29 protein-coding genes are annotated in these 43,226 nt (G+C 70.8%); 11 read left to right on the top strand and 18 right to left on the bottom strand.

The genetic code is table 11. The features are described 5' to 3' along the window. Nucleotides 1-466: 466 nt before the first annotated feature. Nucleotides 467-826: a hypothetical protein gene (locus tag JHY01_RS24110; RefSeq protein ID WP_205328265.1), complete on the bottom strand. Its 360-nt coding sequence runs from the start codon at nucleotides 824-826 to the stop codon at nucleotides 467-469. 241 nt (nucleotides 827-1,067) lie between these two features. Here JHY01_RS24110 and JHY01_RS24105 point away from each other — a divergent pair, with 241 nt between their 5' ends. Beyond that, nucleotides 1,068-1,751, top strand: coding sequence for an EF-hand domain-containing protein (locus tag JHY01_RS24105; RefSeq protein WP_205328264.1), 684 nt, complete (start codon nucleotides 1,068-1,070; stop codon nucleotides 1,749-1,751). Between the two features lie 43 nt (nucleotides 1,752-1,794). Here JHY01_RS24105 and JHY01_RS24100 read toward each other — a convergent pair whose 3' ends face one another. The 8 genes from JHY01_RS24100 to JHY01_RS24065 are packed head-to-tail and all read right to left on the bottom strand — an operon-like array spanning nucleotide 1,795 to nucleotide 10,509. Then, nucleotides 1,795-2,820, bottom strand: a complete 1,026-nt coding sequence (locus JHY01_RS24100) for a glycosyltransferase family 2 protein (protein WP_205328263.1) — start codon at nucleotides 2,818-2,820, stop codon at nucleotides 1,795-1,797. Next, nucleotides 2,811-4,223: a cytochrome P450 gene (locus JHY01_RS24095; protein ID WP_205328262.1), complete on the bottom strand. Its 1,413-nt coding sequence runs from the start codon at nucleotides 4,221-4,223 to the stop codon at nucleotides 2,811-2,813. The genes JHY01_RS24100 and JHY01_RS24095 overlap by 10 nt, the downstream gene beginning before the upstream one ends. Beyond that, nucleotides 4,220-5,317, bottom strand: a complete 1,098-nt coding sequence (locus tag JHY01_RS24090; RefSeq protein WP_205328261.1) for a hypothetical protein — start codon at nucleotides 5,315-5,317, stop codon at nucleotides 4,220-4,222. The genes JHY01_RS24095 and JHY01_RS24090 overlap by 4 nt, the downstream gene beginning before the upstream one ends. A gap of 4 nt (nucleotides 5,318-5,321) precedes the next feature. After that, nucleotides 5,322-6,530 carry a glycosyltransferase gene (locus JHY01_RS24085; protein WP_205328260.1) on the bottom strand — a complete coding sequence of 403 codons (1,209 nt, stop codon included), beginning with the start codon at nucleotides 6,528-6,530 and terminating at the stop codon, nucleotides 5,322-5,324. After that, complete coding sequence (locus tag JHY01_RS24080; protein ID WP_205328259.1) at nucleotides 6,527-7,747, bottom strand: MFS transporter; 1,221 nt, start codon at nucleotides 7,745-7,747, stop codon at nucleotides 6,527-6,529. Before JHY01_RS24080 ends, JHY01_RS24085 begins: the two co-directional genes overlap by 4 nt. A gap of 4 nt (nucleotides 7,748-7,751) precedes the next feature. Further along, complete coding sequence (locus JHY01_RS24075; RefSeq protein WP_205328258.1) at nucleotides 7,752-8,375, bottom strand: flavodoxin family protein; 624 nt, start codon at nucleotides 8,373-8,375, stop codon at nucleotides 7,752-7,754. Beyond that, on the bottom strand, nucleotides 8,372-8,965 hold the full coding sequence (locus JHY01_RS24070) for an aminodeoxychorismate/anthranilate synthase component II (protein WP_205328257.1): 594 nt from the start codon (nucleotides 8,963-8,965) through the stop codon (nucleotides 8,372-8,374). The genes JHY01_RS24075 and JHY01_RS24070 overlap by 4 nt, the downstream gene beginning before the upstream one ends. After that, complete coding sequence (locus JHY01_RS24065; RefSeq protein WP_205328256.1) at nucleotides 8,962-10,509, bottom strand: anthranilate synthase component I family protein; 1,548 nt, start codon at nucleotides 10,507-10,509, stop codon at nucleotides 8,962-8,964. Before JHY01_RS24065 ends, JHY01_RS24070 begins: the two co-directional genes overlap by 4 nt. Before the next feature lie 519 nt (nucleotides 10,510-11,028). Between JHY01_RS24065 and JHY01_RS24060 the strand changes: the two genes are divergently transcribed. The 6 genes from JHY01_RS24060 to JHY01_RS24035 are packed head-to-tail and all read left to right on the top strand — an operon-like array spanning nucleotide 11,029 to nucleotide 19,303. Further along, nucleotides 11,029-12,420 carry an acetyl-CoA carboxylase biotin carboxylase subunit family protein gene (locus JHY01_RS24060; protein ID WP_205328255.1) on the top strand — a complete coding sequence of 464 codons (1,392 nt, stop codon included), beginning with the start codon at nucleotides 11,029-11,031 and terminating at the stop codon, nucleotides 12,418-12,420. Next, entirely contained in the window at nucleotides 12,417-14,123 is a 1,707-nt protein-coding gene (locus JHY01_RS24055) for a carbamoyltransferase N-terminal domain-containing protein (protein WP_205328254.1), read from the top strand. Before JHY01_RS24060 ends, JHY01_RS24055 begins: the two co-directional genes overlap by 4 nt. 35 nt (nucleotides 14,124-14,158) lie before the next feature. Continuing rightward, nucleotides 14,159-15,895: a carbamoyltransferase C-terminal domain-containing protein gene (locus tag JHY01_RS24050; RefSeq protein ID WP_205328253.1), complete on the top strand. Its 1,737-nt coding sequence runs from the start codon at nucleotides 14,159-14,161 to the stop codon at nucleotides 15,893-15,895. 2 nt (nucleotides 15,896-15,897) lie between these two features. Further along, nucleotides 15,898-16,845 carry a diiron oxygenase gene (locus JHY01_RS24045; protein WP_205328252.1) on the top strand — a complete coding sequence of 316 codons (948 nt, stop codon included), beginning with the start codon at nucleotides 15,898-15,900 and terminating at the stop codon, nucleotides 16,843-16,845. A gap of 5 nt (nucleotides 16,846-16,850) precedes the next feature. After that, entirely contained in the window at nucleotides 16,851-18,089 is a 1,239-nt protein-coding gene (locus tag JHY01_RS24040; RefSeq protein WP_240193202.1) for an ATP-grasp domain-containing protein, read from the top strand. Further along, nucleotides 18,086-19,303: an MFS transporter gene (locus JHY01_RS24035; RefSeq protein WP_205328250.1), complete on the top strand. Its 1,218-nt coding sequence runs from the start codon at nucleotides 18,086-18,088 to the stop codon at nucleotides 19,301-19,303. The genes JHY01_RS24040 and JHY01_RS24035 overlap by 4 nt, the downstream gene beginning before the upstream one ends. A 253-nt stretch (nucleotides 19,304-19,556) precedes the next feature. Here JHY01_RS24035 and nhaA read toward each other — a convergent pair whose 3' ends face one another. After that, complete coding sequence (nhaA, locus tag JHY01_RS24030) at nucleotides 19,557-20,954, bottom strand: Na+/H+ antiporter NhaA (protein ID WP_205328249.1); 1,398 nt, start codon at nucleotides 20,952-20,954, stop codon at nucleotides 19,557-19,559. Between the two features lie 170 nt (nucleotides 20,955-21,124). Here nhaA and JHY01_RS24025 point away from each other — a divergent pair, with 170 nt between their 5' ends. Both JHY01_RS24025 and JHY01_RS24020 read left to right on the top strand, forming a co-directional pair. Further along, nucleotides 21,125-25,717, top strand: coding sequence for an ATP-dependent helicase (locus JHY01_RS24025; RefSeq protein WP_205328248.1), 4,593 nt, complete (start codon nucleotides 21,125-21,127; stop codon nucleotides 25,715-25,717). Nucleotides 25,718-25,796: 79 nt separating this feature from the next. Beyond that, nucleotides 25,797-26,084, top strand: a complete 288-nt coding sequence (locus tag JHY01_RS24020; protein ID WP_205328247.1) for a glutaredoxin domain-containing protein — start codon at nucleotides 25,797-25,799, stop codon at nucleotides 26,082-26,084. A 43-nt stretch (nucleotides 26,085-26,127) separates the two neighbouring features. Here JHY01_RS24020 and JHY01_RS24015 read toward each other — a convergent pair whose 3' ends face one another. From JHY01_RS24015 to JHY01_RS24005, 3 genes are all read right to left on the bottom strand, one after another. Then, nucleotides 26,128-27,405 carry a cellulase-like family protein gene (locus tag JHY01_RS24015; RefSeq protein WP_205328246.1) on the bottom strand — a complete coding sequence of 426 codons (1,278 nt, stop codon included), beginning with the start codon at nucleotides 27,403-27,405 and terminating at the stop codon, nucleotides 26,128-26,130. Between the two features lie 94 nt (nucleotides 27,406-27,499). After that, entirely contained in the window at nucleotides 27,500-29,812 is a 2,313-nt protein-coding gene (locus JHY01_RS24010; protein WP_205328245.1) for a beta-galactosidase, read from the bottom strand. Further along, nucleotides 29,809-33,348: a DUF5107 domain-containing protein gene (locus JHY01_RS24005; protein WP_205328244.1), complete on the bottom strand. Its 3,540-nt coding sequence runs from the start codon at nucleotides 33,346-33,348 to the stop codon at nucleotides 29,809-29,811. The genes JHY01_RS24010 and JHY01_RS24005 overlap by 4 nt, the downstream gene beginning before the upstream one ends. A gap of 29 nt (nucleotides 33,349-33,377) precedes the next feature. Here JHY01_RS24005 and JHY01_RS24000 point away from each other — a divergent pair, with 29 nt between their 5' ends. Both JHY01_RS24000 and JHY01_RS23995 read left to right on the top strand, forming a co-directional pair. Then, nucleotides 33,378-34,307, top strand: a complete 930-nt coding sequence (locus JHY01_RS24000) for an AraC family transcriptional regulator (RefSeq protein ID WP_205328243.1) — start codon at nucleotides 33,378-33,380, stop codon at nucleotides 34,305-34,307. A gap of 50 nt (nucleotides 34,308-34,357) precedes the next feature. Further along, complete coding sequence (locus JHY01_RS23995) at nucleotides 34,358-36,424, top strand: beta-galactosidase (protein ID WP_275889899.1); 2,067 nt, start codon at nucleotides 34,358-34,360, stop codon at nucleotides 36,422-36,424. Nucleotides 36,425-36,477: 53 nt separating this feature from the next. Here JHY01_RS23995 and JHY01_RS23990 read toward each other — a convergent pair whose 3' ends face one another. The 5 genes from JHY01_RS23990 to JHY01_RS23970 form a co-directional block, all read right to left on the bottom strand. Further along, a complete protein-coding gene (locus JHY01_RS23990; RefSeq protein ID WP_205328241.1) occupies nucleotides 36,478-37,428 on the bottom strand; it encodes a glycoside hydrolase family 43 protein in 951 nt (316 codons plus the stop codon). Continuing rightward, nucleotides 37,418-39,844, bottom strand: a complete 2,427-nt coding sequence (locus JHY01_RS23985; protein ID WP_205328240.1) for a glycoside hydrolase family 2 TIM barrel-domain containing protein — start codon at nucleotides 39,842-39,844, stop codon at nucleotides 37,418-37,420. The genes JHY01_RS23990 and JHY01_RS23985 overlap by 11 nt, the downstream gene beginning before the upstream one ends. A 95-nt stretch (nucleotides 39,845-39,939) precedes the next feature. Further along, entirely contained in the window at nucleotides 39,940-41,592 is a 1,653-nt protein-coding gene (locus tag JHY01_RS23980; protein ID WP_205328239.1) for a hypothetical protein, read from the bottom strand. An 86-nt stretch (nucleotides 41,593-41,678) separates the two neighbouring features. Then, nucleotides 41,679-42,638, bottom strand: a complete 960-nt coding sequence (locus JHY01_RS23975) for a carbohydrate ABC transporter permease (protein WP_205328238.1) — start codon at nucleotides 42,636-42,638, stop codon at nucleotides 41,679-41,681. A gap of 14 nt (nucleotides 42,639-42,652) precedes the next feature. Continuing rightward, nucleotides 42,653-43,226 (bottom strand): ABC transporter permease subunit (locus JHY01_RS23970; RefSeq protein ID WP_205325150.1); only part of this gene is annotated, 574 nt, incomplete at its 5' end.

Below are 43,226 nucleotides of genomic sequence, written 5' to 3'. Positions count from 1 at the left end.
ACCGCTTCGGCCTTGAACTCCTCGGGAAACCGGCGATGATACTTCGAGGTCGACACTCTTCACTCCTTGCAACCCGAACCCTACCGGCCCGGGAGATCAAGGTGTCAACGTCAAAGGGTTAAGCCCCAGCAGCAGCAGGGGCAGGCTCGATTCCGGCCGGGTCCTCAAGCGCGGTGAGGGCCCCAGCGCGCCGCGAACCGCCGCCGGGGCCCTAACGCGGCCAGGATCCCGAGTCCCGCCCGGGTCCCGCATCCGGCCCGAGCCGCTATCGCGGCGAGGGCCCCAGCTCCTGCCAGGGTCCCGAGTCCGGCCTCAGCGACGGCAACGCACCCGAATCCCGCCACTCCAGTCGCTGATCGCTTTGACCGCAGCCGACAACCAGCCCGCACGGCAGCACCGCACACTGGGTCCGCTTCCCCCGCACTGCCGGAGCGGTGCCGTCGTGCGAGGACGGCACCGCTCCGGCTCAGGCCATGAGGTCGGCGAACATGTTCCGGAACTGCTCGTCGGTGTACTCGGAGGCCATGGTCAGGCTGGTGTCGGAGACGGAGAGGGCCGAAGGCGACGCGGTGGACCGCGTCCAGGGTGTCGATCGCGGCGGTGGCCTTTTCGCAGTCACCCGCGTCGTGGGCAGTCTCGGCGTCGTGGGCGGTCCACCGAGCGTCGAGGCGGAGCCAGGACACGGTGAGCACGACGATCGCGGCGACGGCGAAGCCGGGCGCGTCGCACGCATGAGCAGGTAGCCGATGCCGAGCATGGTGGCGTTCCCGGCGGTCGCGACCACGGGGTCGGTGGCGCGGCGAGGCGGCGCGGGACGCGGGGGCACTGTCGGAGGGGCACTGTCGGGCGGCGGTACGGACGGGACGGCTTCGAGGTACAGGGCGCTCCTCGGGGCGTCGGGACCGCCGCAGTGCAGCACCGATCACTCGAGACCGGTCCCGGCTTCGGACCCGGATCAGCGGTTTCGGCGCACGGTTCCCCCACACCGTGGCACGATCCGACCTGGACAGGAAACCGGTCGTCCCCGCATGGGGGCCGGGCACGATGGACGAAGGAACGGGAGATCAATGAAAGCGAACACCAAGGCCAAAGCGCTGGCGGTCGGAGCGGCCGCGACCGCGGTCGCCGCCGGGGCGGCGATCGTCATCGGCAGCAGGTACAGGCACACGGCCACGGTCGGGCGGGTCCGCCTGAACAAGTTCGACCGCTGGTTCGACACGCTCGACACCGAGGGGAACGGCTATATCACCGAGGCCGACCTGAACAAGGCCGCCTCCCGCGTCCTCGGCGCGCGCGGCGTGCCCGTCGACAGCCCGATGGGGCTCGAGCTCCGCGAGGCCACCGAGCGGCTGTGGGCGGAGTTCATCGCTCCGAAGGCCGGCTCCCAGGGCCGGGTCGGCCGCCGGGAACTGCGCGCGGCGCTCGCCGAGCACATGCTCAGCGACCAGTTCGCCGCGGCCGCGAAGCTCGCCTCGATCGCGGACGCCTACTTCGCGATCGCCGACGAGGACGGCGACGGCCTCATCAGCTCCGGCGAGTTCGTGCAGCTCCTGCGCAACTGGCACGGCGTGGACTACCAGGAGAGCCACCGCGTGTTCGAGTACCTAGACGCCGACCACGACAACCGGATCTCGCCCGAGGAGTGGCGCAGCGCCGTCTTCAGCTTCTTCCTCGGCAGCGAGCGCAACCATCCGGCGAACAACCTGTTGGGCAAGGTCGGCAGCCCGATTCTGGCTCCGGCCCGGGTCTGACCGGTCCTTCCGAAGGCCCCGTGCGACGCGATCGCACGGGGCCTCACCTGTCCGCGTAGAGCGCTTCGAGTTCGCGGCGCAGGACCGGGTCCGGCTCGGCCTCGACGCGTTTCAGCAGCCGGTCGGCCTCGACCAGGGTCATCGCGTGCTCCCAGCGCCGCCGGAACAGGTACGCGTCGAGCGCGCGGTGCCGTCGGCAGAAGTGGTCGAGGTTGCGCATCAGCTGCGCGCGCATGACGCGCTGCGCCACCATGGGGTTCGGGTCGGCCAGCGGATGGACCTGGTGGTGGTTCACCGCTTCGGTGCTCACCGAGAACCGCACGCCGAGCCGGTGGAGCCGGTAGCTCAGGTCGGTGTCCTCCAGGCCCCAGCCGGTGAAGGTCTCGTCGAAGCCACCGGCCTGTTCGATCGCCGCGCGGGGGACGGCCAGGTTCGCGGTCGTCGCGAGCGCCCACGCGAACCGGAAGCCGTCGAGTCCGGTCCCGTACTCCTCGACGATCGCGTGGTAGTTGTCGGGCTCGTCGCCGAGTTCGACGCCGCCCTTCTCGACCGCCGCCAGCGCGGCTTCCGGGTCGGCGGCGAGCGCGCCGGGTTCGAGGAGCCGGATCGGTTCGCGCAGCCGCTCGGCGGAGCCGACGCGGGCGGCGAGTCGGAGGAGGTCGTCCTCGCCGACGGGGAGGACGCCGGGCCGCCACCAGGTCATGGCGCGGCGCTTCCAGCCGATGACGCCGCGCGAGTCGCCGTTGGCGGCGGCGACGTGTTCGGCGACGAAGCCGGGGGCGGCCATGCGGTCGTCGTCGATGAAGACGACGAGGTCGCCTTGGGCGCGTTCGAGCGCGGCGTTGCGGGCGGCCGCGCGGCCGCGGTTCTCCTGCACGACCAAGGTGATCGCGATGCGGTCGCGCAGCGGGTCGACGAGGTCGGCGACGCCGCCTGCGGTGCCGTCGTCGCACACGACCACTTCGAACCGGGGGTAGGTCTGCGTCAGGAGGGATTCGAGGGTGAGGGCGAGGTATTCGCGCTTGTCGCAGGTCGCCATCACCAGACTGACCGAGGGTGCTACTGCCATCCGAGTCTCCATCGGGTCTCGCCGTCGAGGTCCACCATGTCGTGCAGGTCGCCCGTCACCGCGGTGAACGGTGGGGCCGGGTCGGTGCGGGGGCGCGCGATCACCGGTACGGGTCCCTTGGGCGCCATCATGAGTCCGACCTGGCGCGAGACGACCGCGCCGGGTACTGGGTCGATGCGGAAGCGGCCGAGGACCGTGGCGAGCACGGTCTTCATCTCGAGGTCGGCGAAGGCCGCGCCGATGCAGGCGTGCGGTCCGGCGCCGTACGGCAGGTACTCGTAGAGGCTCGGCCGGGCCGTCTCCCACCGTGCGGGGAGGAACCGCAGCGGGTCGGGGAAGACCTCCGGGTCGCGGTGGGTGGCGAACTTGCTGGTGACGACCTGGCACCAGGCCGGTATCTCGTATCCGCCGATGGCGGTGGGCGCCACGGCGATCCGGGAGGTGTTCGGTCCGGGCGGCAGGAGTCGCAGGGTCTCCTTCAAGACGTGGTCGAGGCCGGTGGGGAATGCGAGCGCGGTGCTCGTGCGCGCGGCCCGTTCGGGCACGGACGCGAGGAGCTTGTCGAGTTCGGCCGGGTGCTGGGAGAGCAGGAGGAGTGTCCACGCCAGGGTGTTCGAGGAGGTCTCGTGCCCGGCGACGAGGAGGGTGGTGAGCTGGCCGACGAGCTGGTCGTCGTCGAAGCCGTGGCCGTCCTCGTCGCGGGCGTCCATGAGGGACTGGAGCAGGTCGGTGGCGGCGCCGCTGCCGTCCCGGCGGGCGTCGATGATGTCGGCGAGCGCGCCGTCGAGCCTGCGGATCACGGTGAGGAGCCGCCGGTAGGGGGTGCCGGGGAGGTCGAACGGGAAGTACTTGATGGAGGACGCGAAGTAGCGCAGCGCCAGCATGTCCTGGACCATGCGTCCGATGTGGTCGGCTCGGTCGGCGATGTCGACGCCGAAGAAGCACAGGCACGCGATCCTGAGCGTCAGGCGGCGCATCCGGTCGGTCAGGTCGAACGGTTCGCCGGGCGTCCACGAGTCGACCTCTTCGGCGGCGAGCCGGGCGATCTGCTCCCCGTGGGCCAGCGCCGCTCGGGGTTTGAAGGACGGGGTGGCGACGCGGCGCGCCTTCCGGTGCTCGGGGCCGTTCATGTTGAGCAGTCCGATGCCGCGCCTGGCGTCTCGGATGCCCTGGGGGATGGCGTATTCGAGGACGGTGTGGAAGGTGTCGCCGCGGGTGAGCACGGTCCGGTTGTGCTCGGGCCCGAACGCGAAGACCTGTTTGCGGTCGCCGTGCACGAGCCCGGCGACGGGGCCGTATTCGTGGTGGAGGCGGGCGGTGTAGCCGACGGGGTCGACGGCGTACTCGTGGGCGTTGCGCCGCCTGCCGAGCCAGCGGTGCGGTGGCGGCCCGGGGACGGTCATCGCGGCTCCTCACGGTTTTCAGAAGCCCAGTAGTCGGGGTGCGGGCGTTCGATATCGGCTGCTGCGCCGTGCTCGAACGCGGCGGCGGCGAGGCGGCCGGCACTGCCGCGGAGCGCGTCGACCGCGGCCATCGGGAGGTATCGGCGGAAGAGGCCGGGGAACGCGGTGGCGAACGCGGCTTCCGCGTGCGGTCCGGGCGGTGCCTCCAGCCGCTCGGGCTGGACCAGGCCGAGGGCGAAGTGGACGGTCCAGTATTCGAAGAGCGTCAGTTCGCTGACGGTCTGCGTGAGCGGTGCTCCGGTCGCGGCGAGGTCGGCTCGGAACCGGTCGGCCAGGTCGGCCTTGCGGAAGCCTTCGGGCAGCCGCGTGTCGCCGAAGTCCCCGAGCCAGGTGTACCCGTCATGCGAGGCGCCGCAGTAGAACCACTCGGCGTGGACCCGCATCCAGGAGGCGTACGGCAATCGGGTGAGGCCGGTTCCGGCTGCGGGCGTGGCGAAATCGGGTTCGGCACCGGCGGGTGAAGCGCAGACGGAGAGGCGCGGGCCCTGGAAGCCGTTGGCGGTCAGACTCAGCCGGTCGTCGTGCTCGAGCAGGTTGGGCACCGTGACGAGATTGTCGATGTTGTTGCGCCGCAGGTACTCCACGAGTGCGAGGTCGTCGGCTCCGTTCTTGCCTTCGATGGCGGCGAACGCGAGGGCGTGCGCTCGCGGCAGGACCAGGCCCTGGGACGGGGTGTACATGTCGACGGCGCGCGCCCAGGCCCAGCCGCGGCGGGCCGCGACGCGGACGAGAGCGGCACTGCGGGAACCCCATTCGCAGAACAGGCTGATCGCGTCATCGGGGCGGGCGGCCACCGCGCGGTGCACGAGGGCGGTGAAGTCGTCGCAGGGGACGACGTCGTCTTGGAGCACCAGGTGGTGGGTCGCGTCCTCCTCCACTGCGGCCCAGGCGCGCAGCGCGTTGGCGAGGTTGCCGTGTCCGGGTTCGGTGTCGTCGACGATGACGGCCGGGGCGAGTTCCGGCAGGGCTTCGGCGAGTTTCCGGGCCCGATCCTCTCGGGCCGGGTGGGTCATGATCGCCGTGGAAAGGCGCACCGCGTTACGCATCGGCACCCCCGGTGGCCCGGCGGAGCGCGACGGCGCGTTCGACGGCGTCCAGCATCGCGCCCGCGCCGTCGGACGAGCGGAGCGCGGACGCGAACGCGGTATGCCGTGGCCGGTCGGCGGTCAGCGCCCGCTGTATCGCCTCGGTGACGGCTTCAGTCGGATCGTCATCGGCCACAACGGCACCGAGGCCGAGCCCCGCCACCCGGGCGGCGTTGCCGCGCTGCTCGGCGGAATGGGGCGTGAACACCAGCGGGGTCGCGCACAGCAGTCCCTCGATCATCGATGAATGTCCACCATGGACGACAGCGGCGGCACTGCGGGACATCAGGTCGACCGCGTCGTGGCGGAACGCCGCGATCTCGATCTCGGCGTCGCCCGCGGCGGCGCGGACCTGCGCCGCGAGCGCGTCGCTGTCGGGACCGTCGACGCCGAGGGTCACCGCCAGGCGCACCCCGAGGCCGCTCGCGGCGGCCACGACCCGCAGCAGGTCCTTGTCCCCCGCGCCCGAACCGCCGAGCGTGATGTTCAGGACCGGCTCGCGTTCGGCTCGCACCGGCCGCTCCAGCAGCTCGCGTGGGACGAGCGGTCCGATGTGGCGGATCTCGGAGGTCAGTCCCGCCATGAGTCCCGCGGTCGCCACCGGGACGTCGGCGAGCGGGTCGAGCAGCGCCAAATCGGGAACGAGCACCGCGTCGCCGAGGGGCGCACGGTGTTCGGGTGCGATGCCGAGCTCGTCGAGGGTTGCGAGGATCTCCGGGAGCACGGCGTGCATCGGGTGTTTGAAAAGCCGCAGGTTGTGGCAGGTGAAGCTCGGCAGGCCGCGCATGGAGGCCGCCACGGAGGCGGTGTTGCGCATGTCGCTCACCACCGCGTCGGGCGCGAACTCGTCGATGGCGCGCAGCTCGTCCCGCAGCGAGGCCTCCACGTACTCGGGGCTGGCCAGTCGCGTGCGGGCGAAGGCGCGCAGGCTCGCCACGTCGTTCATGCCGCGCCAGGCCGGTGCGGGCCCGATCTCGTCGATCCCGATCCATCGCAGCCCGGCGTGCTCGACGAGGTGCCGGACCTCTTCGTGGGACGCGACGGCGACGGTGTGCCCGGCGTCGGCGAAGCGCCGCGCGGCGGTGCGCATCCGCGTCACGTGGCCGAGGCTGGAGCGGCTGAAGGCGACGAACAGCACCCTCAGTGGACGGGAATCGGTCATGTCTCTGCTTTCTCCATGGCGAGCGCGCTGGGGGCGCGCAGGGCGGTGACGAGGCTCGCGAGTGCGAACCCGCTCAGGACGGCCAGTGCCCACCGTGGACCGATGAGTTCGGTGAGGCCGCCGCACAGCAGCGTACCGAGCGGCACCGAACCCCAGACGATCATCCGGCCGACGGCGTTCACCCGGCCCTGCAGCCGTTGGGGTGTCACGGTCTGGCGGACCGAGATGCCCACCACCAGGAAGCAGGTGTGGACGGTGTTCCAGCACAGGAGCAGGACCGCGGCGAGCTGCCAGGAGGGCGCGGCGGCGTAGGCCAGCAGCAGGACGAGATCGAGGCCGGTCATCCAGCGGGCCGCCGGGATCGGGGGCACGCCTTTGAAGCGGCGGGCCGCGATCGCGCCCAGTAGCGCGCCGAGGCCGGAGGCGGCGACGATCCACGCGACCCGGTAGTCGTCGCTGGGCAGGCCGAGCGCGCGGGAGGCGAAGACGACGAGCATCCCGTAGACGGCCCCGGCGCTCACGCCGACGCCGACGTTCACTGTGGTGTAGGCGCGCAGCAGCGGATGGGCCGCAAGGTATCTGACGCCGGCCCAGACCGCCCCGGGTTCGGGCCGGGCCGGGCCGCCGGGGTCCGGCCGGGGACGGATCGCGGCGATGAGCAGCGCCGAGACGAGGTAGCAGGCGGCGAGGACGCCGAACGTGGGTCCGAGCTGGAGCGCGTCGAGCAGGAAGTAGCCGACCGGTGCGGCGACGGCCGTGAGCACCGTGGTGGTCATCCACAGGTAGCTGTTGGCGCGGAAGACCCCGTCGGCCCCGGCGAGGGCCGGGACGAGCGCGGCGCTGGCGACGTCGAACCAGACGTACGCGGTCGCCGACGCGAACCCGATGGCGCACAGCACGAGCGGGGCCGCGCCGACCGTGGCGGCCAGGAGCGGGACGCAGAGCAGCACCCCGGCGTTGGCGACCTCCGTCCAGGCCATCACGCGCACGGGCGAGGAGCGGTCGACCGCCGCCCCGGCGAGCAGTCCGAAGAGGAGGAACGGGAGCACGTTCGCGGCGGACGCGAGCGCGGTCAGGAAGGCCGAGCCGCTCGCCTGGTAGACGTAGAGCGGCAGCAGCACCCACGAGGTCGCGTACGCCACGGTGGAGGCGAACTTGCTGCCGATGAGGAGGCCCAGGCCGCCGACCCGGGCCCGGGGTGCCTGCGTCGCCGTCACTCGGTCAGCTCGTCCTTCCGACGCGCCGTTCGACCTGGTCCGGTCGCGGCAGGCGCGTCCCGGACTCGGCGAGGGCGGTGCCGATGTCGATGATCCGGTCGACGGTGCGGTGCAGCGCCTCCATGCCCTCGGTGTCGGACAGGACGCCCTGCTCGCCTCCGGAGTGGATGGTCACCGGGAAGCCGCTGCCGACGATGATGAAGCGGTTGAGCAGCAGGTTGTGGAGGAGCTGCGCGTGCACGTCGAGGTGGCCGTAGCGGCGTCCGATGACGACGGCCGCGCCGATCGTGTTCGTCAGCGGCCGTTCGAACCGGAGGTGCCCGACCCCGGCGCGTTCGACGAAGGTCTGCATGAGCGAGGAGAGGCCGAAGCCGTGCACGGGAGCGGCGAGGAACACGGCGTCCGCCTCGATCATGGCGGCCACGATCGCGCCCACGTCGTCGTCGACCGGGCACGGGTCGGGACGGGAGTTGCAGCGGCCGCAGTCGCAGCGGATCACGCGGCGCTCGGCGAGGTCGATCTGGTCGGTCTCGCATCCGCGGGCGCGGGCGCGGGCCAGGATCTCCTGGACGGCGAGCCAGGTGGAGCCGCGCGCGCGTTCCGAGCCGTTGATCGTCAGGATCCTCATGCCGGAGCTCCGGCGCGGTCGCGGACGGCGGCGGCGAATCCGGCGAAGAGGCCGAGGCCGGATTCGGTCAGGATCGACTCGGGGTGGAACTGGACGCCTTCGACGAGGTGGCGGCGGTGCCGCAGGCCCATGATGTACCCGTCGTCGGCGGAGCGGGCGGTGACCTCGAGCTCCTCGGGGAGGCTGTTCTCGACCACGATCAGCGAGTGGTACCTGGTGGCGCTGAATCGTTCCGGGGCGTCGGTGAAGACGCCTCGGCCGTCGTGCACGATGGTGCTGGTCTTGCCGTGCATGAGGTGGCGGGCGGGGCGCACGCGGGCGCCGAACGCGACGCCGATGGCCTGGTGGCCGAGGCAGACGCCGAGGACCGGCTTGACGCCGGCGAGGGCCCGGACCATCTCGACGTGGCCGGAGTCCTCCGGCGTGCCGGGTCCGGGGCCGAGGAGCACGAAGTCGCCGTCGTGCGCGAGGGCGCCGGCCGGGGCGATGTCGCCCGAGCGGATCACGTCCGTCTCGATGTCGAGGACGCGCAGGTATTGGTAGATGATGTGCGCGAAGCTGTCGTACGCGTCGATGAGCAGGGCCTTCATCGGGTTTCGCCTTCCTGTGCATGGCCGTGGAGCGCCGGCGCGGACTGGCCTGAGACGGCGTGGATCGAAGAGCCGAGTTTCGCGAGGGTCTCGCGCCATTCGCCCGCGGGCGAGGAGTCGGCGACGACCCCGGCGGAGGCCCGGGCCGTGTAGGCGTCGCCGGAGGCGACCACGGTGCGGATGCTCAAGGCGAGGTTGGTGAACCCGCCGAAGCCGATGACGCCGAACGCGCCCGCGTACATGCCGCGGCGGCTCGTCTCGGTGGCCTCGATGATCTCCATGGCCCGCAGCTTCGGCGCTCCCGTCATGGTCCCGGCGGGGAAGGTCGCCCGGATGACGTCGTAGGCGTCGAAGCCGTCCGCGAGGTCGGCGGTGACCGTCGAGACCAAGTGCAGGACATGGGAGTACGTCTCGACGTTCATGAGGTCGTCGACCTCGACGGAGCCGGGGTCGGCGACGCGGCCGAGGTCGTTGCGGCACAGGTCGACGAGCATGATGTGCTCGGCGATCTCCTTCTCGTCGCCGCGCAGCCGCGAAGCGCGGGCCTCGTCCTCGGCGGCGGTCGCGCCGCGGCGGGCCGTCCCCGCGATGGGGCGCATGGTCAGCCGGTCCGCCTCGATGCGGACGTGGAGCTCGGGGCTGGCGCTCAGCAGCGTGAGGTCGTCGAAGGGCACGAACCCCATGTACGGCGACGGGTTGTTGGCGCGCATCCGCAAGTACACGTCGAGGTCGGAGCGCTTGCCGCGCATGCGGACCTCGTGGCCGATCTGGACCTGGTAGATGTCCCCGGCGCGGATCCGGTCGAGGGAGCGCTCGACGCGCTCGCCGTAGGACTCGGGGGTGATCGTCAGTTCCGGCTCGACGTCGCCCAGGGGCGCGTCGGGCACGGACTCCGGACCGGTTTCGCCGGTGGCCAGCGCGGCCTCGATTCGGCGGTGCACGTCGGCCGGGTCGGGTTCGCCGCCCGAATCGGTCCACTCAGGGCAGTGGGCGACGGTGAGCTGGGCGTCGCCGCCGACGAGGTCGATCTCGATGACGGACCGGTAGATCCGGAAGACCGCGTCGGGGACTCGATCGGTGGCCTCGATCAGGCGCGGCAGGGTCTCGATGTACGTCACGGCGTCGTAGCTGAGCATGGCCACGAATCCGAAGCCGAAGCGATGCGCGTGGAGCCCTTCCACGTTCAGCCCGGTTTCGAGGTGGCGCAGCGCCTCCCACAGCTCGGTGCGATCGCTGAGGCGGAAGAACCGCCCGTCGACGGAGTAGGCGCCGCCGAAGCCGGCCATGCGCCGCAGCGCCCACGCGAGCCACGGCTCCCGGCCGTCGAACTCGAGGACCCCGTCGCGCACGACGACGTCGAGCAGCGGGGCCGCGCCGATCATGGCGCGGGTCTTGTCGGCCGCGGGGCCGGCGAGGGATTCGAGGAGGAAGACGTGCTGCTCGCCTTCGGCCGCGCGCAGTCGAATGAACGAGGAGAAGGGGTCTTCGGCCTTGCAGGCGAAGTGCCGCAATTCGATCAGTGGTCGGTCGGCGCCTGCGCTCATCAAAGTGGCCCTTTCACCGGGGTCGGGATCGCGGTCAGATTATCACCGGAGGGCGATTTCCATTGGTCAGCGCTCCCACGCCATTGGGTCGATTGGGATCCACCGCATCCATTGAGGTTGGTGTGGCTGAAGTCGTCGGCCGCTCGGCGGTGCCGCAGCGTGACGATTGCGGCGCTGAGCGGCGGCGAGATCCACTGCGGACCATGGAATGTGACGGTGGCCATAGTACCGGGCATTGGACACTCCACCCGGATCGCACCATGCCGACGACGCCAAGTGAGTCCACTCCGGTCACAATGGAGCTCTCAGGCCACAGGAACCGCACTTCGTGCACTGCAATCACTATGGAAGCGCATTCCATGGTGTGCTTGACAGTGGCCCTCGCGTCTCATACGATCGTCACCGTCCTGACACGTCGTGTCACCGACAGGAAGCCGATACCCCATAGCCGACCCGCTCGAAAGCGGGCCGGATCGCTGTTCACCGCGTTTTTCTCGATATGACAGTAGGGAGACGACTGTGCCTGAAAAGAAGGTGCTCTTCGTCTATTCACGCGGCGGCGCACCACTCGAGTACGCCTTTCCGAAAATCGCGGCCAAGGCAGAATTGCATGTACTCGCGCTCAAGCCGCCACCGCAGCACACTGAACCACTGTGGAGTCCGCACTGCACCTCGTTGACCCCCCATTGGGAACTCGAGCGCACCGGCGACGAACTGGTCCGGCTCATCGTCGACGAGGCCGAACGGATCGGCGCCGACGCGATCCTGACCCTTTCGGAGTACGCGGTCATCGCGGTCGCCGAAGCGGCCGAGCGACTCGGCCTGCGCGGGGCGGGCCCGGGTGCCGTCAACTCCCGCGACAAGCGCCGGATGCGGCGGGTCTGGGAGGACGCGGGCGTCCCCGTCCCCCGGTTCCGCTCCGTCGACTCCGCCGAAGACCTGCTCGGCGCCTTCCGCGAGCTGACCGCCCCGATGCTCCTCAAATCCGCTTGGGGCGCAGGGGCCATCGGCCAGCTCGTGCTCGAGACCGAGGCGGACGTCGAGCCGGCGTGGGCCAAGGCGAACGAGGCGATGATCCAGGCCCGCGAGCGCGGCTACACCGAGTTGCAGGTCGCGGGCGCCGACGCGGACTTCCTCGTCGAGGAGATCATCCGGTCGAGCACCGAGTCCTGGTGGGACGCCGAGAGCGGCTACGGCGACTACCTGAGCGTCGAGGGCGTGGTCGCGGGCGGGGTCTACCACCCGATCTGCATCACCTCGCGCATCCCGACCATTCCTCCGTTCACCGAGCTGAGCAACCTCGCACCGTGCGCGCTTCCCGAAGCGGCCCAACGCGAGATCGAGCGCGTCGCCACCGCCGCCGTGGACGCGCTCGGGCTCGACTACTGCGGCACCCACACCGAGCTCAAGCTCTGCCCCGACGGCGGGCTCTCCGTCCTCGAGTCGGCCGCCCGGCTCGGCGGCGTCATGGTCGCCGCCGAGATCGAGCACTGCTTCGGCATCGACATCGTCGGGATGCTCACCGATGCGCTGCTGGGCGAGCCGATCGACCCGCCCGAGCGGATGCTCACCGACCGCGACGCCGAGGGCGCCGCCGGATCGCTGTCGCTCATCGCCACCGACTCGGCCGGCCGGCCGTGGACCGACCACCCCGTCTGGGACGAGTCCCTCGTGGACTGGACCGGTGTGGTCGACCGCGGCACCACGGTCACCGCCGTCCCGGGACTGTGCATCCCGGCCGGCACCCCGATGCCCGCGTACGACCTCACCGCCGGCGCGCTCGGCTACGGCGGCATCTTCTTCCTCCGGGCCGCCTCGGCCGAGAACCTCGTCGCGGACTCCTACCACGTCCTCGACAACCTGGAATCCCTGCTCGCCAAGGGCCACGAATCGCGAAGGGCTGACGCATGATCGTCTGCGGCCTCAAACTCACGCACGACGGCGCGGTGGCGCTCATCGACGGGGACCGACTGGTCTTCAGCGTCGAGATGGAGAAGCTCGGCAACGGCGCCCGCCACAGCCAGGTGGCCGACCTCGCGGTCGTCGCCGAGCTGCTCGCCGATTTCGGCTACCGGCCCGACCAGGTCGACCGGTGGGTCGTGGACGGTTGGGACGGCGCCAAGTACGGCCAGGTGAGCCTGGAGTCGGACGGCGAGCCCGTCCTGCTCCACCTCGCGCCCTACCGCGAGACCGACGCCGTGCCGAACCTGTTCGAGCCCGGCTACGACGGGACCCTGCCGATCGCGGGACGTGCCCGGCCCTACACCAGCCATGTGCACGTCGCCGGGCATGTGGCGAGCGCGTACGGCCTCAGTCCTTTCGGGCAGCGGCGCGAACCGGCCCTGGTGCTGGTGTGGGACGGCGGCAGCTTCCCGCGCCTCTACCACGTCGACCCCGACGGGACCGTGGAGAACGGCGGCGCGCTGTTCCCGCTCACCGGGCACACGTACGCGGTCGCCGCGCACCACTTCGGACCGTTCCACTGGGAGGAGCGGCCCGCGTCGGTGAACGAGGACCTGTCCGTCGCGGGGAAGCTCATGGCCTACATCGCCCTCGGATCGCCCAAAGAGGACATCATCGGCCTCCTGCGTGAGAAGTACGAGGAGAACTTCACCGGCGATGACGCCGTCGCGGTCGGCTACCGCCGCGCCGTCGGCGGGTTCGGCTCCACCTCGGAGCCGGTGCTCGACTACCTGCACCACTACTTCCGCGAGGTCAAGCAGATCCTGCGCGGGCGCGGCCTCAGGGCCGCCGCCGACGCGGACGTCCTCGCGAGCGTCCACGTCTTCCTCGAACGGCTCCTCACCGAGCACCTGCAGGCTCAAGTGCGCCAATGGAAGGGCGAGGGGCCCTGGAAACTCTGCTTCGTCGGCGGCTGCGCGCTGAACATCAAGTGGAACTCCCGCCTGCGCGCGCTCGACGAGTTCGAGGACGTGTGGGTGCCGCCGTTCCCCAACGACTCCGGGTCGGCGATCGGCGCCGCCGCGCTGGGCCGGGCCAACCCCGCCGCCCCCGTGGAGTGGCACGCCAGGCTCGGTCCGGCGCTCAAGCCGATCCCCGAGGCCCCGGCGGGCTGGAGCGCCGCCGAGGTCGACGCGGCGGAGCTGGGGAAGATCCTGCACCGCACCGGCGAGGCGTGCGTGGTCCTCGACGGCCGGGCCGAACTCGGTCCCCGGGCGCTCGGCGGCCGGTCGATCATCGCCCCGGCCACGTCGCCGAAGATGAAGGACCGCCTCAACGACGTGAAGGACCGCGAACCGTACCGGCCGGTCGCGCCGATCTGCCTGGAGGAGGCCGCCCCCGAGGTCTTCGCTCCCGGCAACCCCGACCCGTACATGCTGTTCGACCACGAGGTCCGTCCCGAGTGGCGGGCCCGCATCCCCGCGATCGTCCACCTCGACGGCACCGCGAGGCTGCAGACCGTCGGACGCGGCGACGGCGCCGTGCGCCGGATCCTCGAGTCCTACTTCGAGGTCAGCGGCATCCCGGTGCTGTGCAACACCAGCGCGAATCTCAAGGGCAGCGGGTTCTTCCCCGACGTCGCCTCCGCCCTGGACTGGGGCCGAGTCGATCTCGTCTGGAGCGAAGGCACCCTCTACCGCCGCAATAGCTGACCCCACTCCCCCCGCACCGAATGGAGCGAGCTCCGATGACCTACATCCTCGGCGTCAACCTCAGCCACGACCGCTCGGCCGCCATCGTCAAGGACGGCGAGGTCCTCGCCGCGATCGAGGAGGAACGGCTCGACCGCATCAAGCACTCCGAAGGCTTCCTCGTCCAAGGCCACTTCGAGCGCCTCACGAAACTCATCCCGATCAAGTCCATCGCGTACTGCCTCGACGCCGCCGGGATCGGCGTCGACGAGGTCGACCTCATCGTCGGCAACCGGCCCCTCGGCGACCGGACCGTGCCGCGGATCCTGCGCGACCTGCCGCTCAAGGACAAGAGCAAGGTGCGGGCCTTCCCGTTCCCCTCGCACCACCTGGCGCACGCGGCGACCGCGTTCTACACCTCGCCGTTCGAGAGCGCGGCCGTGCTCATCGTCGACCAGGCGGGCAGCCGCACGGACGGGATGGTCGAGAAGCACACCCTGTTCACCGGCGACGGCGTCGAACTCACCCGCGTCGCGTCCACCGAGTACCCGGTCGACTACAGCGACATGAGCATCGGGCTGTTCTACGACTTCTTCACCGCCAAGCTCGGATTCACCACCAGGTACGGGACGCCCGACTTCGGCGTCTTCGAATGCGGCGGCTACCCCGAGGCGGGCAAGACGATGGGCCTCGCCCCGTACGGCGAACCCCGGCCCGACTGGGGCCGGTGGCTCACCTTCGACGGCTTCGACATCACCGTTTCCCAGGAAGGGCTCGAGCAGATCTGGAAGGACATCGTCGCCTCCGACGGCGCCGAGTTCGAGTCGCTCACCGAGCGGCGCTGGGACTGCAAGTTCGCCAAGGACGTGGCCCGCAAGGTCCAGGACGAGCTCGAAGCGGCGATGCTGCACCTCGCCGCCGAGGCGCACCGCCGCACCGGTGCGACCCGGCTCTGCCTCGGCGGCGGCGTCATGCTCAACTCCGTCGCCAACCACCGCGTCCTCGCCGAGGGACCGTTCGACGAGGTCTTCATTCCGGCCCCGGCCGGTGACTCCGGTGTCGCGATCGGCGCGGCGCTCTACGGCTGGCACCAGATCCTCGAGGGCGGGACGGAACGACGCGGTCAGATGAACACCGCCGCCTATGGACAGCGCTATTCGGAGGCACGGGTCCTCGAAGCGCTGCAGGCGTATGAAGGCCGACTCGAGTGGCGGAAAGCCCCCGTCGAGGACGTCGCCGCGCTCCTGGCCGAGCACCGGATCGTGGCCTGGGTGATGGGCGGCTCCGAGATGGGCCCCCGCGCGCTCGGGCACCGGTCGATCCTCGCCGACCCGCGCCATCCCCGCGTCCGCGACTACCTCAACGACACGGTCAAGCACCGGGAGCCGTTCCGGCCCTATGCGCCTTCGGTACTGGCCGAGGCCGTCGAGGACTGGTTCGACTTCCGCGGCGAGAGCCCGTTCATGCTGCTGGTCCCCTCGGTCCGCGAGGACCGCCGCGAGGGGCTGCCCGCGATCACCCACGTGGACGGCACGGCCCGCGTCCAGACCGTCGACGCCGACCGCGACCCCGAGTACCACGAGTTGATCTCCCGGTTCGCGGACCTCACCGGCGTGCCGATCGTCCTCAACACCTCCTTCAACGACAACGGCGAGCCGATCGTGGAGACCCCCGAGGACGCGCTGCGGACCTTCGCCCGCACCGAGATCGACCACCTCTACATCGAGGGGTACCTGGTGGGCAAGCCAGGCCGGGAGCTGCCCGCGGGCCACCCCGCGAGGGCCCGGGAGTAGCCGTGTTCGCTGGCGACGCGCCGATGCCGCGGATCGACGCTTTCCGCAACTGGTACGAACGCGCCGGGGTCCGGTCCGAGCACCGCAAGATGATCGACGCCGAGGACGACATCCACAAGGCGTTCTTCCCCGAGCACCTGGTGCCGCACCTCGACCACCCGCTGGTCGACCAGGGCGACCCGGTCCTGCGCCGGTACCTGGTCGCGCAGCACGCCTACCAGTGGCTGCGCTTCACCATGCACTTCGAGGTCGCCGTGGTCGTGCGCGCGTCGCAGAAGATCGCGGACGGCTCCAGCGGCCTGCACCTCCACGAGGCGACCCGCATGGACGCGTACAAGATCGTCGTCGACGAGGGCTACCACTCGCTGTACAGCCTCGACGTGCAGCACCAGTTGGTGAACCGCTCGGGGATTCCCGCGCTGGACTACGACTTCGGGCCGTTCATCGCCGGGCTCGACGCCGTCGGCGAGGAGTTCCCGCAGCACCGCAAGCTCGTCGAACTGCTGCAGGTGGTGGTGTTCGAGACCCTCGTGACCTCGATCCTCTCGGACATCCCGCCCGACGAGAGCGTCGTCCAGATCATGCGCGAGACCGTGCGCGAGCACGCGATCGACGAAGGCCGCCACCACGCGTTCTTCAGCGCGTTCTTCAAGCACCTGTGGAGCCAGCTCGAACCGCCGCTGCGGGAGCGGGTGGCGCACTACCTGCCCCCGCTCGTCCTGCGGTCGCTGCGCCCGGCCACCGACCCGGCCCGGGACGCGCTGCTGTCGACCGGGCTGAGCGAGACGCGGGTGAAGGACGTCATCGCCGACTCGTTCTCGAGCGAGAACGTGCTGGCCGGCATCCGGCACTCGGCGGCGAAGACCCTCCGGCTGTTCGAGGAAGTGGGCGTCCTCGACCAGCCCGGCGCTCGGGACGCCTTCACCGAGCAAGGACTGATCCTGCCTTGACCAGAATGGAGCCGACGCCGATGGACCTGCTGCTGATCATGGGGACCGGGCACCCGCTGTTCCGCGAGTACCTGCTCGCCTCCGCCGCCGCGGACGGCCCGCCGCTGTGGGCCCTCGACCCCGCCGAACCGACCTGGCAGGCGAAATACCTCGCCGGGCATACGGTCTGCGACGTCTTCGACCCGGACGCGGCGTTGGCGGCGGTGCGGCGGGTCGCCGCCGAGCACCGCGTCCTCGGCGTGTTCTGCTGGCACGAGGCCGCTGTCCAGGCCGCCTCGGAGGCGGCCGCCGAACTCGGACTGCCCGGCCCCGATCCTGCAGCGGTGCGCGCGGTCCGGGACAAGTCCGCGACCCGGCGCCTGCTCACCATCGCCGGTGTACCCCAGCCCGCCTTCCACATCGTCGCCCCCGGCGGCGACGGCGCCGAGGCGGCCGCCGCGATCGGATTCCCGCTGGTCGTCAAGCCCATCGCGCTCGGCGCGAGCCAAGGCGTGATCAAAGTGGATCGAATGGAGGACCTGGCCGCGGCGATGACGGCGGCGCGCGGCACCCGGCAGGCCGGGATGACCAACGACGGCACCCTGCTGCTCGAGCAGTACCTCAGCGGACCCGAGATCAGCGTGGACGCCGCCGTGATCGACGGCGAATATCTGCCGTATGCGCTGGCGCGCAAGCACATCGGTCCCGAACCGTACTTCGAGGAGATGGGGCACCACGTCGATCCGCACGACCCGCTGCTCGACGACCCCGAACTCACCGCCATGCTCGCCGCCGCTCACAAGGCGGTCGGCTGGCGCCACGGCAGCACCCACACCGAGGTCAAACTGACCCCCGACGGCCCGGTCCTCGTCGAGATCAACGGCCGGCTCGGCGGCGACCTCATCCCCTATCTGGGACAGTTGGCCAACGGGATCGACTCCGGCGTCGTGGGCACCCGGCTCGCCCTCGGCGAGCGGCCGGACCTGGCCCACCGGCAGGATCGCCACGCCGCCATCAGGTTCCTCGTGCCGCCGTTCAGCGCCGTCGCCGACAAGATCGCACTCCCGCCCGCGCGGCCGGGCGAACTGGAGACCGTCACGGTCGCCGCCCCGGGCGACGAGCTCCTGATGCCCCCCGACGGGTACATCGCCCGTTACGGCTGCCTGATCGCCATGGGCGACAGTGCGATCGAGTGCGAGCAGATCCTCGACCGCGCCGAAGCCGAGACGATCTTCGAGTGCACCCCGCTGCGGGGAGCCGCATGAGCCCGGCAGTGCGTCGCGATCCTGAGGCCGACGGCGTCTGGTCCACCCTGCGGCACCTGCCGCCGTCCGTCATCACGCTCCTCGTCGGCATCGCGCTGAGCCGCACCGGCACCTTCATCGCCGTCTTCCTCACCCTCTACCTCACCGACCTCGGCCACTCCCCCGCCGGTGCGGGGCTCGCGCTCACCGTGTTCGGCATCGGCTCGATCATCGGGAGCTTCGCGTCCGGTACCGTCACGGCCTGGTGGGGCGCAAGGCAGGTGATCGTCGGCTCGATGCTCCTCTCCGGCGGCGCGGTCCTCGGCGTGGCCTTCGCGGCGGACTACCGGGTGCTCGTGGCGCTCGCGTTCACGGCGGGCCTGTTCGGGCAGATGTACCGGCCCGCCGCCGCGGCGATGATGGCCGCGCTGACGCCGTCCAATCGGCTGGTGATGGTCTCGGCCGCCGCACGTCTGGGCCTCAATGTCGGTGCGGCCCTCGGGCCGATGCTCGGCGTGTGGCTGCTGACGCACTCGTTCGCGCTGATGTTCATCGTGAACGCGTTGACGCACCTCGCGTTCGGTCTGATCGCGCTGTTCCTGCTGCCGGACGTGCGCGACGGCGAACCGTCCGAGCGGCAGACGGCGGTGAGCTACCGGGACGTGTTCAAGGACTCGAAGTACACACTGGTCATCGTCGCGATGTTCCTTACGGGGTTCATCGAGTCGCAGTACCAGGCGGTGCTGCCGCTGCAGATCCTGAGCGAGGGCCATCCGGCGTGGCTGTACGGGACGATCGTGACCCTCAACGGCGCCATCGTGATCGCATTCGAGCTGCCGGTGACGCGGTACACGCAGCGACTGCCGATGCGGACCACGATCGCGTTCGGCAGCCTCTTCATCGGCGCGGGCCTGGCCATGTTCGGCCTGCCCGCGGGCATCTGGGTGTTCTTCGCGGGGGTGCTGGTGTGGACGTTCGGCGAGATCATCTCCGCGCCCTCGGTAGTGGCCTATCCGGCGCTGGCCGCGCCCGGCGACCGGCACCGCAGCCGGTACATCGGGGCGATCACGACGGCCCAGATCGGCGGGTACGCGCTCGGCCCGACGGTGGGCACGTACCTGTTCCAAGTGGAGCACTCGTTCGTCTGGATCATGTGCGCCGCCGTGGGTCTCGTCGCGTTCCTCGCCATGTGGCGGGGCGTGCGCGAGCCCGAGCGGGAGCCGTCGCCGGCGTGATCCCCCCTCAGGGCGGTGGGCACCGGCGGTACCGGATCGTTCGGCTCGAACGTCAGCCCGGGGTCAATGCCGGCCTTCGTGGGTTCGGCGCGGGCCGCGCCCGCGTCGGCGAAGGCGATGGCCCCGCCGTGGTCCGCCGCCGCTCGGGCGGCGGATCATTCACGGTCGGGCGAGGATGACCGCGCTCAGCGCGCCTCGGCAGGGGTATCGCCGGGCACCGATGCGGTGACCGCCGCCCGGCCTATGCCGAGCCTCAGCTCGGCGATTCGGCGTGTTCGGGGGCGTCCATGTCCTTGTCGGCCGCCCCGCGCTTGGGGGCGGTGAGGGCGACCAGGCCCGCGCCGAGGAGCGCGGCGAGGAGCGACCCGGCGAGCACGCCGATCTTCGCTTCGTCCGTCAGCAGTTCGGTGCCTTCGCCGCGGAAGGCGAGCTCGGTGATGAACAGCGCCACCGTGAACCCGATGCCCGCGACGGCGGCGATGCCCACCAGCAGCGGCCAACCGGTGCCGTTCGGCAGGCGGCCCGCACCGGTCTTGACGGCGATCCAGGTGGCGAGGGTGATGCCGACGGTCTTGCCCAGCACGAGGCCGAGGACGATGCCGAGCGTGACCGCCGAGGTCGCGGCCGTCGCGATGAGGTCGCCGGAGAGGGCCACCCCGGCGTTGGCGAGCGCGAACAGCGGCAGCACCACGAAGGAGGAGAACGGGTGGTTGGCCCGCTGCAGGCGGTCGGTCGGGGCGAGCGCGTCGCGGCGCAACCGGACGAGCTGCTCGGTCTCCTCGGCGGTGAGCCCTTCCTTGGCCAGCTCCTGGGCGCGCGCGTGCGCGGCGGCCGGGTCGAACAGGGGCTTGGCGGCGATGATCAGGCCCATGATGACGCCCGCGATGGTGGCGTGGACGCCCGATTCGAGCATGCACAGCCACAGGGCGATGCCGACGATGAGATAGACCGGCGAGGACCAGACGTTGAGCAGGCGCAGCCCGATCGCGATGACGAGGACGACCCCGGCGGCGGCGAGCCAGCCCATGGAGACCTTCTCGGTGTAGAACACGGCGATCACGCCGATCGCCCCGAGGTCGTCGACGATCGCGAGGGTCAGCAGGAACACCCGCGCGGCCGAGGGGATCCGGGAGCCGAAGAGCGCCAGGACGCCGACGGCGAACGCGATGTCGGTGGCCATTGGCACGCCCCAGCCGCCCGCGCCCTCGCCGCCGGCGTTGAACGCCGCGTAGATGAGCGCGGGAACGACCATGCCGCCGATCGCGCCCGCGATCGGGGCGACGGCGTTGCGGACGCTGCGCAGTTCACCGGAGACGATCTCGCTCTTGATCTCCATGCCCACCACGAAGAAGAAGATCGCCATGAGGCCGTCGTTGATCCAGTCGCGCAGCGAATGGTGCAGCTCGAACCCGCCCACGTGCAGGGTGATGTCCATGCCCCACAGCCATTCGTACGAGTCGGCCCAGGGCGAGTTCGCCCAGACCATCGCGATGACCGCGCACGCCAGCAGCACGATCCCGGAGGCGGGTTCGATGTGCAGGAACGCGGCGGCCGGGCGCCCGACGAAGCGGGCGAGCGGTTTGCTGGAGTAGAGGAAGGCGGGGCGCGAACGCCACAAGGGCGAGGTCCAGGGCTCTTTGGCGGACTGCACGGTGGGGCTCCGTTCGGGACGTAGGGTCGGTCGATCCACGCCGACCAGACTTCCCGGCACACCAGGCCACACCCTACCGCAACTGCGCCGCAGGCGGCCGGGGCGGCAGTGGACGATGAGGTTCGGCGAACCCGGTGGTCGTGTCGGCGGTTCGGGGCACGATTGTCGGTATGGCCGCACCTCGCAAGTCCGCGCTCGAACGATTCTCGCCCGCGACCGCCGCGTGGTTCGAGAGCGCGTTCGAGGCTCCGACCGCAGCACAGGAGCGCGCGTGGCAGGCCCTCGGCGAGGACAAGGACGTTCTGGTGGTCGCTCCGACCGGGTCGGGCAAGACCCTCGCCGCGTTCCTTTCCGCGCTCGACGCGCTCGCCGCGACACCGCCGCCCGAGGACCCGAGGCGGCGCTGCAGAGTGCTGTACATCTCACCGCTCAAGGCCCTCGGCGTCGACGTCGAACGCAACCTCGCCGTCCCGCTGGAGGGCATCCGCGCCGAGGCGGCCCGGCTCGGCCTGCCCGAGCCCGAGATCCGCGTCGCCGTGCGCTCGGGCGACACCCCGCCCTCCGAGCGCCGCTCGATCGCGGTCCGGCCGCCGGACATCCTCATCACGACACCCGAGTCGCTGTTCCTGATGCTGACCTCGAAGGCGCGAGAGGCGCTGGCGGGCGTGGAGACGGTCATCCTCGACGAGGTCCACGCCGTGGCGGGCACCAAGCGCGGCGCGCACCTCGCGCTCTCCCTCGAGCGGCTCGACGAGCGTTTGGGGCGGCCCGCGAGGCGGATCGGCCTGTCCGCCACCGTCAGGCCGGTCGAGGAGGTCGCCCGTTTCCTCTCCCCGCAACGGAACGTCGAGATCGTGCAGCCGCCTTCGGGGAAGGTGTTCGACCTGTCGGTGGTCGTGCCGGTCGAGGACATGGGCGACCTCGCGGCCGCCCCGACCGCGGGCACCGGCGCGGCCGCCGAGGCCCGCGCGGCCGGGTCGATCTGGCCGCACGTCGAGGAGCGCATCACCGACCTCGTCGAACAGCACCGGTCGACCATCGTCTTCACCAACGCCCGCCGCGTCGCCGAGCGGCTTTCGAGTCGGCTCAACGAGATCGAGCATGAGCGCCGGACGGGCCGGAACCTCCCCGAGGACCACGGCCCGGCCGAGTCGATGGGCAACGCCTCCGCGACCCCGGCCGCGCCGCAGGTCCTGGCCCGCACCCACCACGGCTCGATCGCGAAGGAGCAGCGCAAGCAGGTCGAGGAGGACCTCAAATCGGGGCGCCTGCGCGCCGTCGTCGCCACCTCCAGTCTGGAGCTCGGCATCGACATGGGCGCGGTCGACCTGGTCGTGCAGGTCGAGGCCCCGCCTTCGGTCGCGTCCGGACTGCAGCGCGTCGGCCGCGCCGGGCACCAGGTCGGGGCGGTCTCGCGCGGCGTGTTCTTCCCCAAGACCCGCGGCGACCTCATCCAGTCCGCGGTCGTCGCCGAACGCATGCGGGAAGGCGCGATCGAAGCGCTCACGATCCCCGCGAACCCGCTCGACGTGCTCGCCCAGCAGATCGTCGCGATGTGCGCGATGGACGACTGGACCACGGCCGACCTGCTCGCGGCGGTGCGCCGCTCCGCCCCGTTCGCCTCGCTCCCCGAATCCGCGTTCGAGGCCGTATTGGACATGCTGGCGGGCCGGTACCCCTCGGACGCGTTCGTGGAGCTGCGCCCCCGCCTGGTCTGGGACCGCGCCACCGGGAACCTGACGGCCCGCCCCGGCGCGCAGCGCCTCGCCGTCACCTCCGGCGGCACGATCCCCGACCGGGGCCTGTTCGGCGTCTTCCTGGCCGGTACCGATCCGAAACGCGGCGGCGGCCGCGTCGGCGAGCTCGACGAGGAGATGGTCTACGAGTCGCGGATCGGCGACGTCTTCTCCCTCGGCACCTCTTCCTGGCGCATCGAGGAGGTCACCCGCGACCGCGTCGTCGTCTCGCCCGCGCCCGGCGTGCCCGGCAGGCTCCCGTTCTGGATCGGCGACAACCTCGGCAGGCCCCTCGAACTCGGCCGCGCCCTCGGCGCCTTCACCCGCGAGATCGCCTCGCTGCCACCCGACCGCGCCCGCAAGCGCCTCAACGCCGCCGGGCTGGACGACTACGCCGCCCGCAACGCCCTCGCCTACCTCGACGAGCAGCGCGAGGCCACCCGCCACATACCTGACGACCGCACCATCGTCGTCGAGCGCTTCCGCGACGAGCTCGGCGACTGGCGCGTCGTCGTCCACTCCCCCTTCGGGGCCCGCGTCCACGCGCCATGGGCGCTCGCCCTCGGTGCGCGCCTTCGGGAACGGCACGGCGTCGACCCGCAGCTGATGCACCACGACGACGGGATCGTGCTGCGTCTGCCCGACACCGAGGACTTCGGTTTCGACCCCGCCGACCTCGCCTTCGACAAGGGCGAGATCACCGACCTCGTGACCGAGGCCGTCGGCGGCTCGGCCCTGTTCGCCTCCCGCTTCCGCGAGGCCGCGGCCCGCGCCCTCCTGCTGCCCCACCGCCAACCGGGCAAGCGCCAACCGCTGTGGCAGCAGCGGCTCCGCTCCTCCCAGCTCCTCGAGGTCGCCGCCCAGTTCCCGTCGTTCCCCATCGTCCTCGAGGCCGTCCGCGAGGTCCTCCAAGACGTCTACGACGTGCCCGGCCTCGCCGAGCTCATGGGCGACATCGAAGCCCGCCGCGTGCGGCTCGTCGAGGTCGCCACCCCGGAGGCCTCGCCGTTCGCGCGGTCCCTGCTCTTCGGATACGTCGCGCAGTTCATGTACCAGGGCGACACCCCGCTCGCCGAACGCCGGGCCGCCGCGCTGTCCCTCGACTCACGGCTCCTCGGCGAACTCCTCGGCCAGGCCGAACTGCGGGAACTGCTCGACCCGGGGGCTCTCGCATCCCTTGAGCGCGAGCTGCAATGGCTCACCGAGGACCGCCGGGCACGGAACGCCGAGAGCGTCGCCGACCTGCTGCGCCTCCTCGGGCCGCTCCGCGACGGCGAACTCGCCGAGCGCGGCGCCGAACCCGCCTGGGCCGCGGCGCTGGCCGAGGCCGGGCGGGCCTTCCGCGTGCGCATCGCCGGTCGGGACCACTGGGCCGGGATCGAGGACGCGGGCCGCCTCCGCGACGCCCTCGGCGCCGCGCTGCCCGACGGCGTCCCGGACGCCTTCCTCGAGCCGGTCGCGGACCCGCTCGGCGACCTCCTCGCCCGCTACGCCCGCACCCACGGCCCCTTCACTGCTCATGAGGCGGCGGCCCGCTTCGGCCTCGGCACCGCCGTCGCCGACGGCGTCCTGCAACGCCTCGCCGCCGACGGCCGCCTCGCCGGGGGCGAGTTCCGGCCCGGCGGCGAGGGCCGCGAATGGTGCGACCCCGGAGTGCTGCGGCGCCTGCGCCGCCGTTCCCTTGCGGCCCTTCGTAAAGAGCTCGAGCCCGTCGCCCCTGCCGCGTTCGCCGCGTTCCTGCCCGAGTGGCAGCACGTCGGCGGCGGCCTCAGCGGTGTGGACGGCCTCGCCCGCGCCGCCGAGCAGCTCCAGGGCGTGCCGGTTCCCGCCTCCGCGCTGGAGAAGCTGATCCTGCCCGCCCGCGTCGCCGACTACACGCCCGTGATGCTCGACGAGCTCACCGCCTCCGGGGAGATCCTGTGGGCCGGGGCGGGCGCCATCCCCGGCAAGGACGGCTGGATCGCGCTCTATCCGGCCGAGACCGCGCCGCTGTTCCTCCCGGAGGCGCCGCCGTTCGAGGCAGGGCCGCTCCACAGCGCACTGCTCGACGCCCTCGCCGGCGGATTCGGGCTCTTCTTCCGCCAGCTCGCCGAGCAGACCCGGGTGGAGCACCCCGAAGCCTCGGACGCCGGGCTCGCCGAAGCGCTCTGGGACCTGGTCTGGGCCGGGCGCGTCACCAACGACACGCTCGCCCCGCTGCGCGCGTACCTCGGCTCGGGCAGCGCCCCAGGCGCGACCGCCCACCGGGCCAAGCGCTCGGCCCCGCGCGGACGCTACTCCCCCGGCGTGGGCTCGGGCTGGCGCGAACTGCGCGCCGGGACCGGCATCGCCGTCATGCCCACAGTGGCTGGACGCTGGTCGCTGCTGCCCGCTCCCGCAACCGATGCCACGGTGCGGGCGCACGCGCTCGCGACGACGCTCCTGGACCGCCACGGCGTGGTCACCCGCGGGGCGGTGGCCGCCGAGGACGTCGAGGGCGGCTTCGCGAAGGCCTACCGGGTCCTCTCGGTCTTCGAGGAATCCGGCAAGGCCCGCCGCGGGTATGTGGTCGAAGGCCTCGGTGCGGCCCAGTTCGCCGTCGACGGAGCCGTCGACCGCCTGCGCGCCGTCGCCGCCGACCGCGAACGCCCGCACGAGCCGGGCACCGTGGTCCTGGCCGCGACCGACCCCGCCAACGCCTACGGCGCCGCCCTCCCCTGGCCCGAACCGCCCTCCGGCGCGGGCCACAAGCCGGGCCGCAAGGCCGGTTCGCTCGTCGTCCTGGTCGACGGCGCGCTCACCCTCTATCTCGAACGCGGTGGCAAGACGCTGATCGCCTGGCCTGCAACCGAATCGGACAGCCTCGCCGACGACGACCGGATGCGGGACGCCGTCGGCGCCCTCGCCGAGGCGGTCCGCTCCGGTGCCGCCGACGCGCTGTCCATCGAACGCGTCAACGACGCTTCGGCGCTCTCGACGCCGCTCGGCCCGCTCCTGGAGGCGGCGGGTTTCCACCCGACGCACAAGGCGTTCCGGCTCCGCCCCTGACCGGCGGGGTGGCGCTCCGGGTGGCGCCCGCCGGTCGAGAGGCGTACGCTTCCTCACCGCTGCAGGGAGAGGAACCGCCATGGCAGACGCCGAAAGCCGCGAAACGAACGCCGCACCGACGCTCCGCGTATACGGGGCCAAATGGTGCGGCGACTGCCGCCGCACGAAGCGGCGGCTCGACGAGCTCGCCGTCGGGTTCGACTACGTCGACCTCGAAGCCGAACCGGCCGCCGCCGACGAGGCGCGGCGCATCTCGGGCCGGACGAACATTCCCGTCGTGGTCTATCCGGACGGCTCCCACCAGGTCGAGCCGAGCAATGCCGAGGTCGAGGCGAAGCTCCGCGAGCTGTCGCTCCTCGGCGCCTGACGGCGCCGGGCCCGGTCCGGCACCGGCCCGGGCCCGTCCGCCATTACAGCCGAGCGAGCAGTGCGGCGTTGCATTCGCGCTGCAGCGCTTCATCAGTCCACATGGGATGCTGTGGCGCCGCGTTGGAGCAGACGATCGAGCCCCAGGCCCCCACCCGCACGGCATGGGCGATCGCGTCACGGCAGATCTGGGCGCCGACCGGCCCTTCCTCGAAGCGGCCGTCGCGGGGCGTGTAGCCGACCCAGCCCTCGCCGAAGAACAGCGGAACACCGAGTCGCTTCGCGTGGTCGGCGGCGACGTCGATCCAGTCGCGCAGGCGGTTCGCCATCGCGATCCGGTGCGCGCCATAGCGGTCGTAGAGCCACCGGTCGAACTTCTCGGGGTCGCACCAGTCGTGCACGTAGATCTCGGCGGGCTGCATGATCGAGGCCCGAAGCTTCCACGCCTTCGACTCGGGCAGCCGCCATTCGGCGAGCGGCGGAGCGCCGGGGCGGAGCAGTTCGGCGTCGGCGCGCTCCTGCGGGAACAGCGCGGGGTCGCGCCGGAGCCCGAACTCCTCTACGAGGTCGTCGAGGACGCCGTAGACGTAGGGGTGAAAGCCGAGCGCGGTCGCGTTGCGCGGCAGGCCGCGCAGGGACCCGATCGGGACGCCGCCGTAGTTCGGTGCGCACAGGACCTCGGGATGACGGGCCCGGAACGCGGCGATGCCCGCTTCGAGGCGGCCCTGCAACTCGACGACCGCGTCCTCGACGCCGGGCAGACCGGCGGTGAGGTGTCCGATCTGGACTTCATTGTGCGGCTCGACGCATGCGATGACATGCGCGAGGCCGTGTTCGGCGAGGAAGTCGACGAGGTCGGCCTGGGCTTCGGCGAGAACCGTGGGCCGGTCTTCGGGGTCGACGGCGTGCAGGGCCTCGTACCAGGCGGGGTCGTCGGCGAACGCGGGGCTCTGCTGGTACTCCCAGGAGGAGGCGATCACCTTGACGCCGTGCCGGTCTGCGGCACGGAAGAGTTCGAGCAGGTGGGCGCGCGCGTCGATCACCGTCGGCTCGCGCACGTCGTACCAGCGCACCCGGGAGGCGTAACCGTCCGAGGCGGTGGCGCCGCCGAGCGGTTCGAGGCGCAGTGCGGAGGTGTCGATGCCGGACTTGAAGAGCAGGAAGGGCATCGCGCAGATGCGCACGGCGTTGTACCCGAGGTCGACGGCGCGGGCGAAGGCGGCGTCGAGGTCGGCGAAGGGTTCGCCGGGACCGGTGCGCACGTACCAGGAGAAGTCCCAGAGGGTGATCGCGAGGCGTTCGGGCAGATGGTCGGGTGTCACGATTGCTCCTTGCGGTTCGGAAGTCATGGTCTCGGCCCGATGGTCGAGCTTGAGACGAGTTGCGCGCGTGGCGGACTGCCGCGCCCGGGAGACGTCACCGCGCGCCTTCGGCGCGGAGGCGAACCCTGCCGATCTTGAGGAGCGTCGCCGATGCGACGGTCACGCCGTTGTCCACCTCGCGCACTGACGGGTCGACCCAGACGCCCGCCTCCAGTTGCCACGGCAGGAGTTCGAGCCGCACGCCGTGCTCCGCGACGGCGTCGCGGTGCGGCGTCAGGTCGATGTCCCAGACGCGACCGTGCCAGAAATGGTCGGACACGAAGCGGTCGCGGATGTGGGCGCGACCCGCGTCGCCGGTCCATTCCACACGCAATAGGGCCCGGTCGGCACCGGTGAAATCGGGGACATCGATGTGCACGACCGCGGCCCCGGCGTAGTCGGTCGGGGCGCTCAAGCGCCCCATCGGGCCGCCGCGTTCAGGTTTGGGAGCAGGACCGGCCGCTCGGAGGATCGCCACAGGCAAGCGAACGGGCACGGCGTCATTCGTGCGCAGTGTCCATGTCCGCCAAAGCCCTTGATCCTGGGGCGGCTCAAGGTCGCCGTCTTCGGCGGCGAACGCCTCGGGCGCAGGCCAGAGGGCGATACTCGCCTCCGGAGCCTCGGGGTTGACGACAAGGTCGCCCGCATCGGCGTAGACGGGGGCATCGGCGAGGACGAGCCGATCGCGTCCGGCGATCGGGAGTCGGTAGAGGCGGTTCGCGCTCGCCTCGTCGAGGACCAGGATCCGCACGCCTTCCAGCTGGATGAGGCAGTCCGGGCCGGGCGGCCTCGGCAGATCCACGATGGAGCCGTCCCCGAGCACCAGTTCGACCGGGACGCCGTCGGTGGCCGCGAAGACCACCAGTGGGCCATTCCCGTCGGCCAGGCGGGTGAGGACTTGCGCTGTGGCGCTGCGGAGTTCGAGATCAGGTGTGAGCGGGTACCGCAGCGGCCAGACGAGGGAGCGCCCGGCGGGAACGTCGATCGGGAGGGTCGGCACGGTCACGGCCGCGTCGTCGAAGCGAACGGTGAACTGGACCCCGCGCTGTTCCGCGATGGGGCGCTTCGGCGGCTGGTAGGTCGTCAGGAACAGGTAGCCGCTGCGCCCGTCGGAGCGCACGGCCCAACGAAGATCCTCAGGGTCCTCGCCGCCACCGCCGATGTGGGCGGGCATCGCGGCGATCCGGTGGCCCTCTTCGCGCAGCCAAAGGTGCTGGCGCCGCAGGTAGTGATGATGCGGGCGGATCTGGCCGTGCTCGCCGATCGGCGCATGGAAGTCGTAGGAGAGCGCCGGCACGTCGTTCGGATAGCCGGTGGCCTGTGATTCCTGTTCGGTCCCTTGGGCTCCGGTGCGCTGCGTGCCGCCCGCGTACAGGTAGTAGCCCTGCCAGGCCGAGCCTGACCCGAGCTTCGCCAGCGCGAGGTTCGCGACGTCCTCGGCGGAGACGAGGGGCCTGCGGTGGTAGGCGACGTGCATGCCGCCACCGAGCTCGCAGGTCGCAAAGGGACGAAGGTCGTCGGGAGTCGGCTCGGTGGCGGCGGTCCCGTCGAGGGCTTCGCGGAGGTCGGCGCCGACGCTCAGGTCGTCGCGGACCTCGGAGTAGCGGAAGTGCAAGGGCGCGAATGCGGGCCATTCGGTGGCCTCGTCCTCCCAGAAGCCCTCGGCGTAGGCGCCGTAGACGGGCAGCAGGGTGTCGGGGACCTGTGCGCTTCCCCAACCGGTGGCGGTCCAGATCGGGACGCGCAGGCCGGCCTCCTCGGCGATCGTTCGGAGGGTGCGGAGGTGTTCGGGTTGGTCGTACAGCTCGTTGTCGACCTGGGCGCCGATGACCGGTCCGCCCTCGGCGTGGGTCAGGCCCTGCAGTTGGGCGGCGATCTGGGCGTATAGGGGCCGTACGAGTTCGAGGTAGGCGGGGTCGTCGGTGCGGGGTTCGAGGTCGCGTTCCAGGAGCCAGTCGGGGAAGCCGCCGTTGCGGTACTCGCCGTGCGCCCAGGGGCCGAGACGGGCGACGACGTCGAGGCCGTGGGCGGCGGCGAGTTCGGTGAAGGCGCGCAGGTCGAGGTTCCCGGTCCAGTCGAAGCGACCGGGCTCGGGTTCGTGCGCGGCCCAGAAGACGTAGGTGGCGACCGAGTCGAGGCCGCCGGCGCGGGCGTGACCGAGGACTTCGTTCCAGCGTTCGCGAGGGAGGCGGGAGTAGTGGATCTCGCCGGTGATCGGGAACCATGGGCGGCCGCCGCGTTCGAGGTGCCGGCTGGTGACGGTGATGCGGTCGGGCGTGCCGGCGGGCTCGCCGTAGGGCAGGTGCCCTCGAACGGGCGGTTCGGGGGTGGCGACGCGCAGGTTGCGGCGGGTTACCCGGTCGCTCATGTCGTTCCTCCGCCCAAGCGCGCGTTCACCGCATCCGACTCGGTCGCGGCGGCTCGCGCGGCGGCGTTGAGCGGGTCCCTTTCCAGGGCCTCGCGGGCGAGGATCGCGGCGCGTCCGGGTTCGCCGTCCAGCAGCGCCAGCTGCGCGCGCAGCACCAGGATCCGAAGGTCATGGGAGGCTTGGAGGTCGGCGGTGAACAGGAGCATGGCGGGCAGCGAGGTCGCGAAGTAGTCGATCTTCGCGGTGGCACTGGCCTGCTCGTCGATGTACCGGGCGAGGTCATCGCGGAGCGCTTGGGCCGCTTCAGGGTCGCCCAAGCGGTGAAGCGCGGTGACCGCCGCGGCCGTGTGCTCGGAGTGGGCGTGCACCCTCATCGTCTGGAAGTCGCCCTGTTGGGAGGCGGCGGTTCGCCAAGCGGCACCGGCGCCTTCGGCGTCGCCCGCCGCCGCCAGGGCGTCGCCGAGGGCGAGGTGGAGGTCGGCGGTGTTGGCGAGCGGGTGGCGGGCCTCGCCGAGGTTCGCGGGAGGCGCGAGTGCGGCTCTGGCGTGGGCCACGGCCACGTCCGGCCCGCTCGCCGCCGCTCGCGCGGTCTCGGCGTCCGCCAGGCCGCCTTCCGTACGTCCCTGTCGTTCGGGCTCGGTGTCGGCCGCCATCGCCTTCGACTCGCGGGCTGCCGCCACGCTCGTGTCGCCTCCGGCGAGTGCTCGGCGCACGACTGCGAGATGCGCGTCCTCCCAGGCGGCCAAGACCCGTCCCTCGCCGCCTTCCCATGGCTGGAAGGCCCGGCTCGCGAGCACATCGAGGGCGTCGCCGGGTCGACCGACCGCCGTGAGGAGCTCGGCGAACTGGACCGCGAGATCGTCGCGTGCCGCAACGAGGTCTCGTCGATCCTCTAGGACGGCGAGGCGTTTCGCCGGATCGACACCGCGCCGGGCGTCGAGCTGGTCGGTCTCGTAGAGCAGTCGGGCGTCATCGGGCGCGGCCGCGCGGGCGCGGTCGTACCAACCGGCGGCGCGCTCGGGGTCGCCTTCGACGTTGTGTGCGGCCACGCCGAGATTGCGCAGCACCACCGGGTCGCCTGTCACTGCGGCGACTTCCCAAGCGGCAATCGCCTCGCGATGACGGCCGGCCGCATATAGCCGATGCCCGGCGAGTGCGGCGAGGACCGGGTCGCGTGGGCGGCGTCCGCGAAGCCGCGCGAGCGCGTCGTCCTCGGTCCGCGACGGGAAGCACCGGGTGCGGTCGAGTCCGTGGACCTGCTGCAGCGCGAGCTCAGCGGCGTCGTCTTCGCCGCGTTCGAAGGCGAGGTCGGCGCGGTGGAGCCACGCGAGGGGTGCGACGTTGACCTGGCCTGGAGCGGGGGCGATCGCGGCAGCGGTCTCGAAGGCGGCGGTCGCGGCCGCGTCTTCGCCGATCAATCGGTATTCGAGGGCGACGTCGAGCGCGATCGTCGGATCGGTCGTGGGTACGGCATCGAGACCGAGCCGAACGGCGAGATCCCGGGCCCATGCGTCGAGTGGGTTGTCGTGCAGCGTGTCTCGCACGATCTCGGCCGCGCGGGTCCGGTCACCCTTCCTGAGCATCGCGACGACGAGCAGGTTGCGGGCCTGCGTGCGGCGCGGACTGCGTGCGACGACCTCGCGGAGTTCGGCCTCGGCGTCGCGGCCGGCGGCGAGGTCGAGCCTGGCGGTCGCGACGGCGGCGGCATCGGTCCATGCGCTATCCCATAGTGCTTTCCCGAAGGCTGCCTTGGCCTCCGACTCGCGGCCCTGGCGGGAGAGGACGACCCCGAGCCGGTAGTGGGCCTCGCCGTCGCGGGGGTTCGGATTGCGTCGGGTCAGGCGCTCGACTGCGGCGCGCAGATGCGCTTCGGCTTCCTCGAGCCTCCCGGCGCGGGCCAGGCGGGCCGCCGGCGCGGTGTTGCAGCGGGCGTCGCCGGGGTCGCGGCGCAGGGCCTCCCGCCAGTAGGGCTCGGGCGAGCGGGTCGCGTGCCGGTACTGGTCGAGGTGGAGGCCGGTGAGGTACAGCTCGTCGGTCGACTCGATCGTTTCTGGCGCAAGCGGTTCGGTTGCCGAGGCGGCCGCTTCCGGTTCGGCGGGACCAGTGCGCGGCCGCCAGGACACGAGCGTCCTGCCGCCGTGTTCGACCACGAGTTCGCAGTCGGTCGGCTCGATCGCGACCGCGTCGTGCCCGCCTTCAAGGTCGAACTCGGCGACGTGCGGCGTTCCCGGTGCGAGGTCGGCCTCGAGCTCGTAGAGGGTGCGGGCTCCTGCCCGGAGCCGGATCCGCGCGCCGGGCCGCGGGGCGGTGACCGCGGCTGCGATCCGCACCCGGTTGCCTTCCAGGTCGAGTCGGATCGCGGCATCCAATGTGGCCTGGTGGACGGGGCCGGTGTCCTGGATCGGATACCAGTACTGGGAGAAGGTCTTGGTCTCTCCTGGAGCGAGGAACGCGAAGTCGGGCTGGTTGTCGGTGAAGACCCCGGCCATGAGCTCCACATAGGGTCCGCCGTCGTCGGTGAGGTGTGCGTCCCAGGCCCACCCGAACGGGGCGTTGCCCCAGGTCCACTGCTTCTTGCCGGGGGCGATGCGGTGGTCGGCCCAGTGCACGAATCCGGCGCGGGCGGCGTGGTCGTAGCCGCCGAAGAAGTCGTCCTCGCTGCCGAGGCACATGTAGGAGGTGGGGACGGGGAGGTTGCGGTACCAGTCGAGGCGGTCGCCGTCGGGCTGGTCAGCAGTGCGGCGGGCCGGGTAGTCGACGCCGTAGTAGTGCCCCTGGGCTGCAGGGAAGGTGGTGGTGGCGCGCTTGGCGTGGTCGGCGACGAGGCGCACGTCGGTGGGGAAGAACGACTGGTAGTCCTCCCCTGCTTCGGCGGCGACGTTGGCCCACCAGAGGAAGGTCTGGACGTCGTCGCCGCGGTTGACGAGGTGGCCGCGCAGTTCGATGAGCGCGTTCGCGGGCCGCAGCCTGATGCCGTGCATGCCCTGCATGCGGGCGAACGGGTCGTGGTCGGAGCACCAGACGGTCACCGAGTCGTCCGCTTCGGGCTCGATCAGGGTCTCGACCGGGAGGTGGGTCGCGGGGCGGTGGTGCTGGGGCCAGTTGAACTCGACGCCGCCGGAGATCCAGGGGCCGGCGAGGCCGACGAGGGCGGGCTTGATGACGTCGTTGCGGTAGAAGAAGTCGTACCCGCGGGTCTTGTCGAGTCCGATGTGGATTCTACCGCCGAGTTCGGGCAGGATCATCAGCCGCACGTACTCGTTCTCGAGGTGGATCGCGTCCCATTCTCGCGGGGCTTTCTCCTTCGCTATGGCGTCGATGAACGGCAGCGGGTAGACCGCGCCCGAGGAGCCCTGGTAGACGCGCTGGTCCAGGTACGCCGGGTACCGGTCGGGCGCGGCGGGCGCGTAGGAGTCGATCGCGACCGGCTCCCGCCAGGCCTTGACCGGTCGGCCCGCGAGTGCGGCCGGGGCCTCGGGTAGGACGATTCTCGACGGCTCGGTCGGCATGGGCTCGACCTTACGAGGGCTTGACATGCCTGTCGATGGTCATTTCACTGGAGGGCATGGACGAAACCACGGTCGATGGCGGCTCCGTGATCCGCGACGGCTTCTCCGGGCAGCGGATGCTCGTGGTCCCGCGCGGGGCGGTCGCGAAGGCCCTGCGGCACCCGGTGACGGGGAAGCTGATGGTCACCGACGCGGGCCACTTCCCGCACGCGGCCCGCCATGGCCGCTCCCGCCCGCGCGGCGCGCGCGAGCACGTCCTGCTGGTCTGCACCGATGGCACGGGCTGGTGCCGCACCGAGGGCACCAGGTTCACGGTCTCGCGCGGCGGCACGGTGCTGCTCCCGGCCGACCGTCCGCACGCGTACGGCGCCCTCGACGCGGACCCGTGGACGCTGTGGTGGTTCCACTTCACGGGTGTGGACGCGGCCGATCTGGTCCGGACCGCGCACGCGGCGGCGGGAGGCCCGGTGACGCACCTCCGCGATCCCGCGCCGGTGGTGAGCCTGGTCTCGCAGGTCATCGACGCGCTGGACTCCGGGCTGACCGCGTCGGCGTTCATCGAGGCCGCCGGGGCCGCCTGGCACGCGCTCACGCGGGTGGTCGCCACCGGGCGGCGCGGCCCGGGATCCGATCTGAGTCCCCTGGAGCAGGCCGCGGCGCACTTGCGGGCCACCGCGCCGCGCCGCACCTCGGTCACCGTGCTCGCGGACATGGTGGGGCTCAGCGCTTCCCAGCTCACTGCGCTGTTCCGCGAGCGCCTTGGCGTCACGCCGCTGCAGTTCCAGGTGCAGTTGCGGATGACCCGTGCCCGGGAGCTGCTCGACGGCACGGATCTGCCGGTCGCGGCCGTCGCCCGCGAGACCGGCTACGAGGACCCGATGTACTTCTCGCGCCAGTTCACCCGCGTCCACGGGGTGAGCCCCACGGTGTACCGGAGCCGGGCGCACGGCGCTCGCATCGCGGGATCCGACCACGATCCGGGTTGACAATCGGTGGCATTGCCATAGGGTCTTGATCGGTAAATAAACGGTGCCGAATGAAGGAAGTACGTCTCGTGAGCCGGAAGATCGTCCGCCACGCCCCCATCGTCAAGGGCGTCCCCCACCTCCTGCACGGTGGTGACTACAACCCCGACCAGTGGCTGAAGTCCAAGGACGCCACCTGGAAGGAGGACATGCGCCTCGCCCGGCTCGCCGGGGTCAACACCCTGTCGGTGGGCATCTTCGCCTGGGCCGCGCTCGAGCCCGAAGAGGGCCGGTACGAGTTCGGCTGGCTCGACGAGATCATGGACCTCATGGCCGAGAACGGCATCACCGCCGTGCTCGCCACCCCCTCCGGCGCCCGTCCCGGCTGGATGAGCCACCGCTACCCCGAGGTCCTGCGGGTGAACGGCGACCGCACGAAGAACCGCCACGGCGGCCGCCACAACCACTGCCTCACCTCGCCGGTGTACCGCGAGAAGACCCTCGCCATCAACACAGCGCTCGCCGAGCGCTACGGGAAGCACCCCGCCCTCGGCGTCTGGCACCTCTCCAACGAGTACGGCGGCGAATGCCACTGCGACCTGTGCCAGGAGCGGTTCCGCACGTACCTCCAGAACAAGTACGGGTCGCTCGACGAGCTCAACGAGGCGTGGTGGAGCGCGTTCTGGGCCAAGACCTACGGCGACTGGTCGCACGTCGAGTCGCCGAGCACCCACTGGCGCGGCGAGCAGGACATCCACGGCCTGCACCTGGACTGGATGCGGTTCACCACCGAGCAGTTCGTCGACTTCTACCTGCACGAGGCCGCGCCGCTCAAGGCGATCACCCCCGAGATCCCGTGCACGACCAACCTCATGGGCACCTACCCGGGCATCGACTACTACCGGCTCGCCGAAGTGCTCGACGTCGTCTCCTGGGACTCCTACCCGCAGTGGAGCGGCACCGAGCGCGACGTGCGCACCGGCGTCGAGGCCTCGTTCCACCACGACCTGACGCGCAGCCTCAAGGGCAAGCCGTTCATGCTCATGGAGTCCTCGCCGTCGGCCACGAACTGGCGGCCGGTCGCCAAGCTCCACCGCCCCGGTGTCCACCTGCTCCAGTCGCTGCAGGCGGTCGCCCACGGCTCCGACACCGTGCAGTACTTCCAGTTCCGCAAGGGCCGCGGCGGCTCCGAGAAGTTCCACGGCGCGATCGTCGACCACGAGGGCACCGAGAACACCCGGGTCTTCCGGGACGTGGCCGAGGTCGGCGAGCGACTCGCCGGCATGGACGCGGTCGTCGGCACCTCCACGCCCGCCGACGTAGCACTCGTCTACGACTGGCCCAACCGGTGGGCCCTGGACGACATGAAGGGCATGCTCCAGCAGAACACCGGCTACGCGCGCACGGTAATCGACCACTACCAGTCGTTCTGGCAGCAGGGCGTGCCGGTCGACGTGATCGACGGTTCGCTCATCGCCGCCGCCGGCGGGCTGGACCGGTACAAGGTCCTCGTCGCACCGATGCTCTACATGCTCCGGCCGGGCGTCGCCGAAGCCGTCGACGCGTTCGTCCAGCGCGGCGGCACCTTCGTCGCCACCTACGCCTCCGGGTACGTCGACGAGAACGACAAGACGTTCCTGGGCGGCTTCCCCGGCCCGCTGCGGGAGACGCTCGGCGTCTGGGCCGAGGAGATCGACGCGCTCTACCCGGACGACCGGAACGCGATCGCGTGGAACGGCAGGGAGTACGAGGCGTTCGACCTGTGCGAGCTGATCCACGCCGAAGGCGCTGAAGTCCTGGGCGCGTACGGCTCGGACTTCTACGCGGGCCGGCCGGCGCTCACCGTCAACCACCGCGGCGCGGGCCGGGCGTACTTCATCGCGGCGCGCACCGGAGCGGACTTCCTCGGCGACTTCTACGGCTCGCTGATCGCGGAGACGGGCGTCGAACGCGCCCTCGACGCGGAACTTCCGGCGGGCGTCACCGCCCAGGTCCGCAGCGACGGCGACACCGACCACGTGTTCGTGCTCAACTGCAACCCGACCCCCGCGACGGTCGACCTCGGCGAGCAACTGCAGCTCGACCCGTATGGCATCGCCGTGCTCGAACGGCCCCGCAAGGGCGGCAACGCAGCCTGAAACTGAGACAGGCGGGGCCGAGCGATTCGCTCGGCCCCGCCCGTTCGCGTCCGTCAGGCCCAGGCGGCGCTGAGGCGGTCATACTCCGCGGCGGTCACCGGGAGCACGACGCCGTGGCAGGGGTCCTCGGGCAGCCCGAAGTCCTCGCAGGGCGCCCATGCCCCACCCGCGAGGTCGGTGGTCTCGAACGGCACATAGCGGCGTTCCGCCGTGAACTCGTCGATCCAGAGGTACCACTTGTCCTCGGTGTTCGACTTGTACACGAGCGGCCCCTCCCCCTGGCTGATCGGGCCCAGGCCGATGCCCTCGGCCAGCGGCGCCCACTCGCCCATCAAGGAGGTCGCGGTCTCGGAGAAGATCGACTTGCCATGCGGCACACCGTGCGTGCGGCTGCGCTCGTCCTTGAGGAAGCGGTAGTAGACGCCCTCGTGCTCGATCACCGTGGCGTCGATCGTGTTCCAGCCCCGGTCGATCCACACCTGCGGCTCGGAGAACGCACGGAAGTCGCGCGTGGTCGCACACATGATCCGGTTGTAGCTCTCGCCCTCGTGCTCGGGATTGTCGAAGAGCGTCGAGGACCAGTGGACGAGGTAGGCCTCCTGCTCGGGGTCCCACACCGTTTCGGGCGCCCAGGTGTTCCCGGCCTCCGGCGGCGCGACCTCCACCAGGCGGCCCTCGCCCCAGTCCACCAGATTCGCCGACTCCCACACCATGATCGAGCGGCTGCCCCAGCGCTGATGCCGGTCCCAGTCCATGCTCTTGTACAGGCACAGGTCGGTCGCCACTATGAAGAACCGGTCGCCCTCCGGAGAGCGGACGATGTGGTGGTCACGCACCCCGCCTTCGCCCGAGGTGGAGCGGAGGACCGGCTTGCCGCCGTTGAGGTCCTTGAACCGCAGCGGGTCGTTGCCCTCGCTCAAGGCGAAGTAGACCTGCTCGCCGTCGGCGTCCTCGCGCTTGAAATACGCGTACAGGTAGCCCGCGTATTCGGGTTCAGTGGACACGGATCTCCTCGATGTCGATGGGCTGCTCAGGGAAGAACACGCGGACCGCGAGCGCGGTCCGCGTCTCGAACTCGATTCGGACCGAGCGCTCACCGCCCGGTTCCGCGTGGTGCATCGGTGTGAAGGTGCGGCCGTCCTCGGCCGTCTCGACGGTCCACGGATGGGCCGGGGGCTCGGCGAAGTCGATCTCGATCCGGTTGATCCGGTACTGGAACTCGAGGCTCGGGGCGATCCACTCGCCTGGCTCCTGCCGCTCGGCGCGCCAGATCGCCGCGCCCGGCTCGGTCGCGTTGCCGCCCTTGAAGCCCGTGGCGGTGCTGCTCGTCCTCACCGGACGGTAGGCCGCCAGCGACATGAATCCGGGCACGGACGGCGGCTCGGCCAAGGACGGGGCGGGCGGCGGCAGCCGCCGCGCCGAGTTCCGTGCCGGCTTCGCCGGGCCGGTCGCGAGCAAGGTCAGCTCGGCCGGTTCGAGGCCCTCTCCGGTGGCGCGAATGCGCTGCACCCCAGGAGCATAGGCCCGCATCTCGATCGCGCCCGCGCCGTCCCACATGCTGAAGTCCTCCGGGGACAGCGTGATGGTGTCGCCCGATGGGAACACGCCCTCGCCTTCGATCACCGCGAGGGTGACCGGCCGGTCGTCGGCGACGTGGCGGCCGTCCGCGTCGAGGAGTTCGAACTCGATCCTCGCGTCGCCGGTGCCGTCGGTGGGGATCGTGTCCGCATCGGACTTCAGGCGAATCGCGACGGCGGCGCCCGGTTCGGGGAACTCCGGCGGCGCGATGCCGAGCAGCCGCTCCCGGTACCAGTGGTAGGCCCGCTTGGGCCTGCGGAAGTAGTCGGCCAGGCCCATGAGCCCGGACCCGGGCGCGATGGTCTTGTAGTGGAACGCGCACCAGAAGATCTTGCCCGAGCGCCACGGATAGTCGGTCTCGACGCCGTGCTCCCACTGCACTTCGTACTCGCCGGGGCCGTTGCCGAGCGTCCCGTGGTACTCGGTGACGACGCTGGGGATACCGGGGTTCATGTACAGCTCGGCGCCGTCGCCGTTGTATCCGGCGATGTCGCCGAGCACGTCGAAGCCCCGGCGCTGCACGCCACCGACGGCTGCGGGCCGGGTCGGGTCGATCTCCTTCGACAGCGCCACCAGCTCCGAAGTGAGGGCCTTCGCCTTCGGGATGACCTTGTCGTCGCTGAAGAACGCCTCATTGCCGATGCTCCAGGTGATGATGCTCGGGTGGTTGCGCTGAGTGCGGATCATCGCCCGCAGAGCCCGGCGCAGGCTCTCCTCGAACTCCGGCTCGTCAGCCTCCTCGACCGGATAGGCGCTGGCGAACCAGTAGCCCTCGGTGTCCTCGCCGCCGATGCCCCAGAAGTGCAGCTCGGACCAGAACAGGAGGCCCTGGCGGTCGCACTCCTCGGCGAAGTAGGGGTGGTGGGGGTAGTGGGAGCCGCGGATGATGTTCATTCCCAGCTCCTTCACCATCGCGACATCGCGGCTGATCGACGCGCGCGTGCCCGCATCGCCCCAGCCGCCCCGGTTCTGGTGCACATTGGCGCCGTGGAGGTCGAGGTGCTCTCCGTTGAGGAAGAACCCGCGGTCGGCGGTGAACTCGAACCAGCGGAAACCGAACGAGGTCTGCTGCGAATCCCTGGCGATCCCGTCGACCGATACCGAAGCCGTCAGCTCGTAGCAGTGCGGGTGATTCGGATGCCACAGGAGCGGATCGGCTACGGCCCCTTCGAGTTCCACCACCGCGCACGACCGTGCCGGGATCGTGCGGCGCACGGACGGCAGGGCCGCGACCGACCCCTCGGGATCGGAGACCACCGCCGCCACATTGACGTGGATCGGGCGCGGCTCGTCGTTGACCACCTCCACGCTCGCGGCGACGGTGGCGAGCTCGCGGCTCACTTCCGGTGTGGTGACACCGATGCCGTACCAGTCGATGCGGACCCGGTCGGCGACGATGAGACTCACATCGCGGTAGATGCCGCCCGCGAAGCTGTAGTCCCCGGCACGCGGCGCCAGGCGCGGGTTCCACAGGTTGTCGACACGCACGAAGACCTCGTTGGCCCCAGCGACGACAGCGTCGGAGAGGTTGACGGTGAACGGCGTATAGCCGCCCTCGTGGCGTCCGACGAAGCGGCCGTTGACGAACACCTCGCAGGTCTGGAACACGCCCAGGAACTCGAGGGCGATCCACTTGCCCAACCACGCCTCGTCCACGTCGATCACCCGCCGGTAGCAGCCGTGGCCGACGTAGATGCGGTGCGCGCGGAAGTCCGGCTGCTCGAACGAGTGCGGGAGACCGACGTCGTACCAATCCCGTTCCGGGGCTTCGGTTTCCGCACCGGGGTGCTCGCCGAAGTCGAACTTCCAGTCGTCGTTGACGAACTGCTGCACGCGGATCATGTGCCGGGGCCCTTCTGTTCAGGTGTCATGGCGGTGGGCCGCCTCCAAGTCTTGACCCCGGAGGCGGCCCACCCATAAGGGGGAAAGGAACGGTCTTACTTCGAGGCGTCCCAGGCCTCTTGATAGATCTCGACGTACCGTTCGGCGCCGAGGTCGGTGAGGTTCTGCTGGAAGTCGGCCCAGTCCTCATCGCTCCCGATGTCGCGGACGCCCGTGACGAACTCCGCGCTCGCCTGGACGACGAAGTTCTCCACGTTGGTCTGGATCGTCGAAAGCTCGGTGGCGGTCTCGCCGGTCACCCCGACTTCCCAGTACGGGAACAGCTCATCGGACTCGTGGCCCTCGTAGAGCTTGGTGGCCTCGAACAGACGGCGCTCGTAGCCCTCGGGGGTGTGGATGTCGGTCGCGGTGACCTGGCTGTTGCGGAACTCCGCGTCGCTGAAGAACTGCGCGATCGGACCCCAGGAGTTGTTCGCGCCCTCGCCCTCGGGAGGCGTGAGGGTCTTGAAGTTCGGCTCCAGGGCCTCGTCGAGGGCCACATCGCCTGCCTCGGGCCGGGACCAGTTGACGCCCTCGACGCCGAACTCGCCCTGCAGGTGCCCCTCGTAGGAGACCATGAAGTCGAGAATCTGCATGAGCTTCTTCTGCTTGGCCTCGCTGGAGCGGTTCGTGATCACGAAGGTCGCGCCGGGTGCGGCGCCCGCGCCGCCGCCGCTGTAGGTCGCGTCGCTGCCGTTCGGTCCGGTCAGCGGCGGGACCGCGTCGTACTGCCCGTAGCGCCCGTCCTCGTGGTCGTCGGTGACGAACCACGGGTGCATGACGGCGACGGATCCGAGGATCACGCCTTCCGCGCTGTTGCCCTTGGCGTTGAGCGCCTCGCCGTTCTGCGTGAACGCGCCCTCGTCGATCAGGCCGTCCTCGTACAGGGAGTTGACGTAGGCGATCCCATCGCGCCATTCATCCCGGGTCGGCTGCAGGACGACCTCCCCGTCGACGGCCCCGAGCGTGGCCGGGGTCGTGCCCTCGGCGTTCGAGTACATCTCCGCGGTGTAGACGTACGGGTTCATCAGATACGAGAGCAGCGAACCGCCGCCCGCCGCTGAGAGCGGGATCTCGTCGGCTTCGCCGTTGCCATTGGGGTCCTGCGTCTTGAACGCCTCAAGCACCGTCCGAAGCTCTTCGGGCGTGGTGGGCCGGGGCAGGCCGACGGCCTCCAGCCAGGTGGAGTTCATCCACAGCTTCGAGGGATACGAGCAGTGGTAGCAGTCGTTCCACGCGGGAATCCCCCAGATCTTCCCGTCCGGGGAAGTCGCCAGCTCCTTGAAGCCGGGTTCCTTCTCGAACGCGGCGGTGAGGTTCGGGGTGTCCTCGCCGATCAGGTCGTCGAGCTGCACGAGCACACCCTGGCCGCCGAGCTTCACCAGCTCGTCGCTGGAGAACTGGTCGACCCACGGGATGAGCATGTAGGCGTCGGGGTAGTCGCCGCTGGCGAGGGAGATCTGCCGCTTCTCCCCGGCTGCGGCACCGTCCCAGGTGGTCGTCTCGAACTCGAGGTCGACGTCGAACTGCTCCTCGATCACCTTCGTGAAGGCGTTCGTGTCCAGGTCCGCGTCGTCGCCTTGCGGCGCGAAGATGGTGATCACGTTGTCCGGGGTGGTCTCCGGCTCCGAAGAGCACGCGGCGAACGCGCCGGTCGAGACGGCGAGTGCCGCTCCGGCCGCTGCCGCTCGGACGAAACTGCTGGTCATCGTTGACTGCCTTTCGGTTGAGGAGTTGACGGGACTGGAGGGGAAACGCCGTGGAGCCGGTCGCGGCGAAATCGGGGGGCAGCGCTCTAGCCCTTCACCGAGCCGAGCATCACGCCCTTCGTGAAGTGCCTGGCCACGAACGGGTACACGAGCATCACGGGCACTGTGGACACGACGATGAGGGAGAACTTCATCAGGTCGGCCATCTGCTCGGCCGCCATCTGATCGGCGAGGTTCGTGCCGCCCGTGTTGTTGACGATCAGGATGTTCCGCAGCACCAGCTGCAGTGGATACAGCTCTTCGCTGCGCAGGTAGATCAGGGCGCTGAAGTAGGAGTTCCACTGCCCGATGCCGTACATGAGGGCGATGACCGCCAGCAGCGGCTTCGACAGCGGCAGCACGATCGACCACAGGAACCGCAGATCACTGGCGCCGTCGAGCTGTGCCGCCTCGTACAGCTCGCCCGGGATCGAGGAGCGGAAGAACGTCATCGCGATGAGCACCTGCCAGGCGCCGATAGCGGCCGGGAGGATCAAAGCCCAACGGGTGTCGAGCAACCCGAGGGCGCGAACGACCATGTAGGTCGGGATCAGGCCACCGGAGAACAGCATGGTGAACAGGACGCCGCCGATGAGGACCTTGCGGCCCACCAGTTCTGAACGTGAGAGCGGGTAGGCGATCATCACCGTGAGCGCGACGCTGACGAGCGTGCCGACGACGGCGTAGAACAACGAGTTGCCGAAGCCGGTGAGGATGGCGTCGCTGGTCAGCACCGCTTTGTATCCGATGAGGGTGAAGTCCACGGGCCACAGGAACACCCTGCCGCCCGACACGGCCGCGGGGCTGGAGAAGGAACTGGCCACGATGTTGATGAGCGGCACCAGCACGATGAGCATGAAGGTCGTCAGGAGGGCGTAGACGCCGACCATGAAGATCCGGTCCACGCGGGTGTCCTGCACCTGGGTGGCGCGGCGGCGCTTCGGCTTGCGGGCCTTGGCCTCGGGGGCGGCTTCAGGTTCGGCCCGGGTCGCGGTCTCGAGTGTCATTGCGGGGGCTCCCTTCACCAGAGTCCGTTGCCGGTCACGCGCTTGGACACGGTGTTCACGGCCAGGAGCAGGATGAGGTTGATGACGGAGTTGAAGAGCCCGATCGCCGTCGCCAGGCTGAAATCGGCGTTGAGCAGGCCGATCTTGTACGTGTAGGTCGCGATGATCTCCGACTGCGAGAGGTTCAGCGGGTTCTGCAGCAGGAACGCCTTCTCGAAGCCGATCGCCATCACCGAACCGACGCTGAGGATCATCACCACCACGACGGTGGGCGCGATGCCCGGCAGGTCGACATGCCAGATCTTCTGGAGACGCGACGCCCCGTCGAGGCGGGCGGCCTCGTACAAGCTCACGTCGATCCCCGCCAGAGCGGCCATGTAGATGATCGCCGAGTAACCGGCGGTCTGCCAGATGTCGCTCCAGACGTACACACTGCGGAACGCGTCCGGGTCGGCCAACAAGTTCGAGTCCATCCCGAAGAAGCCGAGGACGTCGGCCATGAAACCGATCCTGGGCGAGAAGATGAGGATGAGCATCGAGACGACGATGACCGTCGAGATGAAGTGCGGCGCGTAGGTGACCATCTGG

Origin of the sequence: Glycomyces sp. YM15 (genome assembly GCF_016918015.1) — a bacterium.
Lineage (GTDB): Bacteria > Actinomycetota > Actinomycetes > Mycobacteriales > Micromonosporaceae > Glycomyces.
Note: the sequence above shows the minus strand (reverse complement) of the source record. Positions and strands in the feature narration are given on the sequence as shown.

Excerpts from the sequence above, each read along its gene's own strand:
- JHY01_RS24105 (WP_205328264.1), top strand. The coding sequence starts at position 1,068 with ATGAAAGCGAACACCAAGGCCAAAGCGCTGGCGGTCGGAGCGGCCGCG.
- JHY01_RS24100 (WP_205328263.1), bottom strand. The coding sequence starts at position 2,820 with ATGGCAGTAGCACCCTCGGTCAGTCTGGTGATGGCGACCTGCGACAAG.
- JHY01_RS24095 (WP_205328262.1), bottom strand. The coding sequence starts at position 4,223 with ATGACCGTCCCCGGGCCGCCACCGCACCGCTGGCTCGGCAGGCGGCGC.
- JHY01_RS24085 (WP_205328260.1), bottom strand. The coding sequence starts at position 6,530 with ATGACCGATTCCCGTCCACTGAGGGTGCTGTTCGTCGCCTTCAGCCGC.
- JHY01_RS24075 (WP_205328258.1), bottom strand. The coding sequence starts at position 8,375 with ATGAGGATCCTGACGATCAACGGCTCGGAACGCGCGCGCGGCTCCACC.
- JHY01_RS24070 (WP_205328257.1), bottom strand. The coding sequence starts at position 8,965 with ATGAAGGCCCTGCTCATCGACGCGTACGACAGCTTCGCGCACATCATC.
- JHY01_RS24065 (WP_205328256.1), bottom strand. The coding sequence starts at position 10,509 with ATGAGCGCAGGCGCCGACCGACCACTGATCGAATTGCGGCACTTCGCC.
- JHY01_RS24055 (WP_205328254.1), top strand. The coding sequence starts at position 12,417 with ATGATCGTCTGCGGCCTCAAACTCACGCACGACGGCGCGGTGGCGCTC.
- JHY01_RS24050 (WP_205328253.1), top strand. The coding sequence starts at position 14,159 with ATGACCTACATCCTCGGCGTCAACCTCAGCCACGACCGCTCGGCCGCC.
- JHY01_RS24040 (WP_240193202.1), top strand. The coding sequence starts at position 16,851 with ATGGAGCCGACGCCGATGGACCTGCTGCTGATCATGGGGACCGGGCAC.
- JHY01_RS24035 (WP_205328250.1), top strand. The coding sequence starts at position 18,086 with ATGAGCCCGGCAGTGCGTCGCGATCCTGAGGCCGACGGCGTCTGGTCC.
- JHY01_RS24025 (WP_205328248.1), top strand. The coding sequence starts at position 21,125 with ATGGCCGCACCTCGCAAGTCCGCGCTCGAACGATTCTCGCCCGCGACC.
- JHY01_RS24020 (WP_205328247.1), top strand. The coding sequence starts at position 25,797 with ATGGCAGACGCCGAAAGCCGCGAAACGAACGCCGCACCGACGCTCCGC.
- JHY01_RS24010 (WP_205328245.1), bottom strand. The coding sequence starts at position 29,812 with ATGAGCGACCGGGTAACCCGCCGCAACCTGCGCGTCGCCACCCCCGAA.
- JHY01_RS24005 (WP_205328244.1), bottom strand. The coding sequence starts at position 33,348 with ATGTCAAGCCCTCGTAAGGTCGAGCCCATGCCGACCGAGCCGTCGAGA.
- JHY01_RS24000 (WP_205328243.1), top strand. The coding sequence starts at position 33,378 with ATGGACGAAACCACGGTCGATGGCGGCTCCGTGATCCGCGACGGCTTC.
- JHY01_RS23995 (WP_275889899.1), top strand. The coding sequence starts at position 34,358 with ATGAAGGAAGTACGTCTCGTGAGCCGGAAGATCGTCCGCCACGCCCCC.
- JHY01_RS23985 (WP_205328240.1), bottom strand. The coding sequence starts at position 39,844 with ATGATCCGCGTGCAGCAGTTCGTCAACGACGACTGGAAGTTCGACTTC.
- JHY01_RS23980 (WP_205328239.1), bottom strand. The coding sequence starts at position 41,592 with ATGACCAGCAGTTTCGTCCGAGCGGCAGCGGCCGGAGCGGCACTCGCC.
- JHY01_RS23975 (WP_205328238.1), bottom strand. The coding sequence starts at position 42,638 with ATGACACTCGAGACCGCGACCCGGGCCGAACCTGAAGCCGCCCCCGAG.